The sequence below is a fragment of the Luteibacter sp. P1_D3 genome, assembly GCF_056406135.1.
The window spans coordinates 56,932-114,602 of record NZ_JBFUAT010000008.1 but is presented as its reverse complement, the minus strand read 5'-3'; the positions used below and the strand labels follow the sequence as shown (position 1 = coordinate 114,602).

Genomic DNA, 57,671 nt, shown 5'->3' with positions numbered 1-57,671 from the left:
GGCAGGATAGGCGAGTGGGTGGGGCGTGGGCGTGCCGGCCGGCGGGCGAAGTTGTGGCAACTGGCGATCGCCGATGAATCGGCTCCTACACGAGCAGCACGTCAGGCGGTTGAAGAGCGGCGTTGGCGGGCGCGCCAGAAGAGGAAGCCGGTGACGAGGAGGAACATCGGAAGCAGGCCGGTGAAGCAGGCCACGATGCGCCAGAGCAGGCCGCCCACCGCCGCCGAATGGATCGGGAACAGGGCATTGGCCAGGCGCAGGCCCGGGCCGAGTTTCGTGGCGTCATCGCCACCGATGACGCGCGCGGCCATTGGATCCATCCACAGCGAGCTGCGGCCGTCCTTGTTCCATTCGCCGGGACGACGGATGCGGAGCACAACCGTACCGTTGTCCTTCTGCGGCAGCATCAGGCGAGTGATTTCGGCGTCGGGCGCGGCCGCCTGGGCGGCGGCGAGGACGGCCGGCCAGTCGATGTCATCGTGGCCGGCCGGCAGCTTCGGCGGCTTGGCCGGCGGCGCCTCGCCGAAGGCCGAAGCCAGGCCACTGCGCACCGCACCGCGATACGCCATCGTGGTGCCGGTGCCGATCATGACGATGAGCAGAGGCAGGGCGGCGACGCCGACGAAACGATGGAAGCTCGCCCAGCGCAGGATCGGCGGCTGCGTATGCGGCTTGAGGTGCCTGAGGGCGCGCCGGCGCCCGGGCCAGTAGAGCCACACGCCCGAGAACAGCATGAACAGCCCCGTGCATGCGACGACACCGAGCACGGTCTCGCCCACTTCGCCGCTGAGCAGGTGGGTGTGCCAATCCATCAGCATCAACATCACATCGCCGGTCTTCTCGCGACGCAGGAGCAGCTCGCCGGTCGTCGCATCGAAGTAGCTGCGGCCACCGCCTCGGGACATCGCTTCCCATACGGGAAGCTCATCGTCTGGCAGGGAAAGCCCGCGCAGACCCTTGCCATCCGGGGAGGCGAGCAGGGTCGCGAGCGAGTGGCCTTGCGTCGCGAGATCCGGCAGGGGGCGTGAGGTGAGCTGGGGATGGCCCGCCGCGAACAAAGGGTCTTCCCACAGCAGCACGCTGCCGGAAAAGGTGACCAGCGCCAGCACGAGGCCAAGGCTGAGACCGAGCCACAGGTGCATCGTTTTCAGCGCGGAACGGAAACGGCGCGGGTGCGGCATGAAGACGGCCTTGCGGAATGCGAAAGGCCGTCATCGTAGGTGCGAATGATTCTCAGATCAATTAACAGGTTCTTGCGAGCACGCGGGCCTTACGTCGGCCAGTGGTTGTGCAGGATGCACTGGGTGAAGTCGGTGCGCTTGAAGCCGGGCTGCTTATAGGCCATGACATCGGCTTTCACGTTGCCGAAGGTGGTTTCCGGTTTGTTGCGCACGCCGTTGTAGAAGGCGTCGATGATGCCTTCCTTAAAGGCGCCGCCACGCGGGTGGATCTCGGCGACGGTCTCGCGGTCGCTGGTCGCCACGTTCTCGAAGCCCAGGCCGAGCACGTCCATTTCGACGCCGGCGGTCACCAGGGCGATTTCCGGTTTCATGTGCTGCGGCACGCCGGGCGTGGTGTGCAGCGCGATCGAGGCCCAGACGATGTCGATCTGGGCCTCGTCGATGCCCTTCGAACGAAGGAAATCCCGGGCGACATTGGCGCCGTCGACTTCGAAGCGCTCGGTCTTGCTCGAATAGGCCGGTACCAGACCCATGTCGTGGAACATGGCGCCGGCGTAGAGCAGCTCGGGATCGAAGACCAAGCCCTTGGCCTTGCCGGTCAAGGCACCGAACAGGAAGACGCGGCGGGAGTGGTGGTACAGCAGATCGCTCTCGGTATCGCGGACCAGATCGGTGATCTCGCGGGCGAGCGCGCTGTCGGGAATGGCGATGCCGGCAATGGTGGTGGACATGGCGTTGGGCCTCATGCGGTGGGTGAGCCTATTGGACCCCCTCCAGCAGCCGTCTTGATTTGACGTGACGTATCATTTTCTGCCATGTTGCGTTCCATGCAGTCGCCACCGCCCCTCATGATCGTCATCGTCGCCCCACCCGGCGTGCAGATGCTTGACGTTTCCGGGCCCGCCGATGTCTTTGCCGAGGCCAATCGTCAGGCCCGGCGCGAGGTGTACCGGGTGCTCACGGTAGGCACCGCCCCCCTGGCGGTCACCGCCTCGTCCGGCATGCGCTTCCTGCCGGACCGTAGCACCCTGGACACCCTCGACCGGATCGACACCTTGCTGGTCGCCGGGTCGCCCGATCTTTCCCGGGCCGCCACCGACTTCAGCCTGATCGACTGGCTGCGCCGGCACGCGGCGGTGTCGCGTCGTTACGGTTCGATATGCAGTGGCGCCCTGCTCTTCGCGCAGACCGGCCTGCTCGACGGCCGCCGTGTCACGACGCACTGGAAAGTGGCCAGCCTGCTCGCCGAGCGACACCCCTCCCTGGCCGTGGAGGCGGATGCCTTCGTCGTTCGCGATGGTCCCGTGTGCACCGCAGCGGGCGTCACAGCTGGCATGGACCTGGCCATCGCCCTGGTCGAGGAAGACCTCGATCGCGACATCGCCATGGCCGTGGCCGCCGAGTTGGTGGTGTTCTACCGGCGCCCGGGCGGGCAACTGCAGTTCAGCCGCCATGGCGAGGCGGCGCCCGCCGGCCGGGGCGCCCTGCAGGAACTACAGCGCTATGTGGCCATGCACCCGGCCGAGGAGCACTCGGTCACTGCGATGGCCCAACGTGTCGGCATGAGTCCGCGTCACTTCGCGAGGATCTTCCGCCATGAAGTCGGCATGACGCCGGCGGAATTCGTCGAGACGATGCGTGTGGAAGCGGCAAGACGCCTGCTGGAAGAGGGGCACGAGACACCCAAGCGTGTCGCTACCCGCTGCGGTTATGCCGATCCCAATGGCCTGCGCCGCGCCTTCATGCGCCGCGTCGGCGTCACGCCCGCCGAGTACCGCAAGCGACACGCGCACGCACGCACGGCGTGACACCCGGCCGTCCGAACGTCAGAGCTCGATGATGCCCCGGCGCAGGGCGATGGCGACGGCATGCGTGCGGTCGTTGGCCGACAGCTTGGCGAGGATGCTCTTCATGTGCGCCTTGACCGTCTCCTCGGCGATGCCCAGCGCCACCGCGACATCGCGGTTGGCTTCGCCCGTGGCGACATGCGTCAGCACCTGCGTTTCGCGCGGCGTGAGCTCGTCGTCGTCGGCATGGCCGGCCATCTCGTGGGCGATCTCTTCGGGCACGCGGCGCTTGCCATCCATGATCTGGCGGATGGTGCTGAGCATGTCCTTGCGCAGTTCGCTCTTCAGCAGGTAGCCCTGGGCGCCGGCCCGAAACGCCCGCAGCGCCTGCACATCGCCGCGGTAGGTCGTGAGGACCAGGATGCGCGCATCCGGGAACTCGCCACGGATCGCTTCGATCGCCGCGATACCACCGATACCGGGCATCTGCAGATCCATCAGGGTGAGGTCGGGGCGATACTCGCGATAGCGGTCGATCGCCTCCTCGCCCGTGCTTGCCTCGGCGACCAGCTCGAGCTCGTCCTGGCCTTCGATGACGGCGGCAATGCCCTCTCGCAGCAGCGGATGGTCGTCGACGGTCATGATGCGGATAGGCGGCATGGTCGGAGTATAACGACACGGCCTGCACTCCGACCTTGCGAGCATCGACCCATGGCGACCCCGCGCGACAGCAAGAAGGCCAAGGCCCCCGGCACGATCCGCACCGGCATGGGTGGTTGGGTCTTCGCGCCGTGGCGTGGCGTGTTCTACCCGGACGACCTGGTGCAGAAGCGCGAGCTGGAATACGCCAGCCGGCACGTCACCGCCATCGAGATCAACGGCACCTACTACCGTGCGCCGGATGCGGCGACATACCGGAAATGGGCTGCGGAAACGCCCGAGGGCTTTGTTTTCTCGGTCAAGGCGCCGCGCCACATCGTGCAGATGAAACAGCTGGCGACGGCGGGTGAGCGGATCGAACGGTTTGTCGACGGCGCCAGTGCGCTTGGCGACCGTCTCGGCCCGATGCTCTGGCAGTTCCTGGCCACGCGCGCCTTCGATCCGGACGACATGGCCGCCTTCCTCGACCTGCTGCCCGAGAAGGCAGGGGGCGTGCCCCTGCGTCATGCCGTCGAGGTGCGTAACGAGAGTTTCATGGACGATCGCTGGTTGGCACTGGCGCGCGACCGCGGCGTGGCCACCGTGTTCACCGACTCGTCCGAGCATCCGTCCTTCGCCGACCTCACCGGGCCCTTCGTGTATGCGCGACTGATGGGCAGCAGGGCTAGCGAGAAGAACGGCTATCCGGCCAAGGAACTGAAGGCCTGGGCGAAACAGGCCAGCACGTGGGCAGCCGGTGGCGATCCCCTGGATCTGCCTCATGTGGACGAGGCATCGGCCAAGGGCCCGCCCCGGGACGTCTTCATCTATTTCATCTCGGCGGCCAAGGAGCGCAACCCTTCGGCTGCCGTGGCGCTCGGCAAACTCGTCGACAACGCATAATCTCCCTCTTTTCCAAACGGACGACCCATGGACCGTCTCATCCAGAACACCCTCATCGACCTTTTCGCCGAGCGCGGCGTGGCGCTCGAGGCCGACGAAGACTGGTTGCTCACCGAAGGCGACGACTACCCGGCCCTGCGCGGCATCTGGCACGAAGGCAAGGACGGCGGCATGGGTCGCCTGGACCTCGACATCGTGCTCGACGAGGAGCGGACCATCGAGGAAAGCTTCGGCGGTATCGGCGGCGGCAAGGCCGGTTGTCGCGACGCGCTGGACAGTTTTGCGCGCAACGATTTCCACGTCGTCCTGGCGGCCTGCTGGCATACCGTGAACAAGGACAAGCTCGCCGTCCATGAATTGACGGCGGGCGTGCATCGCTTCACCGCGTACATCGGCGACTTCACGTTACGCGGCGAGAAAGACGCCCCCATGGAAATACCCGAGGACGGCCTTTCCGCCCTGGAAGCGGCGATTTCCACGGCACCGCTGACCAACGACGTCCACTGGATCCGCGTGTTTTACGGCAACGTCGGTGACGGCAAGACCCAGGTCGAGGTGTTGCTCGACAACGAACCCTGGGCCGCCGGGCACAAGGCGGTCGCCTCGGTGGAGTGGCCGCAGCACGATCGCTACTACAGCCTGCGTAACTTCATCGCACTGGTGCCTATGGACTGATGACCTGGACACCTAGATAGGGAATATCGAGGTGCGGCTCGCGTCCGTTGCGGTTTATGCGAATGAAGAACGGCTTTCCCACGTTTCCGTCGTCGGGAATCAGGTAACCCTGCAGGGACGTTCCCCCGGGTGTCAGGGTCGTCTGGATGTAGTTGACTACACCGTTCCACCAATACTGTGACTCCGTGGTGCTCGGGTCGTACATCCGAGCCTGGACGGAGCCGAAGGTGATCGGCTTACCCGCCTGGTCCAGCAGCTCGATCACGACCTCGACGGGCACGAGGTCGCCGATGGGTACGGACGGGCTTCCGCGGTCGATGATCCGAAAGCGGGTCGCCACCTGGGTCGAGATCGTTATCGTGAAGTCGGCGAACACCGCCGCTGGATCGCCACTCTCCGGTGCTGTCGCCCTGACGATGAAGATTCCGGGTTTCTTCCCGGAAACGAGGAGATCCGTAGCAAGCGCGAATCCGTCCCCACCTCCTGTAAGACCGACACTGCTGCCGATCGGCTCACCATCCAGCACGAAGGCCGACCCGGTTTCTTCGTCGTCGATGATCCTGTAGTCGATAAAGACACCTTCCACGGGTGCGCCCGCCGCATTGGTCGCCCGAACCAACAACTTGTTCAGTGGTGCGTCGGCATCTACCGTGGCGTCGACGAGGGTATACGCCGTCAGCTTTGCAACGGAGTCGGCAACCCGTGCCCGATGTTCCGCATGAAATGCGTTGAGTTTGTCTTGCAACTCCTTGGCAATGGCGCGAGTTTTCATCTGAAATTCCTTTTCAGCGTGAGCCGCCCGTGAGGGTCGTGACGAAGCGGCAAGAAGCAGGCTTGCCGCCTTGCCGACCCTACAACGTCGGAACATGCGTCAGTGAATCGGATTCGTATTTTCGATAGAGCGATACGGCATACGAGAACCTATCCGATTGATTAGCGCCTGAAGCGTCCGCGCCTCAGGCGATGGAACCGCCACCATCCACGATGATCGTCGAGCCGGTGGTGAAGGGCGTCGCCGCAGCGTAGAGAATGGCGTTGGCGATGTCCTCGGGCTCGCCCGCGCGCTTGGCCGGAAGCTTTTCGGCCACCGCGGCGAACATTGCTTCGCGCTTGTCGTCATCCATGCCGCTCCACAGCGGTGTGCGGATCATGCCGGGCGACACGGCGTTGACGCGTACGGGTGAGAATTCGAGGGCCATGCCGCGCACCAGACTCTCCAGCGCAGCATTGATCGCCCCCTGCAACACCGACGTGGCGCTCGGACGCACGGAGAGGAAACCCGAGACGATCGTCAGCGAGCCTCCATCGCGAATCCGCGCCGCGCGGGCGACGCGATACGCGCCCCAGAACTTGCTCTCCATGGCCTTGTGCGCATCTTCCAGTGATAGCTGGCGTACGGGACCGCTCGGGGTCTTCGCCGCCGACACCACCACATGGTTCCAGGTATGCGCGGCCAGGAAGCTCTCGACCGCCTGCGCGTCTCCGGTGTCGAGCACCTCGGACCGCGCACCGTCACCGATCTCCTTCAGCGCGGCCGCCAGCTTGTCGCTGGAACGGGAGGCGATGGTGACGCGCGCACCCGCCGCGGCGAAAGCTTTTGCGGTGGCCAGGCCGATACCGGAGCTGCCACCGACCACTAGGACGTCCTGGTTCGTGAAGGAGAACATGGTGAGCCTCTGCAAGCGGGAAGAAGGTGGGAACACTATGATCCTTGCCCGAGAGCCGACAAAGGCTCGTGACGCCGAAAGACTCTTGCCCGGGGCCGAAGAATGATCGACAACCTGTTGGAGCTGACCGTGTTCGCCCGCATCGTTTCGGCGGGCAGCCTGTCCGGCGCGGCCCGCGAACTCGACCTCTCCCTGGCCGTGGTGAGCAAGCGCCTGAGTGCGCTGGAAACGCGGCTTGGCGTCCGCCTGCTCCAGCGCACCACGCGACGGCAATCGTTGACCGAGGAGGGCGAGGCCTTCCATGCCCGCTGCGTCCGCATCCTGGCTGAGGTGCAGGAGGCCGAGGCGGCGGTGTCGCGCAGTCGCGATGCGGTGGCTGGCGTACTGCGAGTGACCGCGCCACGGGCATTCGGACGTCGCCGGATCGCACCGCTCACGGTGGCCTTCCGCCTGGAGCATCCCGGACTCAGCGTGCATCTCACGCTCACCGACGCCCTGGTGGATATCGTCGACGAGGGCGTCGACCTGGCCATCCGATTCGGCAGCCTGGCCGACTCGTCGATGATCGCCCGTTCGCTGGCACCTAATTTTCGCGTGCTGTGCGCGGCGCCTTCCTATCTTGCACGGCGCGGCCTGCCGGCCGAGCCCGTGGCGCTGGCCAGTCACGACTGCATCGTGTTCGGCGAGCAACCCACCCGCGAATGGCACTTCCAGCATGCGGGCGAGCCGGTCTCGGTACGCGTCAGTCCTGCCTTCATCACCAATGACGGCGAGGCAGCTCACACGCTGGCCCTTGCGGGCGGAGGCATCGTGCAGAAATCGATCTGGGATGTGGGTGACGATCTCGGCAGCGGGCGCCTGGTGCGCGTGCTGCCCGACTACGCGATTCCTGCTGCGCCGTTGCAGGCGGTCTATGCGAATGCACAGCATCTGGCGCCGAAGGTTCGGCACTTCGTCGAATTCTGTGCGGAGCGGTTGAAGGACGAGTGGCGCTGGGGATAAAGCATCGCCGATGAATCGGCTCCTACAGGGAGCAGGGTCTGCCTCGATTGGTAGGAGCCGATTCATCGGCGATCCCGCGGCAGCGGGCCAGGTTGCCTACAACAACCCGGACCACTCCTCAGGCTTCATGATCGCGAACAACCCATCACGCGCCGTCCGTCGCGCCAGTCGCAGCACTTCCGCATCGCGCGAGAACAACACACTCGCCCCCGATGCCGCGGCAAGCTCCAGGAATTTCTGATCGTCCGGATCGCGGCACCTCGGTAACGCCACGCCAGGTGACGCACCCGGCGTCGCGCCAGCCTCGTCCAACCCGGAACCGTCCAGCAACGTCACCAGCCGATCGAAACGCGACACCGCTTCCTCGCGCTGCGCTTCATCGAGTTTCAACGCCGGATACGCCAGCACGCCAAGCCATTCGTCACGGCAGTCCGCGCGTGTCACCGCTTCGACAGTACCCGTGGCAAGCGCCGCGACGAGCGTCGCGGCGCGTGGATCGTCGAACACGAAGGCGTCGAGACAGACGTTGGTGTCCAGCACGACGCGCATGCGATCAGGCCGCCGATCGTTCGGCGAGCTTCGCATGCTGGGCGGCGACGATCGAATACGACTCCTTGCGGGCCGCATGGTCGAAGATCTGCGCGGTGATGATGAGTTCGTCCGCACCCGTGCGTTCGATGAACTCGGCGAGGCCCTCACCGACCGTGTCCGGTGAGCCGACCACGGCACAGGACAACGCATGATCCACCTGCGCTTTCTCCATCGGCGTCCAGACACCGTCCATCGAATGGACCGGCGGCGGGAGCTGGCCCGGCGCGCCACGGCGCAGGTTCCAGAATGCCTGCTGCTGCGAGGTGAACAGGCGACGCGCTTCGGCGTCGGTTTCCGCGGCGACCACGTTGATGCCGAGCATCGCGTACGGCTTGTCGAGCACCGCCGACGGACGGAACATGTGCCGGTACACCTCCAGCGCCTTCATCATCATGTCCGGCGCGAAGTGCGAGGCGAAAGCGAACGGCAGGCCGAGATGCGCGGCGAGCTGTGCACTGAACAGGCTGGAGCCGAGCAACCACAGTGGCACATTGGTGTCCATGCCCGGCACGGCACGCACCGTCTGCCCCGGCTGCTGCGGGCCGAGGAAGAGCTGCAGCTCCAGCACGTCGTCGGGGAAGCGGTCGTCGCTGGGGCCCATCGAACGGCGCAGGGCGCGCGCCGTGCCCTGATCGGTGCCCGGTGCGCGGCCGAGGCCAAGATCGATGCGCCCCGGATACAGCGAGGCCAGCGTGCCGAACTGCTCGGCGATGACCAGCGGCGCATGGTTCGGCAGCATGATCCCGCCCGAGCCGACGCGGATGGTCTTGGTGCCTTCGGCGATGAAACCGATCACGACCGAGGTGGCGGCGCTGGCGATGCCGGTCATGTTGTGGTGCTCGGCCAGCCAGTAGCGATGGAAACCGAGGGCTTCGGCGTGCTGGGCGAGATCGCGCGAGTTGCGCAGCGATTCACCGGGGTTGGAGCCGCGCGCCACCGGGGACAGGTCGAGTACCGAGAACGGAATCATCCGCAGACACCTCTTGAAAGGGGGAGGCGGGCGAACCGCCAATCCGTTCCAGATGGGCGGCGAGGGGGCGGTTTGCAACCCTCACAAGCGATTCCAGGGAAACAATCCGTTCGGCGGAACGATGCTCCGCAGCCCGTGACCGGGGAGGAAAATACACCGATCCACTCACCCAGTCCGGTAATTCCGGGGGAGCTTCACATGATCGACGTCCGCATCTTCAACAGCCTTGGCGGTGCCAACCACGGTTGGCTCGACGCGAAGCATCATTTCTCGTTCGCCTCGTACAACGATCCGAAGCGCATGGGCTGGGGCGCGCTGCGCGTCTGGAACGACGACACCATCGCCGCCGGTACCGGGTTTCCGCCGCACCCGCATTCGGACATGGAGATCATCACGTATGTCCGTGAAGGCGCGATCACCCACGAGGACAGCCTGGGCAACAAGGGCCGTACCGAGGCGGGCGACGTCCAGGTGATGAGCGCCGGCACCGGCATCCGCCACGCCGAGTACAACGCCGAACCGGAGGCCACCCGGATCTTCCAGATCTGGATCATTCCGGACGGTGAGCGCAAGGCACCGTCGTGGGGTACCCGTCCGTTCCCGAAGGGCGCACGTTCGGGCCAGTTCATCACCCTGGCCAGCGGTATGCCCGGCGATGACGACGCCCTGCCGATCCGTACCGACGCGCGCGTCCTCGGCGCCAGCGTCAAGGCCGGCGAGACCGTGGAGTACACGCTGGGCGAAGGTCGCTTCGCGTACATGGTTCCGGCCGAAGGCTCGGTCGAGATCAACGGCAAGACGCTCAACAAGGGCGACGGCGCCGCGATCCGCGACGAGACCACGCTGCGCATCACCGCCTCGGCCGATGCCGAACTGGTGCTGGTCGACAGCGCGGCGTAAGTGACACCGGGGGTATGCTGTGGGTCATGATGACCCACGGCATGTCCTACCTCGACAATCCCATCCTCGACACCGACAGCTACAAGGCCAGCCACTGGCTGCAGTACCCGCCCGGCACCGACGCCACGTTCTTCTACGTGGAATCGCGCGGCGGTACCTATGAGAGCACGGTGTTCTTCGGCCTGCAGGCTGTCCTGAAATCACGCCTCGGCCGCGTCGTTACGCATGCGGACGTCGACGCCGCACGCGACTTCTTCGCCGCGCATGGCGAACCCTTCAATGAGTCCGGCTGGCGACGCATCGTCGAGGTGCACGGTGGGCGGCTGCCGGTACGCATACGCGCCGTGCCCGAAGGCAGCGTCGTGCCGACTCATCAGGCCCTGGTGACCATCGAGTCGACCGACCCGGCAGCCGCCTGGCTACCGTCCTATCTCGAAACGCTGCTGCTTCGCCTGTGGTATCCGGTGACCGTCTCCACGATCAGCTGGCAAGCACGGCGCACGATCCTGCAGTACCTGGAAAAGACCTCCGACGATCCCGCCGGGCAGATTGCTTTCAAGCTGCATGACTTCGGTGCGCGCGGCGTGTCCAGCGCCGAGTCCGCCGGACTCGGTGGCATGGCGCATCTGGTCAACTTCATGGGCACGGACACCGTTTCGGGCGTCCTCGCTGCGCGAGTGTTCTACGGCGAACCGATGGCCGGCTATTCGATTCCCGCCGCCGAGCACAGCACGATCACCAGCTGGGGCCGCGAGCACGAGGTCGATGCTTACCGGAACATGCTCAAGCGCTTCGCGAAGCCCGGCGGGCTCGTCGCCGTGGTCTCGGACAGCTACGACATCTACCACGCGATCACCGAGCACTGGGGCAAGACGCTGCGCGAGGAGGTGATCGCCTCCGGCGCCACCGTCGTCGTGCGTCCCGACTCCGGCGACCCGGTCGAGGTCGTCCATCGCTGCGTCAGCCTGCTCAACGACGCCTTCGGCAGCACGGTGAATGGTAAGGGCTTCCGCGTGCTCAACCATGTGCGCGTCATCCAGGGCGACGGGGTCAATCCGGAAAGTATCCGGGCGATCCTCGAGCGCATCACCGGCGCGGGCTACTCGGCGGATAACCTCGCGTTTGGCATGGGCGGCGCGCTGCTCCAGAAGCTCACGCGCGATACCCAGAAATTCGCACTCAAGTGCTCGGCCGCGCGGATCGACGGCGCGTGGCGCGACGTCTGGAAGGATCCCGTCACCGACCAGGGCAAGATGTCCAAGCGCGGCCGCATGACCTTGGTGCGTCATCGCGAGTACGGCAGCTACCGCACCGTGGCCTTGCCTGATGACGCCGTGTCGCTGTCGCCGGCCGATCTCGAACCCGGCTGGGAAGAGGCCATGGTTACCGTGTGGGAGAACGGTGAGCTATTGCGCGACTGGACGTTCGCGGAAGTGCGCGAACGTGCCGCCGCTGGACGCTGAGCGACCACCCGATTTTTGTAGGAGCCGATTCATCGGCGATAGGGTGCTCGCCGAATCCTTGCCCGCTGCCGCGGGATCGCCGATGAATCGGCTCCTACCGTTTGGGGCGGAGCTTATGGGGCGGCGGGGGGTGTGGGGGGAGCGGTGCCGGCGGCGCCCTTTTTCGTCATCAGCCCCTTGGTGAACAGGTAGGCGGCTGTCTGGTAATACGTGATCGCATCCTTCGCATCGACCGGATTGGCCTTCGCGACGGTGGCATCGCCCGAGACCAGGTCGGGCGTCATCTCCTTCACCGGCTCGCGCGGGATCAGCGAGGTAAGACGACCGTCGCGCATATAGCCGAGTTCCTGGTACGTACTCAGGAACGTACGCTCACGCCCCGGTTCCAGCTTGAACAGGTCGTAGCCGTAGAAGTGCGAGGTGTAGCTGAAGTTCAACAGCCCGAGCACGGTGGGCGGGATGTCGATCTGGCTCATCAGGCGATCGATGCGACCCGGCGCGATGTGCTTGGGCGAGTAGATGAAAAGCGGAATGTGGTACTTGTCCACCGGCAGGCTGGTCTTGCCGGCGCTGCTTGCGCAGTGATCAGCGGTGATCACGAAGATGGTGTCGTCGAACCACGGCTTGGTCGATGCCCGCTTGAGGAAATCGGCGATCGCCCAGTCGGTGTAGCGCACGGCGGAGTTCCGCGCGCCCTGCTTCGCGTTCACGCGACCTTCGGGGAAGGTGTACGGGCGATGGTTCGACGTGGTCATGACATGACCGAAGTACGGCTTGCCCTTCGCGTACGACGCGTCCATCCGCTTCATCACGAGGGTGAACAGATCCTCGTCGGCCACGCCCCAGACGTTCTCGGCGTGGATGTCCTTGCTGTTGATGACGTTGCGGTCGACCGCCGTATAGCCATTGCTGGCGAAGAAGTGGTTCATGTTGTCGAAGTAACCGTAACCGCCGTAGACAAACTCGGAGGTGTAGCCCTTCGCATTGAACACGTCGGCCAGYGAATTGAGGTTCTCGTTACCCGGGCGCTTGACGATGGACTCGCCCGGCGTCGGCGGCACGGACAGCGACAAGGCTTCGAGCCCGCGCACCGTGCGCGTACCGTTGGCATAGAGCTGGGTGAAGAACAGGCTCTTCGCGGCCAGCGCGTCGAGGTTGGGCGTGAGTCCCATGTGCTTGCTGACGTTGAGGCCTTCGACGTAATCGCCGGACAGGCTCTCCACGCTGATCAGCACCACATTCAACTTCTTCTCGGTGCCATCGGCGGTGATCGTCCGCGTGATGTCCTTCGGATCGTTGCTGGTGAAGGTGGCGTTCGGTGTCTTCACCAGTTCGCGCAGGTTGCTGAAGGCCTGGTCGTCGGGAATCGTCGGGTAGTACTTCGCGTAATCCAGCTCGTTGTTCCGGAACGCGGCGAAGAACTGGTAGATACCATTGCCGGCCAGCTCGTTGACGTAGTTGTTGGTGGAACGATCCTTCATCGAGCCGTCCACGGCGAAGCTGACCGCCACGGTCAGCACCAGCCAGACCCCGACCACGGCCGAGCGACCGGCGAAACGCGAGCCGCCATCCCGGGCCCGGAGCGTGCGCCGGCTGAAGAAGACCACCAGCACCGTCGCCAGCAGTAGCAGCAGCGACCAGGTGACGATCGGGTAGGACTCCTGGATGTTGCCGACCACTTCGTGCGTGTAGACCAGATAGTCCACGGCAATGAAGTTGAAGCGGGCGCTGAACTCCCCCCAGAACACCAGCTCGGCGGCGCCCAGGTACAACACGGCGAAGGTCAGAACGAAACAGAAACCCAGGAAGATCCGGTGGCCCCAGGTCGACAGGTAGGCTCGGCGCGGCAGCAGCCAGAGCACCAGCAACATCGGCCAGGCGAAATAAAGGAAGGTCACCAGGTCGTAGCCCAGGCCGACGGCGAACAGGTACAGCCACTTGCCCGGCTCGCGGGGGATGTCGTGTCCGGTCTTGATCAGCAGGATGAGGCGGACCAGGAAGGCCACGCCGACGAACAGGACGCCGAACCACAACAGGGGCCGAAAACGCTGGCGCAGGACGCCCGGGGCCGAAGAATCAGAACGCATGGTGCCTCACGGAAGGACGCCAGCCGGAAAGCGGGCAGGGTAGGCCAGGAGGGTAGAGAGGGCGCCTTACGCAAGGCTTTCCCGAACCTTATCGTAAGCTTTTGCTGTTGGTGAGAGTAAGAATGAACGATGGCGCGCTCACGGCCTGCCGCCTGTACGCGCTCTGTGGCACCCTACACGGCCTTACGAGAACCAACGGAGTCGCGGACGCAGTGGAGCACGAGACGAGGGCAGAGCTGCCAGTGAACGACGTGCCCCTGACGAAGCCCGCGCTTTACGCGACCCTGCTGCGTCGCGCCGGCGGCCCTTTGCTGTCCCTCCTGCTGCTCTGCCTGGCGCTGTGGGCGTTGCACGCCATGGCCACCGAGGTCACGTACCGCCAGATCGGTGCGTATGTGCACGGCCTGCCGAACACGGACATCGCCCTGGCGATCCTGCTGACAGGCGCCGGCTTCGCGGTCATGACCCTGTACGACTGGTTCGGATTGGCCAGCATCGGACGGCGCCTTCCGGCGAAGCGGGTCGGCTTCATCTCGTTTATCAGCTACGCCTTCTCCAATGCGCTGGGCATGTCCTTGCTGGTGTCCGGTTCGATCCGTTATCGCTTCTACGTGCAGGCCGGGTTGAGCACAGGCGAAGTCGCCCGCGTGGTGCTCTACACCACGCTGAGCTTCTGGCTCGGCCTCGCCGCCCTGACCGGCGTGACGCTGCTGATCGTGCCAATCCCGGCGGACGTGCCGCTGTCGGGCCTGCGCATCCCGCTGGCGATCGTGCTCACCCTGGTCCCGCTCGCCTGGTTCGCCGCCGCGGCGCTGGTGCGTCGGCCGATCCGGGTCGGGCGCTGGGCGTTCAGCACGCCGACCCCACAGGTGGCCGCGCGCCAGATCCTTATCGGCGCGCTGGACTGGGGGCTGGCCTCGGGTGTGCTTTATGTCCTGATGCCGCAGGAAATCGTCGGCGGCTTCGGCCACTTCCTGGCGATCTTCGTGCTGGCCCAGATGGCCGGTCTGATCAGCCATGTGCCGGGCGGTCTGGGCGTGTTCGAGGCCGTCATGCTGGCTGGCTTCGGCGCCACAGGAAACCACGGCCTGGAAGCGCCGATCCTCGGCTCGCTGACCGCCTTCCGCCTCGTGTATTACCTCCTGCCATTGGGCGTGGCCACGCTCATGGTGATCTGGCGCGAGATCCGTGCCCTTCGCCACACCGCCCTGATCACACCGTGGTTCAGTGGCCTGCTGCCGCCGTTCTTCGCCGGGCTGACCCTGATCTCCGGCGCGGTGCTGCTGTTCTCGGGCGCGACCCTGGCGATTCCGGGGCGCATGGAGATCCTGCGCGGCTTCGTGCCCCTGCCCCTGGTCGAGGTCTCGCATTTCCTCTCCAGTGTGGTCGGCATGCTCCTGCTGATCCTCGCGCGCGGGCTGCAGCGTCGCCTGGACGCCGCTTACGTGCTGACGCTCGTGCTGCTGATCGTCGGTGCCGTGCTGTCCCTGCTCAAGGGCATCGACTATGAGGAAGCGACGCTTCTGTCGCTGCTTGCCCTGGCGCTGGCCCCGGCACACCGCCATTTCTACCGCCGTGCCTCGCTGTTCCGCGCCAGCTTCTCGATGGGCTGGATGGCGGCCATCGCCGCCGTGCTCGGCTGCGCTACCTGGCTGGTGTTCTTCAGCTTCAAGCACGTCGAATACAGCAACAACCTGTGGTGGGAATTCAGCTTCCACCACGGCGGTGCACCGCGCGCCCTGCGCGCCCTGGTCGGCGCGACGGCCGTGGTGATGTTGTTCGCCCTGGCTAACCTGATCCGTCCCGTGCGTACCCGTCGCGCCCTCCCCGGCGATGCCGACCTGGCCCGCGCCATGCCCTTGCTCAAGCATTTCTCGTCGGCCCAGGCCCACCTCGCCCTGGTCGGCGACAAAATGCTGATGTTCGCGCCGGATGACCGCGCTTTCATCATGTACGACATCGAAGGCCGCAGTTGGGTGGCCATGGGCGACCCGGTCGGCGAGAACGAAGATGCGCGCCGCGAACTCGTCTGGCGCTTCCGCGAGGAATGCGAACGTGCCGGCGGCTGGCCGCTGTTCTACCAGGTACGCCCCGAAGACCTCGACCTTTACCTCGAAGTCGGCATGAGCCTGCTGAAGATCGGCGAAGAAGCGCGCGTGCGCCTGGAAACCTTCAATCTCGACGGCAAGTCGAAGAAGACCCTGCGCGGCACGGTGAACAAGCTCGCCCGCGACGGCCTGCGCATGGAGATCGTGCCTGTCGAAGACGTACCGGCGTTGCTGCCGCGCCTGAAGCTGATCTCCGATGCGTGGCTGCGCGACAAGAAAGTACGTGAGAAGCGTTTCTCGCTCGGCCTGTTCGACGAGCGCTATCTCTCGCGCACCCCCATGGCGGTGGTCTGGCACGGCGATGAGCCCGTCGCCTTCGCCAATGTTTTCGTGACGGTCACCAAGGAAGAAGCTTCGGTCGACCTGATGCGCCACCTGCCCGACGGACCCTCCGGCATCATGGATTTCCTGTTCATCGAAATGATGGTCTGGGCGAAAGCCGAAGGCTATCGCTGGTTCAACCTTGGCATGGCTCCGCTTTCGGGTCTGCAGAATCGCCGCACGGCACCGCTGTGGAGCCGCTTTGGCGCCATGGTGTTCGGCCGCGGCGAGCGTTTCTACAACTTCCGCGGGCTGCATCGTTACAAGGACAAGTTCGATCCCGAGTGGGAGCCGCGCTACATCGCCGTCGGCGGTGGTATCGGCTTGCCCCTGGCGCTGGCGAACGTCGCCAGCCTGATCTCGGGTGGCCTGGGCGGCGTGGTGCGTCGATGAAACGTGTCCTGCGCTACCTCCTGATCGCCATCACGGCGGCGGTCGTTCTCGGCCTGCTCGCCTGGCACCCGTGGAGCCGTGCGTCGATGGAAGTGTCGACCGTGGAACTGCCCGCGCTGAAGGCTGCGCCGACGGGTCAGGAAGACCTGCTCGTGGTCATCTATTCCGGCGACGGCGGCTGGTGGGATCTCGACCAGCGCCTGGGCGCGGTGTTCACCCAACGCGGCATTCCCGTGGCGGGGGTGAGCACCTTCAAGTACTTCTGGCGCTATCGGTCGCCGGACGAGTCGGCCCACGATCTCGACCGCCTGCTGGATCGCTATACCGCGCAGTGGAACAAGCAGCGCGTGCTCCTGATCGGTTACTCCTTCGGTGCCGACGTGCTGCCGACCATCGTCGGCAAGCTGCGCCCGGACAACCGCGCGAAGCTCAGCCAGCTCGTGTTGCTCTCGGCCAGCCGTGACGTCAACTTCGAGATCGAGCTCGAGGGTTACATGCAGCAGGGCTGGTGGACGACGCACACGCATAACCTGCTGCAGTGGCTGAATCCCGTGGTCCATACCGATGCCGTCCCGCCGATCCTGGCGCTTGGCGGCAAGCCGCCGATGGCCTGCTACTACGGCACCGAAGACGCGGCCGATAGCGGCTGCACCGATCCGAACCTGCCTGCGTTCGTCACGGTCTACAAGAAAGCCGGCTCGCACCATTTCGACGAGAACTACGAGCAACTTGCGACCGAGTTGATCGAGCGCATGCCAGCCGCCACGACACCCGTCTCCACGTCGCATTAACGCGTTTCGGGCCTTCGGGCCCGTGAAGAGCTGTCACGAAACGTTCACGGCCGCGCCACCGGAATTTTCTCTTTTCCGGATCAGGCTGGTCACTCGGGCGGGACGAAGGCAGGAGACGATCGATGCAACGAGAACCGGGAAAGCGAGACTACGGATCCTCCGATTGCGCACGCCTGCGCAACCTTGCGAGCCGTGGCGTGCCCGTCACCCAGGCCGCGCCGAAGCCGGCCCCGCCAACACCGCCGCGTGACGTCCGCGAACATCGCGTGCGACCGCGCCCCGAGCGCTATACCGGCGCATGAGCCCTTTCGCATGGGCGGCGCCGACGTCGGAAATAAGCAGGCATTTTTAAGATTCCTCCTATATCCGTCGTCGGCGCACCTACGCAAGATAGATCCCGTGTCCCGCCCGGCGAAAGCCTGACGGGACGACCGAATCGCCGATGACCGATCCGACGGCAGGATGCCGTCAGTCCCTAGTATCAGGATCGATCCCCCCTTCATCGGCGATAACGCCGCGCCGGCTTCGTCGGGCCGCGTTTTGGTGTGGCTCATGCCACCGGACCCAGGGACGTCCTTCATGGCCCTCCGCGTGAGCGCGAGGGCCATGTTTTTGCCTGCCCGTCCTGGCCTGGGCTAGCATCGCCCGATGGGATGCCTGCCTCTACCGCTGTTCATGCTGCTCGGTCTCGGGATCGGCTATCTGGTCGATTCACGTGCCGGTGCGGTCTGGGGCGGTGGCATCGGCCTGGTGATCGGCCTCGTACTCACGGCACTACTGGTACGCGCCATGCGCAAAGCCAACCGCTAACCGCGACCCATCCTCCAACCGCTAACCATGCTCTGGTAGGAGCCGATTCATCGGCGATCCCGCGGCAGCGGGCCAGCCTGCCTCGCCGAATCATTGCCTCGCTTCGCAGGGATCGCCGATGAATCGGCTCCTACCCGGACATCGGGCGCTAGCTCTTCTTCCCGAAGAACACCGACACGCCGATACCGGCGACGACGGAAGGTCCATGCGTGCCGAGACGATGCAGCGCATACGCATCCAGCTGCGCATGGTCACCGATCGTGTAAGCCACCCCACCGCCGGCCTGTAGCTCGTTGCCGTCCTCGGCATCGTGGATGGCATCCGTCTCCACGTAGGCCATCCAGTTATCACCGAACTTGCGGCCGAAGGTCGGTGCCAGGGTCCAGGTGTTGCGGCCCTGCAGACGATCGACGTTGGCGAACAGGGTTCCCTGCCAGGTGTCGTTCGGCTTCCATTGGCCGGTGACACCCAGCGTGTACTGCTTCGCGCCGTTGCTGAAATCCTGGTCGCCGTTGGCGAACGTCACCTGGCCGAGCGCTGCCCAACTGAGACTGCCGGCGTCGGCCGAGCCGCCCGGGGCGATCTTGAGTCCGACGCTGGTATCGCCGTGGCCCACGGCATGGCGCCGTGAGTCGCCGCCACGCTCTTCGAGCCGGTTCCATGCCGACCCGCCCACCTGCAACTCGGCCGGGCCGCCAAGACCGATCCTGACCAGACTGTCGGCGGTGTAGGTCTTGTCGAGCAGCCCGTCCTGGCGCTGACGCTCGTAGGTAGGCAAGCCCTGCTCGAGCGCCAGCGTGCCCACGGGGAGCACGCTGGTGGCGAAGCCCGCGCCGGGCCGGTCGAAGTCCGGCGGATCGGCGAAGGCGGGTGCCGATGCGAGGCAAAGGAGGGCGGCGACGATCGGAAGAGGGCGCAGGTTCATGCGCGCATTGTGGCTATCCGATGTCGCCGTGTCGTGCAGGGCCTCAGGGCGCTTTCACCACCGGGAAGCTTTCGTCGACCGCGATCGTGGCCTCGGCGGCAATGTCGCTGGCCGAGCGCCCCAGCTTCACCGCGTAGGTACCGGGGGCGACGCGCCAACGCTTGCCTGCGTCGTCATACCGGGCCAGCGCCAGCGGTTCGAGCGTGATGTCGATACGGCGGCTCGCACCCGGTTTCAGCGCGACCTTGCTCCAGCCCGCCAGACGCCGCGTGGCCGCGCCGGGCGCGGTGACGTAGACCTGCGGCACATCGGCCGCCGCGGTCTTGCCGGTGTTCTTCACCGTGACATGGGCGACCGGGTGACCCTTCGCGTCCTTGTCTACTTTGAAGTCGCTGTAGGCGAAGCTGGTGTAGGTCAGGCCGTAACCGAAGGCGAACAGCGGTTCGCGTTTGGTCCTTTCAAACCAGCGGTAACCGACGTCCGCGCCTTCGATGTCGTAGTCGACGTTGTCGGCCGGCTTGGCCTTCGAATACAGGCCCGCGGCCTGGATCGTCGGACGCGGCAACTGGGCTTCGTCCTTCGGCCAGCTGACCGGCAGGCGGCCCGACGGCGAGGTTTCACCGTAGAGCAGGCGCGCGATGGCTTCGCCGCCGCCCGAGCCGGGATACCAGGCCTGGAGGACCGCACCGACGTTATCGAGCCACGGCATCTTCACCGCGCCGTTGGTTTCCAGCACGACCACGGTCTTGGGATTGGCCTTCGCGACCGCGGCGACCAGCGCGTCCTGACCATCGGGAAGGCTCATGTCGGGCACGTCGAAGGATTCGGCCGCCCACTGGGTCACGAAGACGACCGCGACATCGGCACCCGCGGCCGCCTTGGCCGCCGCCGCGGGATCCGTACCCGGATCGAAGCTGACCTTGCCGCCGAGCTTCTGCATGAAGGTGAGCGGTGCGGAGGCGTGATAACGCACCGGGCCCGGCCAGCCGGTCGGCTGGAGTCCCGGGACCGGGTCGCCGCCGACGTCGGTGACGGTCGAGGAACCGCCGCCGGCCAGGACGCCCTTGTCCGCGTGCGCACCGATGACGACCACCGACTGGCCTGTGCGCGAAAGCGGCAACAGGCCGGCCTCGTTACGCAGGAGGACGGCGCCGGCTTCGAGCGTATCGCGGGCGATCTTGCGATCGGCGTCGTACGGCACAGGGGTGGTGGGCTTGGTCGGGATCGGGTCGTCGATCACGCCGTGGGCGAACAGACTGCGCATGATCCGCCGGGCCATGTCGTCCAGGCGTGCCTTCGGCACCTCGCCCGAGGCGACGGCGGCGCGCAACGGCTTGTCGAAGTACACCTCGGCATCGAACACCTCGCCGGCCGATTCCTGGTCCAGGCCGGCGAGTGCCGCCTTGGCGCCGCTGTGCACGCCGCCCCAGTCGGACATGACGAAGCCCTTGAAGCCCCATTCCTGCTTGAGCACCTGGTTGAGCAGCCAGTCGTGCTCACCGGCGAAAGTGCCGTTGACGCGGTTGTAAGACGACATGACCGAGCCCGGATCGCCATGCGCTATGGCGATCTGGAAGGCGAGCAGGTCGGATTCGCGCAGGGCGACCGGATCGATGTCCGAACTGAGCGTGTTGCGGCCGGACTCGAGGTCGTTGATGGCTAAATGCTTGGTCGTCGCGACGATTTTCTGTTCCTGGATGCCCTTGATCGTGGCGCCGACGATGGTGCCGGCCAGGATCGGATCCTCACCCGCGTACTCGAAGTTGCGCCCATTGCGTGGATCGCGCACCAGGTTCACGCCACCGGACAGCAACACGGCATAGCCCTTGCCACGCGCCTCGCCACCGATCATGCGACCACCGGCGTGTGCCACGGCGGTGTCGAAGCTGGCGGCGGTGGCCAACCCGGCAGGCAGCGAGATCGCGCCCTTGCCGTCGATGCCCGGCTTGTTCACGCCGAGCCCGGCGTCGGTCTCGTTGATGGCGGCCAGGCCGAGACGCGGGAAGGCGGGCACATAACCCGCGCCGCTGACCGCGCCTTCCGGCACGCCGTGCTTGTCGCTGGCGAGGCCGAAGTCGGAGCGGATGAGGCGAAATTTCTCATCGTCGGTCATGGCCGCGACCACGAGCTCGGCGCGGCGATCCACCGACAGCGAGCGATCCATCCACGGCCTGGCGGGCGGTGAGGCCGCGCTGGCGCTGGCGGCGAGGCCGACGGTAATGGCGAAGGCGAGGGCGGTGCGGCGGGCGGTATCGGGCATGGTCGGGAAGTCGATCCGTTGGGAAGCCTCCACGTTCGTTCAGTAACACGTTTATCGCAACCCACGAGACCGCTTCGGGTTAGTCTCGAGCTTGACCCGTGGCCCGCCAGACCCCACTTAAGTGGTTCAATGAATTCACAAAAGTCGATGCCGCTCGCCGCCTTTCATCCAGCCGTCGCCGCCTGGTTCGGAAACACGTTTCCGGAGCCTACGGCCGCGCAGATCGCGGCGTGGCCCGCCATCCGCTCAGGCCGGCACACCCTCGTCGCCGCACCGACCGGTTCGGGCAAGACCCTTACCGCCTTTCTCTCGGCGATCGACATGCTGGTACGCGAGGGCGTGCGCGAGGGCGGGCTGCCCGATCGCACCACCATCCTCTACGTGTCGCCGCTCAAGGCGCTGTCCAACGACATCCGCATCAATCTCGAGGCACCGCTGGCCGGGATTCGCGACGAACTGCGTAAGCAGGGCCTGCCCGATCTGGAGATACGCACGGCCGTCCGCACGGGCGACACACCCTCGTCCGATCGCGAGCGCATGAAGAAGCGCCCGCCGCACATCCTGGTGACCACGCCCGAATCGCTGTACGTGCTGCTCGGGTCCGCGTCGGGTCGCGCGATGCTGGGCAACGTGCGCGAAGTGATCGTCGACGAGATTCATGCGGTGGCTGCGGGCAAGCGTGGCAGCCATCTCGCGCTGTCGCTGGAACGCCTGGCGTCGCTGGCGCAACGGCGGATCACCCGCATCGGCCTTTCCGCCACGCAGAAGCCGATCGAAGCGGTCGCCGCCTTCCTCACCGGCAACAGTAACGAAGACTGCGCGATCGTCGACATCGGCCATACGCGCAAGCGCGATCTCGCGCTGGAAGTGCCACCGGTGCCGCTCGAGGCGGTGATGTCCAACGACATGTGGGAGCTCGTCTACAACCGGCTCTCGAACCTCATCGAGCAACACACCACCACGCTGATCTTCGTCAATACACGGCGCATGGCTGAGCGCATCGCGCGACATCTGTCCGAGCGACTCGGGCGCGACGCGGTCACTGCGCATCACGGCAGCCTGTCGCGCGAGCAACGACTGGATGCGGAGCAGCGCCTGAAAAAGGGCGAGCTGCGTGCGCTGGTCGCCACCGCCTCGCTCGAACTCGGTATCGACATCGGCGACATCGACCTGGTCTGCCAGATCGCCTCGCCACGCTCCATCGCCGCCTTCCTGCAGCGCGCCGGACGCGCAGGCCATGCCGTGGGCGGCACGCCGAAAGCGCGTCTGTTCCCGACCTCGCGCGACGACCTCGTCGAATGCACCGCCTTGCTCGACTGCGTACGCCGCGGCGAACTCGATACGCTAGTGATACCGCAACAGCCGCTCGACGTACTCGCCCAGCAGATCGTCGCCGAAGTGGCCTGCCAGGAATGGGACGAGGATGCGCTGTACGACCTCGTTCGCCGCGCCTATCCGTTCCGCGCACTCAAGCGCGAGACCTTCGACGAAACGGTACGCATGCTGGCCGAGGGCTTCACCACGCGCGTCGGTCCACGCGGTGCGTACATCCATCGCGATGCCGTGAACAAGCGCCTGCGCGAGCGTCGCGGGGCCAAGCTTACCGCCGTGACCTCGGGCGGGACGATTCCCGAAACCGGCGACTACAACGTCCTGCTCGAGCCGCAGGCCATCGTGGTCGGCACGGTGAACGAAGACTTCGCCGTGGAGAGTCTCGCCGGCGACGTGTTCCAGCTCGGCAATCGGTCGTACCGCATCATGCGCGTCGAGATGGGTCGCCTGCGCGTCGAGGACGCGCAGGGCCAGCCGCCAAACATTCCGTTCTGGCTCGGTGAGGCACCCGGTCGCACCGATGAGCTGTCGATCGGCGTGGCGCGACTGCGTGCGGAGATCTCCGAGCGGTTCGATGAGGGCGGCCGCGAGGCGGCGCTCGCCTGGCTCACCGGTGAACTCGGCCTGGGCAAAGCCGCTGCCGAGCAGGTCGTCGACTACCTCTTCCGTGCACGCGCAGCGCTTGGCGCGCTGCCCACGCGCGACACCCTGGTGATGGAGCGCTTCTTCGACGAGTCCGGCGGTACGCAGCTGATTATCCACACGCCCTTCGGCAGCCGCATCAATCGCGCCTGGGGCCTCGCCCTGCGCAAGCGCTTCTGTCGCAAGTTCAACTTCGAACTGCAGGCCGCGGCCACCGAAGACGCGATCGTGCTCTCGCTGTCCACCAGCCACAGCTTCCCGCTGGACGAGGTCGCACGTTACCTGCACTCGAACACCGCCGAGCATGTGCTGATCCAGGCGCTGCTCGACGCGCCGCTGTTCGGCGTGCGCTGGCGCTGGAACGCCACCACAGCGCTGGCCCTTCCGCGCTTCAACGGCGGCAAGAAGGTAGCGCCGCAACTGCAGCGCATGAAGAGCGAAGATCTCCTTGCCACCGTGTTCCCGGACCAGGTCGCCTGCGCCGAGAACCTGGTCGGCGAACGCGAAGTGCCCGATCATCCGCTGGTCAACCAGACCATCGACGACTGCCTGCACGAAGCGATGGACTGCGAGGGACTACTCGCCATCCTGCGCGGGCTGGAATCCGGCGCCATCCGCATGATCTCGCGCGATCTCGCCACACCGTCGCCCCTAGCCGCCGAAATCCTCAACGCCGCACCGTACGCCTTTCTCGACGACGCACCGCTGGAAGAACGTCGCACGCAAGCCGTGCAATCGCGCCGCTGGAGCGATGCCGAGAGCGCGGACGATCTCGGCCGCCTCGATGCCGAGGCGATTGCCTCAGTGCGCGACGAGGCCTGGCCCGAGGCACGCGGCGCCGACGAAATGCATGAAGCCCTCATGTTGCTTGGTGCCGTGACCGCAGGTGACGTCCGCGAGCATCCGGCATGGGCCGGATGGCTGAAGGCGTTGGCGAAGGACGCGCGCGCGACCCTGCTGACCCATGGCGATGTGTCGCTATGGGTCGCCGCCGAGCGCCTGCCGACATGGCGTGCCATCCATCCCGGCACAGCCATGTCACCGGCGATCGCCGCGCCGGCAGAGTTCGAGGCACAGGCCTGGACGCCCGAGGTGGCCCTGATCGACATCGTCCGCGGCCGCCTCAGCGGCCTCGGTCCGGTGACTGCCCGCGTGCTCGCTAGCTCGCTCGGCGTGGAGGGCAGCGACCTGGATCTCGCCCTGACCTCGCTCGAAACCGAAGGCTATGTCATGCGCGGGCCCTTCTCGCCAGGCACGACCGAGGTGGAATGGTGCGAGCGCCATCTGCTCGCGCGGATCCATCGCTATACGATCGGCCGCCTGCGCCGTGAAATCGAACCGGTCGCACCGCGCGACTTCATGCGTTTCCTGCTCGATTGGCAGCACGTGACGCGCGGCACCCAGGTCGCCGGTCCCGACGCGCTGGCGGGCGTCATCGCGCAACTCGAAGGCTTCGAGGCGGCCGCGGGTGGCTGGGAATCCGAGCTGCTGCCGGCCCGGGTCAGCGACTACAGCATCGGCTGGCTCGATGACCTCTGCCGCGCCGGTCGTGTGGTCTGGAGTCGACTGCGCCTGGGCACCGGCAGCGGCGGTCCGGTGCGCTCCACGCCGATCGTGTTGTTGCCCCGGCGCCAGTTGCCGATCTGGTCGGCCGCGGCGCCCGCCATCACCGACGAACTGCCGTTATCGTCGCGTGCTCAGGCCGTCGCCGATGCGCTGCGTGACGAGGGCGCACTGTTCTTCGACGAGCTCGCGACCAGCACACGGCTGCTTCGCACCGAACTGGAAGATGCGCTCGGCGAGCTTGTCGCCGCTGGCCGGGTAACCGCGGATAGTTTTGCTGGTCTGCGCGCCTTGTTGCTGCCTGCGTCCAAGCGCAACGGCAGCCGCCATCGTCGGACGCGCCGGCAGCTGATGAGCGGCATCGAGGATGCGGGGCGCTGGTCGCTGGCGCGTCGGCCGACCGAACAACGCAACGATGCCGATGGGCTCGAACACATGGCACGCACGCTGCTTCGCCGTTACGGCGTGGTCAGCTGGCGCATCCTCGAACGCGAGGCCGCGTGGCTCCCCGCGTGGCGTGATCTGCGGCGGGTCTTCCACCGTCTGGAAGCGCGCGGCGAGATTCGTGGGGGCCGATTCATCGACGGTCTTGTGGGTGAACAGTTCGCCCTTCCGGAAGCGCTGCCCGCCCTAAGGCAGATCCGTCACCGTGAGCACGACGGCGAGATCGTCTGCATCGCGGGGACCGATCCGCTGAACCTGGTGGGCACGATCATCGCCGGTGCTGCGAAGGTCCCGGCCGTGCTCGGTACGCGCATCGCGATCCGCGATGGCATGCCGCTGGCGGCGATGATCGCGGGGAAGTTCGTGACGCTGATGCCGCTGGAAGGCGATGACGAGCGGGAAGCGCGTTCGGCGTTGCAGCGGCATGCGACGTTTCCTGTCGCGATGTCGTATTGAAGCAAGAGCTTCAACGCAGCTGCACATCCCCCAGCACCCAGATCTTCGGACCCGGCTTCCCGGTAATCACGAAGCACAGGTCATGCACACCTTCGCGCTTGGGCAGGATCCCCTGCAGCGTCGCCCGCCCATCCTTCGCCTTGTCCAGCGCAATGGTCGAGATCTTCGGGCCGTCGCACGAATCCTGATGGATCTCGATTTCGCCGGCACGTGAACGCGCCTTGCGCGAGACGATGCCCACTGTGTCCTTCCATAGCGCGTAGTTGTACGGCAGGCGGTCCACCGTCACGTCCACGCCGTAGCGTCCGTCGAGCTTCACACCCTTCCACACCCAGCAGGTGTTCATGATGTCGACCTTGTACACGGGCCGGACGCCATTGACCGCGTCCGGCGACTCGATACGCAGCACGAGCTTATCGCCGCAGGTGTCGAGCTGGTCGCTGCTGCGACGCAGGAGCGACTTCGCGTCGATGGCGTTCTCACGCGGGCCGGCGAGCGCAAAGCCGTTGTCGAAGCTGTTCGCACGGACCGTGGTCGGCAACGGCACGTCGAACGGCGTGGTATAGGCCGTGGACTGCGCGCTCGGCGAGGTGCCATCCGTGGTGTAGCGGATCGTGCCGTAGCCGGTCTGGCTGGACAACGTGATCTTCGCCTTGTCGCTATCGGTGGCCACCGCGTCGATGGCTACCGCATAGGCGCCATCGGCGGGCACGATACCTGCCGCGCGATAGCGCGACATCTCCGCCGGCAGGCGCGCGACGAAGCCGTTCCAGTCCGCGGTCGGCGACCACGTGCGCTCGGCGAGCGCCGCGATACGCGGGAAGACGGCGTGCTGCGTGCGGTACCAGTTCGGCAGGTACTCGGCGAAGACCGTGACCTGTGCACCGAGGACATGACTGGCCTTGTCGGCGGCGATGTCCTTCGGCACCGGATCGAAGTCGTAGACCATCTTCAGCGTCTGCACCTGCGGGCTGCCCGGCTGCTCATCCGGCAGGGTGGACTGCAGGCGATCCAGGTACAGCGTCGGCGACGGCGCCATCACCACATCGTGGCCGGCGTTGGCCGCCTTGATCGCGCCCTTGGTGCCACGCCAGGACATCACCGTCGCGCTCGCCGGCACCTTGCCGTCGAGAATCTCGTCCCAACCGACGATGCGGCGGCCGTGCTGGTCGAGATAGGCGCCGATGCGCTCGACGAACCAACCCTGCATCTTCTCTTCGTCGTCGATGCCGAGCGACTTCATCTTGGCCTGGACGACCTTGGAATGCTCCCACTCGTCCTTGGCCGCCTCGTCGCCACCGACGTGGATATACGTCGACGGGAAGATCGCCATCAGTTCGTCGAGCACGTTCTGCAGGAAGGTAAACGTGCCATCGTCGACGTTGAACAGCGCCGTGTTGACGCCCCAGTCCGTCGAGACACCGAGCTTCTTGCTCCCAGCGCCAAACTGCGGGTAGGCGGCGACGGCGGCCTGCGCGTGGCCGGGCATCTCGATCTCAGGCACCACGGTGATGTGCCGCTCGGCGGCATAGGCGACGATCTGCTTCGCTTCATCCTGCGTGTAGAAGCCGCAGTACGGTCGCTCCGGATCGCCGGTGAGCGCGACATCGGGGCCGACCGGCTTGCGGCAGGCACCCACCTCGGTGAGCTTCGGATACTTGAGGATCTGCAGGCGCCAGCCCTGGTCGTCGGTGAGATGCCAGTGGAAGGTGTTGAGCTTATGCATGGCCATCTGGTCGAGCAGGTGCTCGATCTCGGTGACCGACTGGAAATGACGGGCGGAGTCGAGCATCAGCCCACGCCAGGCGAACCGCGGCGCGTCGACGATATGCACGGCGGGGACGCCGTTCTGCGATGCCGGGTCGGTCAGCAGCTGCCAGTACGTCACCGCGCCATAGAACAGCCCGGTTTCGTCGTTGGCGGCGATGCGCACACCGTTGTCGTTGACGTCGAGCGTATAGGCCTCGCGGCCCTTGGTGGTGGTGTCGGTGAGCAACACGATCGCGCCGTTGTGTGGCTTGCCCTCGACGATGGCGATGTCCAGGCCACGCGCCTGGCGGATCCAGCCCTGCAGTTGGGTCGCGACTTTCTTCGCGGCGGCGTTGCCGGGAGCGACGACGATCGAGGTCAGGGGATCGAGGCGGAAATGGCCGGGCAGGCGCTGCAGCGACGCGGGCTGGGGAATGAGCGAGAGCGGTGTGCTATCGACAGGACTGGCATCGTGCCTCGGCTGGCTGGCACAGGCGGTGAGGCCAAGGGCCATGGCGAGGAAGAGAGTGCGGCGCATCGATAGCTCCTACGGATTCGGGCAACCGCCCGATTGTGCCGGAAACGCACAAAAAAAAGCGGGCCCGATAATGGGTAGTCGGGCCCGTGGGGAATGAAGCTTCGAGGGGTTTGCGGCCATCCCTGGCCGCTGATCCATGACGCTTATCAGAGGTCGAAGTGCACCGAAGCCATGTAGCGGCGGCCGGTGGTGTACTTCGCGACCGGCAAGTCCTTCGTGCCGATGTATTGCTTGTACTGTTCGTTGGCGAGGTTCATGCCCGAGAGCGTGACCGAGATCTGCTTGTTGAACTTCCAGCCGATCGTCGCGCCGAGATCGGCATAAGCCTCGGTGGTTGCGGGCGGCGCACCGGCCACGTAGCCACCGGCGAGGTACGCGCTGCGCCAGTTGTAGTTGATGCGGGCACTGAACGGGCCGAACTCGTAGTACGGGCTGATCGAGTACGCGTTCTTCGAGTTGTACGGCAGCTGGCCACCGGAATCGAGCGTGCCCTTGGCGTAGGTGTAGTTCGCCGTGACACCAAACCCGGTATCCCAGAAGGCCTGCTGGAAGCTGACGTTGCCACCCCTGACCTTACCCGAGCCGACGTTGAGCGGGCGGGAGATGTCGTAGGTGCAGAAGCCGTCAGCCGTGCACAGGCCCGCCGCGAGTTCCTTGGCGAACTGCACCGGATCGGTAGAGGTCGCCGAGTTGAAGTGCTGCTCCTCGACCACGTCCTGGAAGATGTAATCGTCGATCTTCTTGTAGAAGCCCGTGATCGCAAAGTAGGACTGCGGTGCGAAGTACCATTCGCCGGAAAGCGAGTAGTTGTTCGACTTGTACGGCTTCAGGTCCGGGGTACCGCCTGAGCCGGTCAGCACCGTATCGTTGAGGAACAGGTTGTTGACCTGCATGTTGTACGGCGCGCGGGCGATGACCTTGGCGGCCGCGGCACGCAGGATGATGTCGTCGGTCAGGTCGTAGGCCACGTTGATCGACGGCAGCCAGTTCTTGCTGGTCTGCGACGCCTTCTGGTAGCTGCCGGCCGGAGCCGGAAGCACCGGTGCACCCGAGTAGTTGTAGCCGAAGCCATCGGTCTTGGTGTCGACGTAGCGCACGCCGAGGTTGCCGTGGAAACCGCCGCCGGCGAAGTTCAGCTGGGCGTAGGCCGCGTTGGTCTTCTCGATGAGCTTGTACGTGCCGTTGAGGAACGTACCCGGATCTTCGTTGCCGCCATTGGTTGCGCGGACCCAGGCGTACTGCTTGTCGGGATCGGCACTGACGTGCTCCGCAGAGCCGTCGTAGCCACCCACGCTGCCCAGGATGTTGGTCAGGCCGTTGGTGCCCAGATCGGCGAGCGAGGTCGGGCCGTTACCGCCGTAGACGTGCGCGTTCATGCCCTCTTCGTGACGATTCCAGCGATAGCCGACCTGGAGCTCGTTGAAGAAGTTGTCGAAGTACTTGCTGAAGTCGAGCTGCGCGTACGAGTCACGCGAGTTCGCGCTGTAATCGCCGTAGTTGCCGGGCCAGCCACCGAGTCCATCCGCGTCACCCATGTGCCAGTTGGCCGGGTTCTTTGCCGCCGCCGGGCTGTCGAAGTTGAAGCCGTGGTTGATGTCCCAGGTGTAACCGCCGGCGTACTGCGGCTCGATCACGGCCTGCGAGATATTGTCGTTGCGGGCCTTGCTGTAGCCAGCTGCGCCGCCGAGCTTCCAGCCGTCGCCGTCGTAGGTCGACTTCACGTCGAACGCCGAGGTGCGCACGACCGACTTACGGACGTTGCTGTCCATCAGGGTCGGGCCGATGGCCGGGCAACCCGGGTTGTCGTTGCCGCAGACGTGGCCGCCGGTGACGACGCCATTCGGGCCCTGGGTGAAGCTGGTCACGTTGCCCGGCGCGTTACCCGTGAACGGGTACATCGACTGGTTCCAGTTGTCGAAGTTCTCGCGGATGAACAGACTGTTGACGTCGATGTTCCAGTTATCCGCCGGCTTCAGCTGGAAACCGAGGGTGGCGGTGTCACGCTTGCGGTTCTGCTGGAACCACGCGGAGTTCACCTCGTCGGGAACCTGCGCGTTCGGGTTGAGCGAACCGTTAGCGATACCCGCCGCCACGGCGGGACTCGACGCCCACTTGGAGACCGGGCTGTAGCTGAAGATTTCCAGGCCCTGGCGGTCGATCTTCTCTTCGTAATGCTGAAGCGAGCCGATGATGCCGAAGGTATTGGACGTGTTCTTCCAGCTGTACAACGCCGAGGCGGTGGGACGCGAGCCGCCGCTGCCCTGGTCGTTGTAGTTCAGGCCGAACGAGCCGCGCACCGTGTTGGCCGGCAGGTCGAGCGGTTCCAGCGTATGCAGCAGGACCGTGCCGCCGAGGCTGCCTTCGGTCAGGCGCGCTTCGGGCGACTTGTAGATTTCCAGACGACCGATGATTTCCGGCGCGAGCATGGTGAAGTCGAAGCCACGGTTAGGCTGCGCACCGTACTGCCACGGCGTCTGCGAGATCGGCTGGCCGTTGAGGAAGGTAAGGTTGAGGCTGGGGTCGGTACCGTCGATCGAGACGCGGTCGCCCTGGCCGAACTGACGGTCGATCGTGACGCCCGGGATCTGCGTCATCGCTTCGGCGACGTTGGTGTTCGGGAACTTGCCGATGTCTTCGGCGGTGACCGCTTCGACGATGGCGTCGGCGTTGCGCTTGGTGTCGAGAGACTTCTCGAGACTGGCGCGGATGCCGGTAACGGTGATGCCCTCGAGCTGCTGGGCCTTGGCGGCTTCAGCTTTTTGCTGGGCGGTCTGCGGCTTCGCCGGCGGCGGCGTCGCGTCTTGCGCGGCGGCGATGCTGGTGACACAACAGAGTCCGGCGATGATGCTCGCCGTCAGCAGGTTTCTACGATGCGACATGGTGTCCTCCCCTCAGAGGATGTAGCAGTGACGGGTTTCGCGGCCGCGTCATGCTTCGTTGCTATCGAAGGGTCTTTCGACCCGGTTGTTGTACTGAGCCTGCGTTCCTTTCCCGCTCTTCAGTGAGCGTTCGAACCGTGCAGGTAGAGACCGGCGGCACCGATCACACCCAACTGTCCGTGGTCCATCAGACGTACCGGCACTTGCTGGAGAAAGGCGCGCATAACGCCCTTGTTGAAGAACCTGGTGGCGAAGCTGCTGGCGAGGAGGCGGTCGCGAACCTGGGGCAGGATGCCGCCCGCAAGGAACACGCCGCCGCGGGCGCCGTAGAGAAGGGCGAGATCGCCGACGAAGCTGCCGAGCAGGCCGCAGAAGACGTCCAGTGCTTCCACCGCAGCGGGATCGATCCCGTCGAGGGCGGCGCGCGTGACGGCGGCGGGCTCGGTCAGCGTCGCGGGAGTGCCGCGCAGCGTCGAAATGGCTTCATAAAGATGGACGAGACCCGGACCCGACAGGGCGGTCTCGTAGGAAACGTAGTCGCGGCCGCGGGACAGTTCACCGAGGATTGCGACTTCGCGCTCGTTGCCGGGCGCGAGGGAAATCTGGCCGGCTTCGGTCGGCAGCACGGTGGCGTGCGGCGAACCCGGCAGGAGGACGGCGGAACCCAGGCCCGTACCGGGGCCCATGACGAGGATCGGACCCACGGCCGGCGTGGCGGCGGTCTCGATGATCGGTGTGGTCTGGTGGTTCTCGAGAAACTGGCAGGCGTAGGCGACGGCTTCGAAGTCGTTGACCACGGCCAGACCGAGCAGGCCCAGGCTCTCGCGGATATCGCCGATCGAGACCGGCCAGGGCAGGTTCTCGTTGACGATGGCGTCGCCGAGCACGTAGCCGGCGCTGGCCACGGCGCAATGTTCGATGTGGTGCTGGCCATCGAGGCGGCTGACGAAATCCTGCAGCACGGCGGTCAGGCTCGGCCAGTCGGCGCAGGCATAGCGCTCGTAGCGAAGCACATCGATGGCGGTGGAGCCGGCGGCGCGACGCACCAGGCCGATACGGGCATGCGTTCCGCCCACGTCGGCGGCGATGAACGCCCCGGAACGCGAAGCACGCACGATTTCCCGTTGTTTGGCCGATTCGCCCACGCCCCGCCCCTTATGACTTTCCGTTCGTCGTCACATGAACTTTCTGTGACGCCCCTGATTTGAGCGGAGTCTGTGAGTCAAATGACAACGTTGTCAACAGGACAAATGGCTAGGACATCGCCCATTCCATCCTGCGCCGCAGCAGGAAACGTTTGCGGAGGACCGCGCGGGTCACCGATTCCCCGCGCGGCGCGGCCTCCGGCATGGGGAATGCATGGTCGATCAGGGGATTGACGCGCCGCGACATCGAAAGTCGCAAATGGATGCGAGGAAGCCAGGCCCGCGTAAAAAGCCAATTGACAACGTTACGCACACGAGTCAATAAAGGCGACAAATCGGGGTGTATCCGGCGGTGCCGCCGCGGGGATACCGAAAACAACACGAGGGGAAGCACCCATGTCATCCACCGCGGTCGGCGTCGACGAGACGCGACATTCCAGTCTGGTACCGATGATCATCATCGGTGTCCTGTTCTTCATTTTCGGCTTCGTGACCTGGCTCAACGGCCCGCTTATCACCTTCGTGAAGCTCGCTTTCAACCTGGACGACGTGAATGCCTTCCTGGTCCCCATGGCGTTCTACCTGTCCTATTTCTTCCTCGCCCTACCCTCGTCCTTCATCCTGAAGAAGACCGGCATGAAGAAGGGTATGGGCCTGGGCCTGTTCGTCATGGCGATCGGTGCCGTGCTGTTCGGCCAGTTCGTGACCATGCGCATTTATCCCGGTGCGCTGATCGGCCTGTTCGTCATCGGTGCCGGCCTTTCGCTGCTGCAGACGGCGTCCAATCCGTACATTTCCATCCTCGGCCCGATCGACAGCGCCGCGCAGCGCATCGCCTTCATGGGCATCTGCAACAAGATCGCCGGCGCGCTCGCCCCGTTCGTCTTCGGCGCCGTGGTGATGAGCAATATCGGCAGCTTCGACAAGCAGATCGCCGCCGCCGGTTCGCCGGGCGAGAAGGATGCCCTGCTCGCCGCGTTTGCCGCCAAGGTGCACATGCCATACATGGTGATGGCCGGCCTGCTGGTCGTACTCGCCATCTGGGTGGTTCGCTCCTCGCTGCCTGAAATCAAGCCTTCCGGCGCGAACTCCGAGCGTGCGATCGGCCATGCCAAGGGCAGCATCTTCAGCTTCCCGCATCTCTGGCTCGGCGTGCTCTGCCTGTTCGTCTACGTCGGTGTGGAAGTGATGGCCGGTGACGCCATCGGCACCTACGGCCAGGGCTTCGGCATGACGCCGGAGGACACTAAGCATTTCACCTCGTACACGCTGTTCGCGATGCTGCTCGGCTATATCGCCGGCCTCCTGCTGATCCCGAAGTTCGTCTCGCAGCAGAAGTACCTGGCCTTCTCGGCGGTCCTGGGCGTGATCTTCTCGATCGGCACCTACCTGACCACCGGCTACGCCGCCGTGGGCTTCGTCGCCGCGCTGGGCTTCGCCAACGCCATGATGTGGCCGGCGATCTTCCCGCTGGCGATCAAGGGCCTGGGCGCGCTGACCGAGTTCGGCTCGGCCTTTCTGATCATGGGCATCGCCGGCGGCGCGATCATCCCGGTGCTCTTCGCCCACCTGAAGCAGAGCCACGACTTCCAGGCCGTGTTCCTCTGCCTGATGGTCCCCTGCTACCTGTACATCCTGTACTACGGCGCCGCCGGCCATCGGGTCGGGCAGCACACCAAGGACTGACGTCCGCCTTCGCTACGTAACGGCCATCCGCTAGGATGGCCGTCTTGCTATTGAGGGTCCGAGATTGCGTAGCCCTACCATCAAGGACGTGGCCGAGCGGGCCGGCGTGTCGCTGAAGACCGTCTCCCGCGTCATCAACCACGAGCCGTCCGTACATGCGCGCACCCGTGACAAGGTGCAGCGCGCCATCGATGCCCTCGATTACCAGCCCGACCAGGCGGCGCGCAGCTTGCGCAGCGCCCGGACGTATGCGCTGGGACTCGTTTACGACAACCCGAATGCGCACTACGTCATCGCCATGCAGAACGGCGTACTGTCGGTGTGCCGGGAGCGTGGCTTCGGCCTGCAGATCCACCCCTGCGACTCGTCCGCGCCGAAGCTGGCCGAGCAGCTGTGCGACCTGGTGCGGCGAAATCGCCTCGCCGGCCTCGTGCTCGCCCCGCCGATGTCCGAACAACCACGGCTGCTGGCGACGCTGACCGAGCATAAGATCCCCTTCGTGCGGATCATTTCCGCCCGCCAGGATCCGAAGGACGGCTGGCCCTGCGTCTTCGTCGACGACCGCGATGCCGCCTATGCGATCACCGAGCACCTGATCCAGCTCGGCCACCATCGCATCGGTTTCCTCTGGGGCGGCAAGGAGCACCGCTCCAGCCCCGAGCGCTACCAGGGCTATGAGGATGCGTTACGCGAATACGGCCTGCCCGTGGACAAGAAGCTGGTGGTCGAAGGTGACTACTCCTTCGACGACGGCTTCCGCGGTGCGCGCAAGCTGCTCGCCCTGAAAGAGCCGCCGACAGCGATCTTCGGGTCGAACGACGAGATCGCCGCCGGCGTGCTCGCCGCCGCGCGATCGGGCGGTGTCGACGTGCCATGGGAGCTTTCGATTGCCGGCTTCGAAGACAGCCCGTTCTCGAAGCAATCGTGGCCAGCATTGACCACCGCACGGCAGAACACCGAAGAGATCGGTCGGCATGCGGCCCAACGTTTGATCGCGGAACTGGAACGCGAAGGCGACGAGCACATCATCGACAACGAAGGCTTCAGTCCCGATCTCGTCGTCCGCGGCTCGACGGCGCCTCGGCGGCTGTGAACCTTACGCAACTTGTCGGCGCAGGCGCCGTTGACTAAGTGCGCGTAGCGTAGATAATTACGACGGTTCAAGGATTTGAACCTCAGAAACAAAGCGCGCTGCAGGTGACATATAAGCGAGGTTCGCCCTCCACCTGCTTGGCGGTCAACTGTAGGAGCCGATTCATCGGCGAAAGGGGAGTCCCTCGGTCATCATCCGGCTGAGCGTTGCTCAAAGCCACTCCCGCCTCGTCACAACACGTTGCAAATCTCGAACGTCTTCGCGCCGGCACTTCCATGCTTGGGTCGCCGGTCAGGCGATCGTCATCACGCCAATGGCAGCAATCGCAACCGCCAATCCCGCCCAGTTGATCCACGACAACTTCTCGCGAAACGCCAGCGCGCCGGTCAGTGCGCCAAGCAGCACGACGCCGAGATTCATCGACGCGAACACCAGCGACGGATCGTCTGGTAGTGCCTGATGGCCGCGGATGTAGAAAAGGATGTTGGCGAAGTTAGCGGCGCCGAGCACGACACCAAAGCCGATGCTGCGCGGTGACAGTGATGCCTGACGTGTCACGGCGCGAACGATGACTGCGATCCAGCAGAGCACCAGGGCGATCAGGAACGAGGCGAGCAGGGCGCTGGGAAATGGCGCATGCGCCTGGGCGATCAGCTTGAAGCAGATATCGATGGCACCGAAGCCGGCGAACACCGCCAGCGGCGCAAGCCAGCCGGCACGTTCCATCCGTTCCTTGCGCCACAGGATGCAGGCCACGGCGACCAGCGCGAGGACGATGCCGAGGATCTTCAGCGGCACCAGGGCTTCGCCGAAGAGCAGGAAGGCCGCGGCGAGCGACAGGAACAGCGAAAGTCGCTGGGCCACGTCGGTGCGGACGATGCCAGCGCTGCTGACCGAGCGCGCGAGCATAACGAAGATGGCGGGAAGCAGGATGCCAAGCAGGATCAACGGTACGCGGGCATCGGACGCGAGAGCCGCTTGCGGTGTCGCGCCGAGGAGCCACATCGCGAGGCCGCGGCGACCTGCGTGGTAGGAGCCGATTCATCGGCGACGGGTGCTGGCGACCGCGTGACGACGCAGCGACCAAGACGCGCAACTCAGCGACCCAGCTGCGACGCCTCGCGCGCCAGCTTCTCGATGGCGGCGAAATCACCGGCAGCCAGCAGGTTGGCCGGCGTCAGCCACGAACCACCTACGCAAACCACGTTCGGCAGGGCGAGGAACTCCGCCGCATTGGCCAGGCTGATTCCGCCGGTCGGGCAGAAGGTGATCTGCGGCAGCGGGCTGGCCCAGGCGCCGATCAGCTTGCTGCCGCCCGCCGGCACGGCCGGGAAGAACTTCTGGAAGCGGTAGCCACGCTCGAGCAGGTTCATCGCTTCGCTCGATGTCGCCGCACCCGGCAGGAGCGGCAGATCGTGGTCGGCAGCGGCATCGAGAAGACGCGGCGAACTGCCCGGCGACACGGCGAACTTGGCACCAGCCTTATAGGCGGCCTCGAGATCGCGCGCGGTCAACACGGTACCGACACCGACGAAGGCGCCTTCCACTTCTGCGACGATCGCGCGCACGGCGTCGAGGGCAGCCGGCGTACGCAGGGTCACTTCGATCGACGGAATCCCGCCGGCCACCAGCGCACGCGCCATGCCGACGGCCTTGGAGGCGTCTTCGATAATCACCACAGGGACCACGGGCGCCAGGCGCAAGGTGGCTTCGACGAGTTGCTGCTTCGCTTCGTTGCTCATCAGGTACTGCTCCGGAAGATCAAAAGACGCCCGCACCGAGGTCGGCCGTGACGGCGGACTGGCGGAACATGGCGAAAAGTTCGCGACCCATGCCGGTGTGGTGCATGGCAAGGTCGACGGTGTCAGGGATGCGGCCGTTCCACTCGTCGGCATCGACAAGCACTTCGATCGTGCCGGCGACGGCGTCGAGGCGAACGAGATCGCCCGTGCGAATGCGTGCGATCGGACCGCCGGCTTCGGCTTCCGGCGTCACGTGGATGGCCGCGGGTACGCGGCCCGACGCGCCGGACATGCGGCCATCGGTGAGCAGGGCGACGCGGTGTCCGCGATCCTGCAGCAGGCTCAGCGTCGGCGTGAGCTTGTGCAGTTCGGGCATGCCGCGGGCGCGCGGGCCCTGGAAGCGAACGACGGCGATGAAGTCGCGGTTGAGCTCGCCGCGATCGAAAGCGTGCTTCACGTCATCCTGCTCGTCGAACACGATGGCCGGTGCCTCGATGATCATGCGGTCGTCGGGCACCGACGACACCTTGATCACGCCACGGCCGACATTGCCCGAGAGCATGCGCAGGCCGCCGTCCTGACGGAAGGGCTCGGTGATCGCGCGGAGTACGCCGCGATTGCCGCTCTCCTTCGACACACGCTCCCACGCGAGCGTGTCGCCCTCGAGGCGAGGCACATGGCGGTACGCCTCGAGCCCGTGACCCATGATGGTGTCGACGTCGCCGTGCAGCAGACCCGCATCGAGGAGCTGGTCCATCAGGAAGGCCATGCCGCCGGCTTCGTGGAAGTGGTTCACGTCCGCGTAGCCATTCGGATAGACACGCGCCAGCAAGGGCACGACCGCGGAAAGCGCGTCGAAGTCGTCCCAGCGCAGTTCAATACCGGCAGCACGCGCCATGGCGACGAGATGCAGCAGGTGATTGGTCGAGCCGCCGGTCGCGTGCAGGCCAACCACGCCGTTGACGATGGCGCGCTCGTCGACGATGCGGCCGATCGGCAGGTAATGATCGCCGAGGCAATCCGTGGCCAGCACGCGCTCCACGGCCGCCGCGGTGAGCGCCTCGCGCAGCGGCGTGTCCGGCGCTTCGAAGCTTGCGCCCGGGATGTGCAGGCCCATGATCTCCATGAGCATCTGGTTGGAATTGGCCGTGCCATAGAAGGTGCAGGTGCCCGAGCCATGGTACGAACGCGCTTCCGCATCGAGCAGTTCGGCTCGCGAGGCCTTGCCTGCAGCGAAGGCCTGGCGCACTTTCGACTTCTCTTCGTTGGGAATGCCCGAGGGCATCGGGCCCGACGGCACGAACGCGCTGGCGAGGTGACCGAAGCTCAGTGCGCCGATCAGCATGCCTGGCACGATCTTGTCGCAGATGCCCAGGTACAACGCACCCTCGTACATGTCGTGCGAGAGCGACACGGCCGTGGCCATGGCGATGAGGTCGCGCGAGAACAGCGACAGCTCCATGCCGGGCCGGCCCTGGGTCACGCCGTCGCACATCGCAGGGACGCCCCCGGCTACCTGCGCCGTGGCGCCGAACGTACGCGCGGTGGCGCGGATGCGCTCCGGATAGCTCTCGTACGGCTGGTGTGCGGAGAGCATGTCGTTGTACGAGGTGACGATGGCGATGTTCGCGGCGTGGCCGTTGCGCAGCGCATCCTTGTCGTTCTCGCCGCAGGCGGCGAAACCGTGGGCAAGGTTGCCGCAGGACAAATGGTGTCGCTTCGCACCCTTGCCGCGCGCGCCTTCGATCTTCGCCAGGTAGGCGGCGCGCGAGACATGGCTACGCTCGACGATTCGCTGAGTCACCTCGGCGAGGATGGGGTGGATGGTCATGGCAATTCCGCGTGGCTACGTAATGGGGTCGCCGGCCCCCGCCGGGCGACCCAGGCCGCGCGTATGCCGCGCGGCACGATGGCTTCAGTGATTCGGTAACGCGGTCTCAGGGCGACCAGAACACGTCGACGGCGGTACGGTCCTGCTTGAGCACCGCGGCGATCGGCAGGTCTTCACCGGCGATGGCCTTGTCGAGAATCGCCTTCTTGTCGTTGCCTTCGATATGCAGGTACAGCGCGCGGGTGTCGAGCACGCGAGGCAGGCTGAGCGTGATGCGCGGTTCACCGGCACCGTCGGCACGCATCGACAGCACGCTCTGCTTGCCGTCGAGGTCGAGTGCCTGGGCGAGATGGTCGCCGCCCGGGAAAAACGATGCCGTATGGCCGTCCGGACCCATGCCGAGCACGACGACGTCGAACGGCTTGCCGAGTGCGTCGACACGCTTGCCTACGTCAGCCAGTGCGGCATCGACATCGTCCGCATGCGCCTTGTCGAACAGCGGCAGGAAGGTGGCGACGTGCGCTTCGTGGGCGATCAGGTGCTGCTTGACCAGGGCCGCGTTGGAACGGTCGCTGCTTTCGTCCACCCAACGCTCGTCGACCAGCGTGATGCTGACCTTCGACCAGTCGATTTCCTGCTCGGCGAGCACGGCGAACATCAGCTTCGGCGTGCCACCGCCGCTCACGGCGAGGCTGGCCTTGCCGCGCGCCTTCACGGCGGCGTCGAGCTTGCCGGCGATGTCCTTGGCCAGCGTGTCGCCGAGGGTCAGGCGATCGGCGAATTCATGGCGATTCACTTTTGCGTTCATCAGGCAGCGTCCTCGGCCCAGGTACGGCCATCACGTTCGATGAGCGCCACGGCGGCGCTCGGACCCCAGGTGCCCGCGGTATACGGCTTCGGCGTATCGCCGCTGCCTTCCCACGCCTGGAGGATGGGGCCGGCCCAGTTCCATGCCGCCTCGACCTCGTCGCGACGCATGAACAGGGTCGGATTACCGCGCACCACGTCGAGGATCAGGCGCTCGTAGGCATCCGGTTGCTGGATGCCGAACGCCGCGGCGAAGCTCATGTCGAGCGGCACGTGGCGCAGGCGCAGGCCACCGGGGCCCGGATGCTTGATGGTCAGCCACAGCTTCACGCCTTCGTCCGGCTGCAGGCGCAGCGTCAGGCGATTGGGCAGCAGCGGACCGTTGGCGGGGTCGAAGATGGAATGCGGTAACGCGCGGAACGTCACCACGATCTCGGACACGCGGTTGGGCAGGCGCTTTCCGGTGCGCAGATAGAACGGCACACCCGCCCAGCGCCAGTTACCGATCTCCGCCTTGAGGGCGACGAAGGTCTCGGTTTTGGACTGGTCGCTGCCCAGTTCGTCCAGGTAGCCCGGAACACTCTGGCCTTCGGCCGCACCGGCGCGGTACTGGCCGCGCACGGTGAGCTGGCCGGCATTGCTCGCGTCGATCGGACGCAGCGAGCGCAGCACCTTGAGTTTCTCGTCGCGCACGGCGTCCGGTGCCAGCGACGACGGCGGCTCCATGGCGAGCATGCACAACAGCTGCAGGATGTGGTTCTGGACCATGTCGCGCAACGCGCCAGCACGGTCGTAATAGCCGGCGCGATGGCCCACGCCAACGGTTTCGGCGACGGTGATCTGCACATGGTCGATGTGCTGGGCGTTCCACAGCGGCTCGAAGAGCGCGTTGCCAAAGCGCAGCGCCAGCAGGTTCTGCACCGTCTCCTTACCGAGGTAATGGTCGATGCGGTAGGTCTGCGATTCGGTGAAGTACCCGGCCACCGCGTCGTTGATCGCGTTGGCGCTCTGCAGATCCCGACCGATCGGCTTCTCCAGCACCACGCGCGAGCGCTCGCCGTTGAGACCCAGCGAACCGAGGCGCTGGCAGATGTCGGTGAAGATGTCCGGCGCGGTCGACAGATAGAACACGCGGATGTGTGTGGGCTGCGCGGCCATCAGGGCGGAGAACTCGTCCCAGCCATCGGCCTTGCGGGCATCCAGCGAGCGGTAGCCGATCATCGCGATGAAAGCCTCGAGCTGGGCCTTCGCCACGTGGGCGACCCCCTTCTCGATGGCGCCGCGGACCTGTTCGCGGTACCCGGCGTCATCCAGGCCTTCACGCGCCACGCCGATGATCCGGCTGCTTGGCTGGATCTGGCCGTCGACGAACCGGTGATACATCGCCGGAAGGAGTTTGCGGACGGCGAGATCGCCGGTGCCGCCGAAAATGACCAGATCGAACGGCTCGATCGGCAGGAGTTGTGCGCTCACGACAGTGGCCTGTTCAACGTCGAGGGAAGATGCCACCGGATCGTACCAGTGACATACCAGGTCATACCAGCCCCGTACCAATCGCCGCGGCGTTTCGCCACCTTTGGCCGCACGATTACCCAACGGAAACGTTTCCATGGCCCATTTGGATCGTGCAAACGACTGTTTGAATCCGCCGGTGGTATGCGCGAACTTGCACGCGCTTGCCCCAGTGGTCGGGTATTGGTATCTTCAGGAAATGGAAATCGCCCTCGTCGCCGAATACCAGCGCCTGCAACACGACCCGGCTGCCCGGCTGCCGCTGGCGTACATGCGCCTGCGCCGGGCCATCCGTAACGTGATCGAGAACGGCGAGGTGCAGGTCGGCCACGCCCTGCCCAGCGAACGCGACCTGGCCCGGGCCCTCACCCTGTCCCGGGTCACCGTGCGCAAGGCCATCGGTGGCCTGGTCGAGGATGGCCTACTCACGCAGCGTCACGGTGCCGGCACCTTCGTCTCCGAACGCATCGTCAAGCCGCTCTCGCGGATGACCAGCTTCACCGAGGATCTCCGTGCGCGCGGCCTCAATCCGCGATCGGAGTTCTTCGAGCGCGCTATCGGCGAGGTCACGCCCGAGGAATCCATGGCGATGAACCTGTCGCCGGGCACCCAGGTGGTGCGCCTGCATCGCCTGCGTTACGCCGGCGACGAGCCCCTGGCCATCGAGCGCAGCGCCGTGCCGCTGTCGCTCCTGCCGGACCCGAGCCTGGTCGAGGACTCGCTTTACGAGGCCCTGGACAAGCTGGGCAACCGCCCGCTGCGTGCTTTGCAGCGGTTGCGCGCCGTGGTCCTCGGTCCGGCGCAGACCCGCTTGCTCCGCCTGAGCGCCGGCAGTGCCGGTCTCAGCATCGAACGCCGCAGCTTTCTCGACGACGGCCGGATCGTCGAATTCACCTGTTCCTGGTATCGCGGGGACATCTATGACTTCGTCGCCGAACTGCAAAGCGACTAACGAGCCAACCAGACCATGACGATCCAGCCGCAAGACACCCTGATGTTCCGCGAAGCGCACGAGACCGCCGAGGTCGTCGAGCGGCAACTCGCCAACAACGAAGCCGTGATCGGTGCCCTGGCCGAACGCCTGCGGGCCACGCCGCCACGCATGGTCATCACCTGCGCACGCGGAAGCTCGGATCACGCGGCGATGTACGCCAAGTACGTGTTCGAGACCCAGCTCGGTGTCGTCACCGCGTCGGCCTCGCCCTCGGTCACCTCGATCTACCACGCCGCGCAGCGCCTCGATGGCGCGCTCTACGTCGCCATTTCGCAGTCGGGCAAGAGCCCCGACCTGGTGCGCAATGCCGAGGCCGCGAAGAAGGCCGGTGCGTACGTGGTCGCCCTGGTCAACGTGGTGGATTCACCCCTGGCCGATGTCGCCGACGTGGTCGTGCCGCTGCATGCCGGCCCGGAAACCAGCGTCGCGGCGACCAAGAGCTACCTGGGCGCGTTGTTCGCCATCCTGCACATCGCCGCGCGCTGGAGCGGCAAGGCCGAGATCGCCGATGCGCTCACCGCGCTGCCTGCCCAGCTTCGTCATGGTTGGGACGCTGACTGGTCGGCACTGACCGACGGCCTGGTGGACGCGCACAACCTGTTCGTCGTTGGTCGCGGCTTCGGCTTCGCCGGCGCCCTCGAGGCGGCGCTCAAGTTCAAGGAAACCTGTGGCCTGCATGCCGAGGCCTTCAGCGCGGCCGAAGTGAAGCATGGCCCCATGGCCCTGGTCGGCCCGCATTTCCCGGTGCTGTTCTTCGCGCAGAACGACGACACGCTGCCCGGCGTACTCGACGTGGCCGCGGAGTTCCGCAAGCGTGGTGCCAAGGTCTGGGTCGCCGCGCCGGGCGCCACGGGCGAGGACATCCTTCCCCTGGTCGCCACCGCCCCGATCGCCGCAGTGCTGGTCACCGTGCAGAGCTTCTATCGCGCCACCGCCGCGCTCGCGCTGCGCCGTGGCTTCAACCCCGACGTCCCGCCGCACCTGAACAAGGTGACGGAAACCGTCTGATCTACGGAGTTTCCTCGTATGACCATCGCCCTCGTCAACGGTCGCGTCCTTACCGATAACGGATTCCAGGGTGGTTTCGCCGTCCTCATCGACGACGGAAAGATCACCGGGCTCGCGCTGCCGTCCGATCCGCGCGTGCGCGCGGCGGAACGCCACGATCTCGGCGGCCACAGCCTGCTGCCGGGTTTCATCGACTGCCAGGTCAACGGCGGCGGTGGCGTGCTGTTCAACGACGCGCCCACCGTCGAGGCGATCCGCACGATCGGCGAGGCGCACGCGAAGTTCGGCACCACCGGCTTCTTGCCCACCTTGATCAGCGACGATGCCGAGGTCATGGCCAAGGCCATCGACGCCGTCAACGAAGCGGTCGCCCAGGGCGTGCCGGGCGTGCTCGGCATCCATCTCGAAGGTCCGTTCATCGCACCCGAGCGCAAGGGCGTGCACGATCCGGCCAAGTTCCGCATCGCCGATGCGAGCGATGTGGCGATGGTCGCGCGCCGCCACGGCGGCGTGACCCTGCTCACCCTTGCACCGGAACGCGCCAGCGCTGCCGTCCTGCAGGAGCTGGTCGCCAACGGCGTCATCGTTGCCGCCGGGCATACCGCGGCGGACTACGACACCACCCGCAACGCACTGGCCACCGGCATTCGCGGCTTTACGCACTTGTTTAACGCGATGACACCGTTCACCAGCCGCGAGCCCGGGGTGGTCGGCGCGGCACTCGAGGACCCGGCCAGCTGGTGCGGCCTGATCGTTGACGGCCACCACGTGCACCCGGCGTCCCTGCGCGTCGCCATCGCGGCGAAGGCGCGCGAGAAGATGATGCTGGTGACCGACGCCATGCCACCGGTCGGCTCGGACGATCCCACCTTCGTGCTCAAGGGCGAAACGATTACGGTGAAGGACGGCGTCTGCCAGACCGCCGATGGCACGCTGGCTGGTTCGGCGCTCGACATGGCCACCGCCGTGCGCAACACCATCAACATGGTCGGCGTGCCGTATGACGAGGCCGCCCGCATGGCTTCGACCTACCCGGCCGCCTTCCTCGGCCTCGGCGCCACCCACGGCCACATCGCCGCCGGTTATCGCGCCGACCTGGTCGTTATGGATGACAACCACGAGGTCGTCGAGACCTGGATCGGCGGCGTGCGCGTCGTCGGCTGACGCCGGCTCAGTTGTTAAATCCGCGTGACATGAACCCGACGGCCCGCTAGAGTGGCGCCGTTCGGGTGTCCCGACCGGCGGTCGCTGGAAGGGATGAAACGGGAAGCCGGTGCGTCGCCTCGCGACTATTCCGGCACTGCCCCCGCAACGGTAAGCGACAGGAAGGCCTGAAGGTCTTTACGGGAACCGGCCAAACGCCACTGCGCAAGCGGGAAGGCGCCGGGTCCCGCCACGGCAGGTGGCTGACGCAAGTCCGGAGACCGGCCCGATGCATTCGCCTCGCGACTATCGCGGGGCGTTTTCTGTTGGGCGATTCGCGGAGGGCGAATCCGGACAGCGTTCCGGGTCGATCCGTGCCCGCATGCCGTTCGCCGTTTGTCCTCCGCGTCGCCTCTAGCGATGCATTAAGGAAACGGCTCCATGAAGAAGACTCTGCTCGCGATGGCCCTGCTGTCGTCCATCGCCGCCGCCCACGCGGCCGACGCTCCCGCTGACCGGCTCGACCCGGTGGTGGTTACCGCCAACCGCGCAGCGACGCCGCTGGATGAAGTGCTCGCCCCGGTCACGCTGATCACCCGCGAGGACATCGAGCGCCTGCAGCCGGTCAGCGTGCAGGACCTGCTCACCGGCCTGCCGGGCGTGGTCATCGCCAACTCGGGCGGTATCGGCCAGCAGACCTCGCTGTTCATGCGCGGCACCAATTCCTCGCACACCCTGGTCCTGCTGGACGGCGTGCGCGTCGGCACGGTCGGCGCCGGCATCCCGGCCTACGAGCAGCTGCCTGTCGACCAGATCGATCACATCGAGATCGTCCGTGGCCCGCAGTCCAGCCTGTATGGCTCCGACGCCATCGGTGGCGTCATCCAGATCTTCACCCGCCACGGCCAGGCCGGCGAAGCGCCGACCCCGTCGCTCTCGGTCACCGGTGGCAGCCACGGCTACACCGACGGCCAGTTCGGCCTCTCCGGTGGCACCCAGCACAGCTGGTACAACGCCAGCCTCGGCGGTCAGTACACCTCGGGCATCAATGCCTGCCGCGTTGGCGCGGGCGATGTGTTCAAGGGCTGCTTCACCAACGAGCCCGACCACGACGCCTATCGCACCTACAACGGCGCGCTTTCCGGCGGCTATCGCTGGGATGACGGTACCGAGCTCACCGGCAGCTGGCTGCGTAGCAAGGGCGACATCGAATACGACGGCGACTTCCAGAACCTGACCCGCCGCACCCAGCAGGTCGCTGGCACCAAGCTCGCCTTCAACGCCCTGGAAAACTGGCGCATGTCGATCAGCCTGGGCCAGAACCAGGACCGCGCCGACAACTACCTCAACGGCGCCGACAAGACCCTGGACTTCGTGAACTACGGCGTGGACAAGGCCCGCGTGGGCTACCTGTACTCCAAGCGCAACCAAGCCTCCTGGCAGAATGATGTCACCCTGGCCCCGGGCCAGACCCTGAGCATCGGTGTCGACTACCAGCAGGAAAAGCTGAAGAGCGACACGGATTACCTCAAGGACACGCGTGAGAACACGGGCGTGTTCGCGCTTTACCAGGGCATCTTCGGTGCCAACGAGATCCAGCTTTCGGCGCGTCACGACCACAACAATCAGTTCGGCAACCACACCACCGGCCAGGCGGCGTACGGTTTCCGTTTCGACAACGGCATGAAGGTCACCGCCTCCTACGGCACCGCGTTCCACGCGCCGACCTTCAACGACGAGTACTACCCGTACGGCGCGCCGGTGAACCTGAGCCCGGAGAAGTCGCGCACCGCCGAAATCGGCCTGTCGGCCCGTCCGGGCGTCTGGAACTGGGCGGTCAATGCCTACCAGACCCGCGTGGACGACCTGATCGGTTTCGACGCGAACTTCCTGCCGATCAATGTCAGCAAGGCGCGCATCCGCGGGCTGGAAGGACAGCTGGGCGCGGACGTGGACGGCTGGCACCTGCGTGCCTACGGCACCCTGCAGCAGCCGAAGGACCGCGACAGCGGCGACGAGTACAACAACCTGCTCGCCCGTCGTCCGAAGCGCACGGCCCGACTCGATGTCGACCGCGACCTCGGCGCCTTCACCCTCGGTGGCTCGGTCTATTCGGCGGGCTACAGCTACGACGACGCGGCCAACACCACCCGCCTGGGCGGTTACACCACCGCCGACGTGCGCGCGACCTGGCACGTGGACAGCGACTGGAGCGTGCAGGGTCGCCTGGCCAACGCGTTCGATCGCCACTATGAGACGGCGGCGTACTACAACCAGCTGGGGCGGACGTATTACCTGACCGTGCGGTATTCGCCGGCGCGTTGAGGTAATACCCATCGCCGCTGAAGCGGCTCCCACAGGAGAACGGCCGACCTCGTGCAGGTGGCATGCTTTTGTGGGAGCCGATTTATCGGCGATTCCCTAGAGATTTGCATCGATACAAATGAACGCAACACCCCTGCCTTCCGGCAGGGCCCCGACTAAAGGCACACGCGACGCCGACGCTCTGACGTCATAAAGTCCACGGGCGCGGGTATGCTTCCCGCGATCACAGGAAGTGTCGTGAACTTTTTTGCACCATTCATTCGCCGGCCAATCGGTACGTCGCTGCTTGCGGCGGGGCTGACCCTTGCCGGTGCGATCGCGTACATGCTGCTGGGCGTGGCCGCGCTGCCCTCGATCGAGGTGCCCGCGGTATTCATCCAGACCCAGATGCCGGGCGCCAACGCGCAGACTATGGCGTCCACCATCATCGCACCCCTGGAACGCCATCTCGGCCAGATTCCGGGCGTCGACCAGATGTATTCGAACAGCTCCGAAGGGTCGGGCTTCGTGCGTGTCCGTTTCACCATGGACCGCAGCACCGACGCCGCCGCGCGCGACGTGCAGGCCGCCATCAACGCGGCCGCCGCCGACCTGCCGGCCGGCATGCCCACGCCGCCGCAGTACTTCAAGTTCGACACGGGTCAGATCCCCGTCCTGCTCGTCGCCTTCACCTCGAAAACGATGCCACCGGACAAGTTGTTCGACGTAGTCAACACGTTGATCATGCCGAACGTGAAGCAGATCGACGGCGTCTCGCGCGTGCAGGTGTTCGGAGGCACGCCGCATGCCGTGCGCATCGAGCTGGATACCAACGCACTTGCCTCCAAGCAGCTCACCGCCAACGACGTCTCCAATGCGCTCAACGCCGCCAACGTGAATTCGCCGCAGGGCGTGCTGTCCGACGGCACCACGCAGATGACGGTGACGGCGAACGATGGCCTGCGTGAGCCGAAGGATTTCGCCAGCATCCTGATCGCCGTGCGCAACAACGTCCCGGTCCGCCTCTCCGACATCGCCAAGGTGACCAGTGGCGAACAGGATCAGTACCAGGCCGCGTGGTTCCAGGGTGAGCGCTCGGTCACCATGCAGATCAGCAAGCGGCCGGAAGCCAACTCCATTGCGACCGCCGAGGCGATTCGCGCCGCGTTGCCGCGCTTCCAGTCGTCGTTGCCCGCCGATGCCGTGGTCACCCCGATCTTCGATCTCACGCAGACCACCCAGTCGGCCCTGCATGAGGTGAAGGTCGCACTGCTCATCAGTATCGTGATGGTGGTGCTGGTGATGATGGTCTTCCTGCGCCGCCTCGGACCCACCCTGATCGCCACGCTCAGCGTGCCGCTCTCGCTGGCCGGTGCGTTCGTGGTCATGTGGATCCTCGGTTACACGCTCAACACCATGTCGCTCATGGCGCTGGTGCTTTGCATCGGCTTCGTCGTGGACGATGCCATCGTCGTCATCGAGAACATCGTCCGCCACATGGAGCAGGGATCGGGGCCGATGCCGGCCTCGCTGGAGGGCGTACGTGAGATCGGGTTCACCGTCGTCTCCATCACGCTATCGCTGGTCGCCGTCTTCGCGCCGCTGCTGTTCGGCAACAACATGATCACCAAGCTGCTGCGCGAGTTCTCGGTGACGCTTGCCGCTGCCGTGGTGATCTCGGCCGTCGTCTCGCTGACCCTGACGCCGGCGCTGTGCGCCAGGTATCTCAAGCACGACGAGGCGGATCGCAAGATCAGCCGCTGGGAGCGTGCGCTCGAGCGCTTCGATCGTGGCCTTCTCGGCACGTACGAGCGCGCGCTCGACTGGGCGATGCGGCATCGGCGAGTGATGCGGTGGCAGCCTTTGATCCTTCTGTTCGCGACATTCGCGCTTGGCTTCGCCGTGGTGAAGACCGCCGGCGGCAATTTCATGCCTGACGAAGACACCGGCATGCTGCAGGCCGAGGTGACGGCGGACGCGAATATCTCTCCCGACGAAATGTCGCGCCGCCTCAAGCGGGTCGGTGACATCATGCAGAACGATGCTTCCGTCGCCGACGTGAACACCATTCTTGGGAGCGGCAACGACGGTGCGGCCGTCGGCAACACCGGCCTGATGTTCATTGACCTCAAGCCGAAGGGCAGCGGGCCCGGGGAGCGCAAGGAATCCATCAAGGAGATCATGGAGCGCCTGGGCAAAGAGTACGAGAAGATCTCCAACGTCCAGGTCTTCATGAGCCCCGTGCAGTTCCTCGGTGGTGGTGGCAACAACGGCAACCGCGGTCAGTATTCCTTCCAGCTGATCAGCACCGGCGGCGAGAATCTCCAGCCATGGGTCATGAAGCTGGTGCGCAAGATGCGCACGATTCCGCAGTTCAAGGATGTCGGCAGCGACTTCGACGTGGTCGGYAAGCAGCAGATGCTCCAGGTGGACCGCGATGCCGCAGGTCGCCTGTCGGTGGGCATGGGCATGGTGGACTCGGCGCTCTATAACGCCTTTGGCCAGCGGCAGGTCTCCATCATCTATTCCGATATCAATCAGTACTGGGTGGTGCTCACCGCGGCCGCGGCGCAGACCTTGAGCCCCGATGCCCTTTTGAATACCTACGTGAAGAGCGCGACAGGCGTCATGGTGCCCCTGTCGGCGCTGGCGAAGATCGCGCCGGTGGCCACGCCGACCTCGATCACCCACCAGAACCAGCTCGAGTCGGCAGATATCACCTACAACCTCGCGCCGAAGATCTCCCCCRACAAGGGCAACACGATGGTCGAGGAGGCGGTGCGACAGCTCAACCTTCCCGAAGGCGTACGCATGGACTTCACCGGCACGAACCAGCGCCTGAAGGACGCCCAGTCCAACGGCATGGTGTTGCTGATCGGCGCGATCCTCGCCGTCTATATCGTGCTCGGGATCCTCTACGAGAGCCTCGGGCATCCCTTGACCATCATTTCGACGCTGCCGGCTGCGGGTGCGGGCGCCTTCCTCGCCATGCTGATCACGCAGCAGCAGCTCACGCTGATGACGATCATCGCGGTGCTGTTGCTGATCGGCATCGTGAAGAAGAATGCGATCCTGATGGTCGACTTCGCCCTGGTCGCGCAACGCGAACACGGCATGTCTCCCGTGGAGGCGATCCGCCAGGCCGCGCTAGTGCGCTTCCGCCCCATCACCATGACCACCCTGGTCGCGATGGGTGCGGCGCTGCCGCTGGCGATCGGCTTCGGCGTGGGTTCGGAGATGCGTCGCCCACTCGGTATCGCGATTGTTGGCGGCCTACTGGTGTCGCAGCTGCTGACCCTGCTGAGCACGCCGGCGATCTACCTGTGGAACCACGACCGCAAGATCCGTGTCGCCGGTCGCAAGCATCGCCGTATGCTGAGGCGCCGGTACAAGGTGTGGGTGAAGATCAGGAAAGGCGACGGCACTCCCGGTATCGCCGCTGAAGCGGCTCCCACATGAGCCACAGCGCGCTCTGGTAGGAGCCGATTCATCGGCGAACAAGGGAGTGTGGGAGCCGATTCATCGGCGAATGGTAAATGACCCCGCTGCGCAGCAGCGCTCCGCCGAGGTTGCTGGCCACAGGCTCCATCGGGGAAGAGCATCGCCGATGAATCGGCTCCTACCAAAGCAAATGCGTCAGACGACGGGTTCGACTGCCGCGACTGGGGGCGGGGTCGCTGGCAGCATATGAGCTTTTTTCCAGGTGCCGCGACGGTAGTACACCGTCGTGATGCCCAGCGAGACCAGCGAGCCGACGGGGAAGCTCCACCAGATCGCGTCGGCGCCGATGACCGGTTCCAGCAGCGCGGCGAACGGATAGCGCACCAGCCACATCGAGATGATCAGCACGACCAGGGGCAGCATCACCGCGCCTGTCGCGCGTACGACGCCGAACATCACGAAGGTCACGCCGAACAGCAGGAACGACCAGACCACGATGTGGTTGAGATGCTGTGCGATGCCGATCGCCGAACTGTCGCTGCCGAGGAACAGCGCCAGCGCGGCGCGATTGAACAGGTAGATGATGAGTACCAGCGTACCGGTCAGCGCGAAGTTCGTGAGCACTCCCGCACGCCCGATGCCGGAGACACGGTCCCAGCGTTTCGCGCCGACGTTCTGCGCCACCATCGACGATACGGCGCTCCCGATCGCCAGCGCCGGCATCTGGATATACGTCCACAACTGCGAGGCCGCGCCGAAGGCTGCCGTGGTCTGCGAGCCGTGCCGGTTGACCAGGGACATCATGATGATCGCCGACGACGAGATCACGACCATCTGCGCGCCCATCGGCAAACCCTTGGCCAGCAGGCTCTTCAGGATGGCGACATCGGGCACGAGCAGGCGCAGTTCGTTGCGATGGATGCACAGGAAGTACTTCTTCCGGTACAGCCACATGAGCAGAGCGAGCAAGGTGCCCGTCTGTGCGATCAACGTCGCCACGGCGGAGCCAGCGATGCCCATGGCCGGGATCGGGCCGAGTCCGAAGATGAAGAGCGGATTCAGCGCGATGTCGAGGATGACCGACACCAGCATGAAGACGAACGGCGTTCGTGAATCACCGGCGCCGCGCAGCGTCATCCCCAGGAAGGTGTAGAGGTACATCGCCGGCAGCGCGATGAAAATGATCCGCAGGTATTCGATCGCATAAGGCTGGGCATCATGCGGCGTGCCCATGGCACGAAGCATCGCCGGCGTGGCGATGAAACCGCCGATGGCGACCAGCAGCGAGATCACGACGAAGAAGCCCAGGCCCGTACCGACGACACGTCGCGCTTCGGGAATGTCGTGCGCACCGACCGTCTGTCCGACCATGATCGTCGTTGCCATGCCGATGCCGAAGACGACACCGAGCAGGAAGAACAGGATCAGGTTGGCGTTGGAGGTCGCGGCAAACGCGGACTCACCGAGGAAGTGACCGACCCAGACGGCGTTGACCGACGCATTCAGCGACTGCAGCACGTTCGCGCCGAGGATCGGCAGCGAGAACAGCAGCAGCGTCCGGGTGATCGGGCCCTCGGTCAGCGCGACACGGCGTGCCGGGGGCGTCACGCGTCACCGCCCGCACGTGCGGCGAGGTGGCGCACGTAGTCGCGGATATCCGTCGGCCACGCTTCGGTCAACGCGTCGAAGCGCTCGCGATCGCTCCGATGGAAGGCGCGCGAGGCTTCTTCGTAATCGGGAAGGTTGCCGGCCAGCGCCATCATCACGCGATCCACCGCTTCGCTGGCCTGGCGCAGACGGTCGGCCGGCGCGCGTTCCCGGCTCGCCGTTTCGACCAGGCGGCGCAGGGCGACGGAGGCCCCACCGGGCTGTGCGGCGAGCCAGCCCCAATGCCGCGGCAGCAGGGTCACCTCACGCGCCACCACGCCCAGTTTCGGGCGGCCCGGTCCGCGCTTGGTCGGTGGCTCGTTACCCGGCAGCCGCGCCAGCACGTCGTGCGTGGTGCCTCGGTAGTCGATATCGACGGGCCGGCCCGTGCTGTCGTCGTAGATCATCGGCGATGCGTCGGGGTGCGCATCGAGCAGATGCTTGCAGCGCTCGACGACGGCCGACAGCGAGCCCGCGGCAAGGCGCGTCATGCCATGGAAGGCGACGAAGGTGGTCATGGGTGGTCCGATAGCAGGTGCGATCCGTAGATATTACCCGGATCAAATGTGCCGTCAATACTTCCGGGTAAAACCTTCCGCTTCGACCCATTCCGCGAAGGCGTGCAGGCGGGCATTGTGCCGCCGGTCGGGCGGATAGACGAGGTAGACCGGCAAGGGCGCAGGCTGCCATGCCGCCAGGACCGGGACCAGTTCGCCGCTGGTCACGTGACCGTCGACGGTGAAGCTCAGGGCCTGGGCCAGTCCCAGACCGGCGATCGCCGCGGCGGTATGCGCGTTGCTCTCGTTGACCTCCACGGCGGCCGTGAACTCGATCTCGAACGTCCGCTCGCCGTCGCGAAAGCGCAGCGGGAGCATGCGGCCGCTGCGTGCGGAGAAGTAGCCGACCACGTCATGCCCATCACGGACGATGTCCTCCGGGACCGACGGCGTGCCGCGGCGGGCGAGGTAATCCGGCGTCGCGCACATCGTCCAGGACAGCTCGGCGATCTGGCGGGTGACCAGGTTGGGATCGTCACCCGTGCTGCGGATGGCGCAGTCGATGCCTTCACTGATCAGGTCGACCGTGCGGTCCGTCACGCCGAGCTGGATCCGGATACCGGGGTAGCGCGCCCGAAACGCCGGCAAGGCGGGAATGATCAGGCCTGCCGCGACCGAGCCTCCCGTATCGATGCGCAGGTTACCGACGGGGTTGTTGCGACCACCGGCGAGCGTCGTCTCGAACTCGTCCAGCTCCGCCAGCCACTGGCGTGTGCGCTCGTAGTACGCCGCGCCTTGGGCGGTCACCGTGACGCGGCGGGTGGTCCGCTCGAGCAGGCGCACACCCAGTTCGGCTTCCAGGCCCTRGATGAGCTTGGTGACCGTGGACTTGGGCATGCGCAGTGCATCGGCGGCACGGCCGAAGCCGCCCGTCTCCACCAGACGGCCGAAGACGCGGATGGCGAGCAGATGGTCCACGGTTGTTTCCCCAAAGAAATAATGAAATCGCGATTGCATTATTTATCCACGACGGCCGAATAACCATCTTGTGTGGATCGACCGCCACGCGGTTATCGGAGACCAAGACCATGCACACCCTCGCCACCAGCAACGTCCACACCACCCGCCATGCCGGCAAGATCGTCCTTGTGACCGGCGGCAGCTCGGGCCTCGGCCTCGCCACCGCGGAGCGTTTCGTCCGTGAAGGTGCCACCGTCTACATCACCGGCCGTCGCCAGGCCGAGCTCGACGCCGCGGCCGCCGCGCTCGGCATCACCGCGATCCAGGGCGACATCGCCAAGGCCGCCGACCTCGATCGCATCTTCGCCACCATTCGCGACACGAGCGGCCGTCTCGACATCCTCTTCGCCAATGCCGGCGGCGGCGAGTTCGCACCGCTCGGTCAGATCACCGAAGCGCACTTCGACAAGTACTTCGGCATCAACGTGAAGGGCACGGTCTTCACCGTGCAGAAGGCGCTGGAACTGATGGGCCCGGGCTCGGCCATCGTGCTCAACGGCTCCATGGTCTCGATCAAGGGCGCGCCGGCCTTCGGCGTCTATGCCGCGACGAAGGCTGCGCTCCGCTCGTTCGCGCGCACCTGGGCCAGCGACCTCAAGGGTCGCGACATCCGCGTCAACGTGGTTGCGCCGGGCACGATCGTCACGCCGGGCTACAAGACGGAGCTCGGCATGGACGACCAGCAGATCGCCGACTACAGCGCCTATGTGGAGAGCGTCACGCCGCTGGGCCGCACCGGCACGCCGGACGAGATCGCCAAGGCCGTGTCCTTCCTCGCCTCCGACGACGCCAGCTACATCACCGGCATCGAACTGTTCGTCGACGGCGGCCAGGCCCAGATCTAAGCGAGACCCCAGCCGTAGGAGTCCATCGAAAGGACCCCATACGTAATCCCCCCATCGATAACGGTGGGGGCATCCTCACCCGCGGCACCGGCGGCAACGAGGAGTGGCAGGTAATGCTCCTCGGTGGGATGGGCACGAATGGCACTCGGCGCCAGCCGACGGTAGTCGCGCAACGCGTCGGTGTTGCCGTCGAGCACGGCCTTGCGGCTCCAGGCGGCGAATTCGCTCGCGTACGCCGCGTTCTCGCCCGATCGCCGCACTTCGTACAGGTTGTGGGTCAGGCTGCCCGAACCGACGATGACCACGCCACGATCCCGCAAGGGCGCCAACGCCTTGCCCAGACGCAGTGCACCCGCGGTATCGAGGTTGTGTGGCATCGACACCTGGATCACCGGCACGTCCGCCTCCGGGCGCAGGTGACGCAATGGCACCCAGGCACCGTGGTCGTAGCCGCGCTCCGGATCGACGATCGCGACGAAGCCCGCGTCGATCAAGAGCGATGCCGTCTCGCAAGCCAGCCCCGGTGAGCCGGGCGACGGATAGGAGAGCGTATAGAGCGCCGGTGGAAAGCCACCGAAGTCGTGGATCGTCCCTGGCATAGCGGCGCCGGTCACGCGAATACCACCGGTCTGCCAGTGCGGCGAGACGACGACGATCGCCGTGGCATCGGCAAGGCCCTCGCCGATATCGGTCAGGCGCGGGCCAAGCAGACCTGGCTCCAGCGCGAAGGTCGGGGCACCGTGGGAGATGAACAGGGCGGGGGCGCGAAACATGACGGACACCTGATGAAGCGGAGGCGGAACCCTCCTTCCTTCAATGTAGGTCGTGTGGGACCGCGGATAAATCGCCGTGGGGAGAACACATTGGCGCGTCCGGGGAAACGACCCGCCCGAGGGGCGGCAGACCCGCTTCAGCTGAGGCGGAGCGCGCTTGCGACGTGACCCAGCTCGTCGATCGACACCGGCCGCGAGAAGAAGAAGCCCTGCATCGAGGTGCATTCCTCGGCGAGCAGCCAGCGGCGCTGCCGGTCGGTCTCGACGCCTTCGGCGACGACTTCCAGGTTGAGGCTACGGGCAAGGAAGACGATCGACCGACAGATCGAGGCATCCACATCGTCCTCCAGCAGCGCGCGGGTGAAGTGCCGGTCGATCTTGATCTTGTCCAGCGGCAGCCGGGACAGGTAGGTCAGGTTCGAGTAGCCGGTGCCGAAGTCGTCGAGCGCGATGCTCACCCCCATCGCGCGCAGCTCGTGCAGGGTGCGAATGGCGCGCGCCGGCTCATTCATGAAGGCGCTCTCGGTCAGTTCCAGTTCGAGCGACGACGCGCTGGCGCCGGTCTCGGCGAGCGCCTGGCGTACCTCGGCGACCAGATCGACGTGCACCAGCTGCTGGGCCGAAATGTTCACGGCAACCCGGCAGTCGGGCCCCAGCAACGCGGCGATGTGGCGTTGCTGCCGACATGCCTCGCGCAAGACCCACTGACCGATCTGCACGATGGCACCGGTCTCCTCGAGCAAGGGCACCAGCTTGTCGGGCGTTCCCAGATCGCCTGGCGCGGACGGCCAGCGCAACAGTGCTTCCACGCCAATGACACGACCGTCGTCGCCGGCGTGCTGGGTCTGCCAGGCCAGCGCCAGCTCGTTATCGAGACTGGCACCGGACAGCCGCGACAGGACGGTCAGCCGGGCCATGGCGGTGGCATGCATGTCGGCGGAAAAGCGCTTCCAGGTGTGGCGCCCCGAGCGTTTGGCGTCGTACATCGCCGTATCGGCATTACGAATGAGGGTGTCGGCGTCGGAGCCATCGCGCGTGGCGAACGCGACACCGATGCTGCACTTCAGGCGCTGCATCGTCCCGCCCACTTCCAGCGGCTCCTCGATCGCGCGCTGGATGCGCGGCAGCAGGTCGAGCGCACGCGCCGGCGAGCAGGTGAACGGCAGCATCGCGACGAACTCGTCGCCCCCGAACCGTCCGATATGCCCAAGTCCGTCGAGGACATCACCGAGCTTCAGTGTCACGTCGCGAAGCACCTGGTCGCCCAGGGCATGGCCGAGCGCGTCGTTGATGAACTTGAAGTGGTCCAGGTCGATGAAGAGCACCATGACGCCCGAACCATCGCGTTGCGATTGCCGGACGAGCTGCTCGAGCTTCTCGCGCAGTGCGCGACGGTTCGGCAGACCGGTGAGTTCGTCGTGCGTCGCCTGGTGGTTCAGTCGWTCTTCGTAACGTCGCTGCTGCGTCACGTCGCGGACGATCGCCAGCGTGCCGCGCCCGCGCGAGTCGCGGTAGTCCGACAGCGCCAGCTCGGCCTCGAAGGGCATGCCGTCTTCGGGGTTCAGCCAACCGGTGACGCTACTGCCTTCCGGCGCGCCGCCGCGCATCGCCTCGAGCGCATCGGCATCCATGAATTCCGCCGCGTGACGACCGACGAGCGTCGCTCCGTCCTGTCCGAGGCGTTCCTCGGCAAGCAGGTTGGCGTACTCGATGCGGTCGTTGCGCACGATGATCACGGGCAAGGGCATGCGCGTCATCAGCTGGTGGTAAGCGGCTTCGCTCGCGGCAAGATCGCGGTCGGTATCGCGAAGACGGCGACGCGCGTCGTGCAGCGCGGTGATCTCGCTGATGGTGCCGGCGAGGATGGGTCTGCCGTCTTCGTTGGTGATGCGCGCGGCGCGCAGGTTGACCTGCACCTGGCGGCCATCGGGCCGGCACAGGCGGTGCTCGAACTCGTAGGGGCCATCGCCCTTGGCGAAGAGTTCCAGCCAGGCCACCAGCGCGGGCTGGTCGTCGGGATGGACGAGCTTGAAGTACGTACCTTGCCGTCCATCCACTCGCTCCGGCGGCAGGCCGGTGATCTCATGCACCTGCCCGGACCAGGCGATGGCACGTGAACTCAGGTCCGCTTCCCACAAGCCGATGTGCCCGGTGCGCTGCACGTCACCGAGATGGCGCGTGCTGCGTGAAAGGGCGTCCAGCAGGTGGCTCTGTCGGCGATAGGCGCGATCGAAGGCCGCGGCGAAGGCATTGAGCAGCAGGACCAGGGCGAGTGTCGCCAGCATCGAGGGCCGCGCCTGGTGAAGCCACTCGTCGAAGATGCCGGCGCGCTCGAGGCTCACCTGCACGGCGAAGGGATAACGTGCCGACGCGGCCCATGCGTAGATCCGCCGGTCGTCGTCGTACTGTCCGTTCGCCCCAGGCCTCGGCACGGGACCGCTCCAGGCGGCCGCCGCGTCATCGTGATTGCTCGCGAAACGGCGGCCGTCCAGCGAAAACACGGCCATGTCCGCGCTGCCGCCCATCATCGAATGGCTCATGCCATCGCGTACGCGTGCCTGGTCGATCAACGTGCCAAAGGCGGCCGGTTCCGCCACGCGCGAATCGACCAGGATGCGAATAGCCGGGGGAATCCCATCGTGGGCATCGGCGACGACGACGCCCACGCTTGCGCCGAGCGCCTCATGCCGTGGCGCCGCGAGGCTCTCTCGCCAGTTCATCAGGGGCACGCTGGTGCAGGCGAGCACGGCGCCTTCGGCATCCAGCGCGACAAACGTCGGCAATTCGGGATGGCGGGCCTGCACTTCGGCCAGGCTCATGTGCAAGGGACCCGGGTCGGCACCGGTCACCGCGTTACGCAGTGCGACCAGCGGCCCCAGGCTGGCATCGATATCCTGGTCGACCATGCGTACCGTGCCACCGGCCGAGCCGGCGAGTTGACGGCGCCCGTTGGCCAGCATGCCCCGGTAGGCGTCGACCTGGAGGATCGCCACCAGGGTGACGAGGCCCACGGTGAGGCCGAGCGAAACGCCCCAGGTGGCCAGACGGATACGCCGGGTGCGCAGCTTCGCCGCGCCCTTGTCCATCGCGCCTTCCACCGTCACGCC

General features: G+C 65.8%; 42 protein-coding genes and 1 riboswitch. Of the genes, 19 read left to right on the top strand and 23 right to left on the bottom strand.

Annotation, left to right across the window (positions count from 1 at the left end; genetic code table 11):
• Positions 1 to 101: 101 nt before the first annotated feature.
• Together AC1DYM_RS07715 and AC1DYM_RS07710 are read right to left on the bottom strand one after the other, a co-directional pair.
• Positions 102 to 1,181, bottom strand: a complete 1,080-nt coding sequence (locus tag AC1DYM_RS07715) for a PepSY-associated TM helix domain-containing protein (protein WP_477337390.1) — start codon at positions 1,179 to 1,181, stop codon at positions 102 to 104.
• An 89-nt stretch (positions 1,182 to 1,270) separates the two neighbouring features.
• Positions 1,271 to 1,912, bottom strand: coding sequence for an HD domain-containing protein (locus AC1DYM_RS07710; RefSeq protein WP_477337389.1), 642 nt, complete (start codon positions 1,910 to 1,912; stop codon positions 1,271 to 1,273).
• Positions 1,913 to 1,996: 84 nt separating this feature from the next.
• On the opposite strand from AC1DYM_RS07710, the gene AC1DYM_RS07705 reads away from it, so the two are divergent.
• Complete coding sequence (locus tag AC1DYM_RS07705) at positions 1,997 to 2,989, top strand: GlxA family transcriptional regulator (RefSeq protein ID WP_477337388.1); 993 nt, start codon at positions 1,997 to 1,999, stop codon at positions 2,987 to 2,989.
• Between the two features lie 18 nt (positions 2,990 to 3,007).
• Here the strand turns inward: AC1DYM_RS07705 and AC1DYM_RS07700 are convergent, their stop codons facing one another.
• Positions 3,008 to 3,628, bottom strand: coding sequence for a response regulator (locus AC1DYM_RS07700; RefSeq protein WP_477337387.1), 621 nt, complete (start codon positions 3,626 to 3,628; stop codon positions 3,008 to 3,010).
• 51 nt (positions 3,629 to 3,679) lie between these two features.
• On the opposite strand from AC1DYM_RS07700, the gene AC1DYM_RS07695 reads away from it, so the two are divergent.
• Both AC1DYM_RS07695 and AC1DYM_RS07690 read left to right on the top strand, forming a co-directional pair.
• A complete protein-coding gene (locus tag AC1DYM_RS07695; protein ID WP_477337386.1) occupies positions 3,680 to 4,510 on the top strand; it encodes a DUF72 domain-containing protein in 831 nt (276 codons plus the stop codon).
• A gap of 27 nt (positions 4,511 to 4,537) precedes the next feature.
• Entirely contained in the window at positions 4,538 to 5,185 is a 648-nt protein-coding gene (locus AC1DYM_RS07690; protein ID WP_477337385.1) for a DUF6348 family protein, read from the top strand.
• Here AC1DYM_RS07690 and AC1DYM_RS07685 read toward each other — a convergent pair.
• Both AC1DYM_RS07685 and AC1DYM_RS07680 read right to left on the bottom strand, forming a co-directional pair.
• Positions 5,175 to 5,957, bottom strand: a complete 783-nt coding sequence (locus AC1DYM_RS07685) for a hypothetical protein (protein ID WP_477337384.1) — start codon at positions 5,955 to 5,957, stop codon at positions 5,175 to 5,177. The two genes, AC1DYM_RS07690 and AC1DYM_RS07685, sit on opposite strands and share 11 nt — an antisense overlap.
• 184 nt (positions 5,958 to 6,141) lie before the next feature.
• Positions 6,142 to 6,852: an SDR family oxidoreductase gene (locus tag AC1DYM_RS07680; protein WP_477337383.1), complete on the bottom strand. Its 711-nt coding sequence runs from the start codon at positions 6,850 to 6,852 to the stop codon at positions 6,142 to 6,144.
• Positions 6,853 to 6,954: 102 nt separating this feature from the next.
• On the opposite strand from AC1DYM_RS07680, the gene AC1DYM_RS07675 reads away from it, so the two are divergent.
• On the top strand, positions 6,955 to 7,854 hold the full coding sequence (locus tag AC1DYM_RS07675; protein ID WP_477337382.1) for a LysR family transcriptional regulator: 900 nt from the start codon (positions 6,955 to 6,957) through the stop codon (positions 7,852 to 7,854).
• 96 nt (positions 7,855 to 7,950) lie between these two features.
• Here the strand turns inward: AC1DYM_RS07675 and AC1DYM_RS07670 are convergent, their stop codons facing one another.
• Positions 7,951 to 8,403, bottom strand: coding sequence for a putative toxin-antitoxin system toxin component, PIN family (locus tag AC1DYM_RS07670; RefSeq protein ID WP_477337381.1), 453 nt, complete (start codon positions 8,401 to 8,403; stop codon positions 7,951 to 7,953).
• Positions 8,404 to 8,407: 4 nt separating this feature from the next.
• The gene (locus AC1DYM_RS07665) at positions 8,408 to 9,415 is read right to left on the bottom strand and encodes an LLM class flavin-dependent oxidoreductase (RefSeq protein ID WP_477337380.1); all 1,008 of its coding nucleotides are present in this window, start codon (positions 9,413 to 9,415) and stop codon (positions 8,408 to 8,410) included.
• Positions 9,416 to 9,613: 198 nt separating this feature from the next.
• Between AC1DYM_RS07665 and AC1DYM_RS07660 the strand changes: the two genes are divergently transcribed.
• Positions 9,614 to 10,315, top strand: coding sequence for a pirin family protein (locus tag AC1DYM_RS07660; RefSeq protein ID WP_477337379.1), 702 nt, complete (start codon positions 9,614 to 9,616; stop codon positions 10,313 to 10,315).
• A 41-nt stretch (positions 10,316 to 10,356) separates the two neighbouring features.
• Positions 10,357 to 11,778, top strand: coding sequence for a nicotinate phosphoribosyltransferase (locus AC1DYM_RS07655; protein WP_477337472.1), 1,422 nt, complete (start codon positions 10,357 to 10,359; stop codon positions 11,776 to 11,778).
• A 113-nt stretch (positions 11,779 to 11,891) separates the two neighbouring features.
• Here AC1DYM_RS07655 and AC1DYM_RS07650 read toward each other — a convergent pair whose 3' ends face one another.
• Positions 11,892 to 13,865, bottom strand: coding sequence for an LTA synthase family protein (locus tag AC1DYM_RS07650; RefSeq protein WP_477337378.1), 1,974 nt, complete (start codon positions 13,863 to 13,865; stop codon positions 11,892 to 11,894).
• Between the two features lie 242 nt (positions 13,866 to 14,107).
• On the opposite strand from AC1DYM_RS07650, the gene mprF reads away from it, so the two are divergent.
• From mprF to AC1DYM_RS07630, 4 genes are all read left to right on the top strand, one after another.
• Positions 14,108 to 16,687, top strand: coding sequence for a bifunctional lysylphosphatidylglycerol flippase/synthetase MprF (gene mprF / locus AC1DYM_RS07645; RefSeq protein ID WP_477337377.1), 2,580 nt, complete (start codon positions 14,108 to 14,110; stop codon positions 16,685 to 16,687).
• Positions 16,684 to 17,478 carry a virulence factor family protein gene (locus AC1DYM_RS07640; protein ID WP_477337376.1) on the top strand — a complete coding sequence of 265 codons (795 nt, stop codon included), beginning with the start codon at positions 16,684 to 16,686 and terminating at the stop codon, positions 17,476 to 17,478. Before mprF ends, AC1DYM_RS07640 begins: the two co-directional genes overlap by 4 nt.
• A gap of 122 nt (positions 17,479 to 17,600) precedes the next feature.
• Entirely contained in the window at positions 17,601 to 17,780 is a 180-nt protein-coding gene (locus tag AC1DYM_RS07635; protein ID WP_477337375.1) for a hypothetical protein, read from the top strand.
• A 346-nt stretch (positions 17,781 to 18,126) separates the two neighbouring features.
• Positions 18,127 to 18,288: a hypothetical protein gene (locus AC1DYM_RS07630; protein ID WP_477337374.1), complete on the top strand. Its 162-nt coding sequence runs from the start codon at positions 18,127 to 18,129 to the stop codon at positions 18,286 to 18,288.
• Positions 18,289 to 18,436: 148 nt separating this feature from the next.
• Here AC1DYM_RS07630 and AC1DYM_RS07625 read toward each other — a convergent pair whose 3' ends face one another.
• On the bottom strand, positions 18,437 to 19,213 hold the full coding sequence (locus AC1DYM_RS07625; protein ID WP_477337373.1) for a transporter: 777 nt from the start codon (positions 19,211 to 19,213) through the stop codon (positions 18,437 to 18,439).
• Positions 19,214 to 19,256: 43 nt separating this feature from the next.
• Positions 19,257 to 21,473, bottom strand: a complete 2,217-nt coding sequence (locus AC1DYM_RS07620; protein ID WP_477337372.1) for a glycoside hydrolase family 3 C-terminal domain-containing protein — start codon at positions 21,471 to 21,473, stop codon at positions 19,257 to 19,259.
• Between the two features lie 147 nt (positions 21,474 to 21,620).
• Between AC1DYM_RS07620 and AC1DYM_RS07615 the strand changes: the two genes are divergently transcribed.
• Positions 21,621 to 25,910, top strand: a complete 4,290-nt coding sequence (locus AC1DYM_RS07615; protein WP_477337471.1) for a DEAD/DEAH box helicase — start codon at positions 21,621 to 21,623, stop codon at positions 25,908 to 25,910.
• 10 nt (positions 25,911 to 25,920) lie between these two features.
• Here the strand turns inward: AC1DYM_RS07615 and AC1DYM_RS07610 are convergent, their stop codons facing one another.
• The 3 genes from AC1DYM_RS07610 to AC1DYM_RS07600 form a co-directional block, all read right to left on the bottom strand.
• Positions 25,921 to 28,197, bottom strand: a complete 2,277-nt coding sequence (locus tag AC1DYM_RS07610; protein ID WP_477337371.1) for a family 20 glycosylhydrolase — start codon at positions 28,195 to 28,197, stop codon at positions 25,921 to 25,923.
• 146 nt (positions 28,198 to 28,343) lie between these two features.
• Positions 28,344 to 31,076 carry a TonB-dependent receptor gene (locus AC1DYM_RS07605; RefSeq protein ID WP_477337370.1) on the bottom strand — a complete coding sequence of 911 codons (2,733 nt, stop codon included), beginning with the start codon at positions 31,074 to 31,076 and terminating at the stop codon, positions 28,344 to 28,346.
• Between the two features lie 119 nt (positions 31,077 to 31,195).
• Complete coding sequence (locus AC1DYM_RS07600) at positions 31,196 to 32,221, bottom strand: glucokinase (RefSeq protein ID WP_477337369.1); 1,026 nt, start codon at positions 32,219 to 32,221, stop codon at positions 31,196 to 31,198.
• 396 nt (positions 32,222 to 32,617) lie between these two features.
• On the opposite strand from AC1DYM_RS07600, the gene AC1DYM_RS07595 reads away from it, so the two are divergent.
• Together AC1DYM_RS07595 and AC1DYM_RS07590 are read left to right on the top strand one after the other, a co-directional pair.
• Positions 32,618 to 33,907 (top strand): sugar MFS transporter, encoded by a 1,290-nt coding sequence (locus AC1DYM_RS07595; protein WP_477337368.1) that lies wholly within the window; start codon positions 32,618 to 32,620, stop codon positions 33,905 to 33,907.
• 64 nt (positions 33,908 to 33,971) lie between these two features.
• Positions 33,972 to 35,000 carry a LacI family DNA-binding transcriptional regulator gene (locus AC1DYM_RS07590; RefSeq protein ID WP_477337367.1) on the top strand — a complete coding sequence of 343 codons (1,029 nt, stop codon included), beginning with the start codon at positions 33,972 to 33,974 and terminating at the stop codon, positions 34,998 to 35,000.
• 291 nt (positions 35,001 to 35,291) lie between these two features.
• Here AC1DYM_RS07590 and AC1DYM_RS07585 read toward each other — a convergent pair whose 3' ends face one another.
• The 5 genes from AC1DYM_RS07585 to zwf form a co-directional block, all read right to left on the bottom strand.
• Entirely contained in the window at positions 35,292 to 36,005 is a 714-nt protein-coding gene (locus AC1DYM_RS07585) for an EamA/RhaT family transporter (RefSeq protein WP_477337366.1), read from the bottom strand.
• 92 nt (positions 36,006 to 36,097) lie between these two features.
• Positions 36,098 to 36,742, bottom strand: coding sequence for a bifunctional 4-hydroxy-2-oxoglutarate aldolase/2-dehydro-3-deoxy-phosphogluconate aldolase (gene eda / locus AC1DYM_RS07580; protein ID WP_477337365.1), 645 nt, complete (start codon positions 36,740 to 36,742; stop codon positions 36,098 to 36,100).
• Between the two features lie 19 nt (positions 36,743 to 36,761).
• On the bottom strand, positions 36,762 to 38,573 hold the full coding sequence (gene edd / locus AC1DYM_RS07575) for a phosphogluconate dehydratase (protein WP_477337364.1): 1,812 nt from the start codon (positions 38,571 to 38,573) through the stop codon (positions 36,762 to 36,764).
• Between the two features lie 106 nt (positions 38,574 to 38,679).
• Entirely contained in the window at positions 38,680 to 39,381 is a 702-nt protein-coding gene (gene pgl / locus AC1DYM_RS07570) for a 6-phosphogluconolactonase (RefSeq protein ID WP_477337363.1), read from the bottom strand.
• Entirely contained in the window at positions 39,381 to 40,853 is a 1,473-nt protein-coding gene (zwf, locus tag AC1DYM_RS07565) for a glucose-6-phosphate dehydrogenase (protein WP_477337362.1), read from the bottom strand. Before zwf ends, pgl begins: the two co-directional genes overlap by 1 nt.
• Before the next feature lie 238 nt (positions 40,854 to 41,091).
• Between zwf and AC1DYM_RS07560 the strand changes: the two genes are divergently transcribed.
• The 5 genes from AC1DYM_RS07560 to AC1DYM_RS07540 all read left to right on the top strand — a co-directional run bounded on the left by AC1DYM_RS07560 (position 41,092) and on the right by AC1DYM_RS07540 (position 49,800).
• Positions 41,092 to 41,844, top strand: a complete 753-nt coding sequence (locus tag AC1DYM_RS07560; RefSeq protein ID WP_477337361.1) for a GntR family transcriptional regulator — start codon at positions 41,092 to 41,094, stop codon at positions 41,842 to 41,844.
• Positions 41,845 to 41,859: 15 nt separating this feature from the next.
• Positions 41,860 to 42,894 carry an SIS domain-containing protein gene (locus tag AC1DYM_RS07555; protein WP_477337360.1) on the top strand — a complete coding sequence of 345 codons (1,035 nt, stop codon included), beginning with the start codon at positions 41,860 to 41,862 and terminating at the stop codon, positions 42,892 to 42,894.
• 18 nt (positions 42,895 to 42,912) lie between these two features.
• Positions 42,913 to 44,058, top strand: a complete 1,146-nt coding sequence (gene nagA, locus AC1DYM_RS07550) for an N-acetylglucosamine-6-phosphate deacetylase (RefSeq protein WP_477337359.1) — start codon at positions 42,913 to 42,915, stop codon at positions 44,056 to 44,058.
• 46 nt (positions 44,059 to 44,104) lie between these two features.
• Positions 44,105 to 44,341, top strand: a riboswitch (cobalamin riboswitch).
• Between the two features lie 137 nt (positions 44,342 to 44,478).
• Positions 44,479 to 46,362, top strand: a complete 1,884-nt coding sequence (locus AC1DYM_RS07545) for a TonB-dependent receptor domain-containing protein (protein ID WP_477337358.1) — start codon at positions 44,479 to 44,481, stop codon at positions 46,360 to 46,362.
• A 237-nt stretch (positions 46,363 to 46,599) separates the two neighbouring features.
• Complete coding sequence (locus tag AC1DYM_RS07540) at positions 46,600 to 49,800, top strand: efflux RND transporter permease subunit (RefSeq protein WP_477337357.1); 3,201 nt, start codon at positions 46,600 to 46,602, stop codon at positions 49,798 to 49,800.
• 177 nt (positions 49,801 to 49,977) lie between these two features.
• On the opposite strand, the gene AC1DYM_RS07535 is transcribed toward AC1DYM_RS07540, so the two are convergent.
• The 3 genes from AC1DYM_RS07535 to AC1DYM_RS07525 are packed head-to-tail and all read right to left on the bottom strand — an operon-like array spanning position 49,978 to position 52,904.
• Positions 49,978 to 51,390: an MATE family efflux transporter gene (locus AC1DYM_RS07535; RefSeq protein WP_477337356.1), complete on the bottom strand. Its 1,413-nt coding sequence runs from the start codon at positions 51,388 to 51,390 to the stop codon at positions 49,978 to 49,980.
• Positions 51,387 to 51,947 (bottom strand): DUF2239 family protein, encoded by a 561-nt coding sequence (locus tag AC1DYM_RS07530; RefSeq protein ID WP_477337355.1) that lies wholly within the window; start codon positions 51,945 to 51,947, stop codon positions 51,387 to 51,389. Before AC1DYM_RS07530 ends, AC1DYM_RS07535 begins: the two co-directional genes overlap by 4 nt.
• 54 nt (positions 51,948 to 52,001) lie before the next feature.
• Entirely contained in the window at positions 52,002 to 52,904 is a 903-nt protein-coding gene (locus AC1DYM_RS07525; protein WP_477337354.1) for a LysR family transcriptional regulator, read from the bottom strand.
• A 110-nt stretch (positions 52,905 to 53,014) separates the two neighbouring features.
• Between AC1DYM_RS07525 and AC1DYM_RS07520 the strand changes: the two genes are divergently transcribed.
• The gene (locus AC1DYM_RS07520) at positions 53,015 to 53,791 is read left to right on the top strand and encodes an SDR family oxidoreductase (RefSeq protein WP_477337353.1); all 777 of its coding nucleotides are present in this window, start codon (positions 53,015 to 53,017) and stop codon (positions 53,789 to 53,791) included.
• Here AC1DYM_RS07520 and AC1DYM_RS07515 read toward each other — a convergent pair.
• On the bottom strand, positions 53,788 to 54,564 hold the full coding sequence (locus AC1DYM_RS07515; RefSeq protein WP_477337352.1) for a dioxygenase family protein: 777 nt from the start codon (positions 54,562 to 54,564) through the stop codon (positions 53,788 to 53,790). The two genes, AC1DYM_RS07520 and AC1DYM_RS07515, sit on opposite strands and share 4 nt — an antisense overlap.
• 137 nt (positions 54,565 to 54,701) lie before the next feature.
• Positions 54,702 to 57,650, bottom strand: coding sequence for an EAL domain-containing protein (locus tag AC1DYM_RS07510; protein ID WP_477337351.1), 2,949 nt, complete (start codon positions 57,648 to 57,650; stop codon positions 54,702 to 54,704).
• Between the last annotated feature and the right edge of the window lie 21 nt (positions 57,651 to 57,671).

Bases quoted from the DNA above. Each gene is read 5' to 3' on its own strand.
- AC1DYM_RS07715 (WP_477337390.1), bottom strand. From the start codon at position 1,181: ATGCCGCACCCGCGCCGTTTCCGTTCCGCGCTGAAAACGATGCACCTG.
- AC1DYM_RS07710 (WP_477337389.1), bottom strand. From the start codon at position 1,912: ATGTCCACCACCATTGCCGGCATCGCCATTCCCGACAGCGCGCTCGCC.
- AC1DYM_RS07705 (WP_477337388.1), top strand. From the start codon at position 1,997: ATGTTGCGTTCCATGCAGTCGCCACCGCCCCTCATGATCGTCATCGTC.
- AC1DYM_RS07700 (WP_477337387.1), bottom strand. From the start codon at position 3,628: ATGCCGCCTATCCGCATCATGACCGTCGACGACCATCCGCTGCTGCGA.
- AC1DYM_RS07695 (WP_477337386.1), top strand. From the start codon at position 3,680: ATGGCGACCCCGCGCGACAGCAAGAAGGCCAAGGCCCCCGGCACGATC.
- AC1DYM_RS07690 (WP_477337385.1), top strand. From the start codon at position 4,538: ATGGACCGTCTCATCCAGAACACCCTCATCGACCTTTTCGCCGAGCGC.
- AC1DYM_RS07685 (WP_477337384.1), bottom strand. From the start codon at position 5,957: ATGAAAACTCGCGCCATTGCCAAGGAGTTGCAAGACAAACTCAACGCA.
- AC1DYM_RS07680 (WP_477337383.1), bottom strand. From the start codon at position 6,852: ATGTTCTCCTTCACGAACCAGGACGTCCTAGTGGTCGGTGGCAGCTCC.
- AC1DYM_RS07675 (WP_477337382.1), top strand. From the start codon at position 6,955: ATGATCGACAACCTGTTGGAGCTGACCGTGTTCGCCCGCATCGTTTCG.
- AC1DYM_RS07670 (WP_477337381.1), bottom strand. From the start codon at position 8,403: ATGCGCGTCGTGCTGGACACCAACGTCTGTCTCGACGCCTTCGTGTTC.
- AC1DYM_RS07665 (WP_477337380.1), bottom strand. From the start codon at position 9,415: ATGATTCCGTTCTCGGTACTCGACCTGTCCCCGGTGGCGCGCGGCTCC.
- AC1DYM_RS07660 (WP_477337379.1), top strand. From the start codon at position 9,614: ATGATCGACGTCCGCATCTTCAACAGCCTTGGCGGTGCCAACCACGGT.
- AC1DYM_RS07655 (WP_477337472.1), top strand. From the start codon at position 10,357: ATGTCCTACCTCGACAATCCCATCCTCGACACCGACAGCTACAAGGCC.
- AC1DYM_RS07640 (WP_477337376.1), top strand. From the start codon at position 16,684: ATGAAACGTGTCCTGCGCTACCTCCTGATCGCCATCACGGCGGCGGTC.
- AC1DYM_RS07635 (WP_477337375.1), top strand. From the start codon at position 17,601: ATGCAACGAGAACCGGGAAAGCGAGACTACGGATCCTCCGATTGCGCA.
- AC1DYM_RS07630 (WP_477337374.1), top strand. From the start codon at position 18,127: ATGGGATGCCTGCCTCTACCGCTGTTCATGCTGCTCGGTCTCGGGATC.
- AC1DYM_RS07625 (WP_477337373.1), bottom strand. From the start codon at position 19,213: ATGAACCTGCGCCCTCTTCCGATCGTCGCCGCCCTCCTTTGCCTCGCA.
- AC1DYM_RS07620 (WP_477337372.1), bottom strand. From the start codon at position 21,473: ATGCCCGATACCGCCCGCCGCACCGCCCTCGCCTTCGCCATTACCGTC.
- AC1DYM_RS07615 (WP_477337471.1), top strand. From the start codon at position 21,621: ATGCCGCTCGCCGCCTTTCATCCAGCCGTCGCCGCCTGGTTCGGAAAC.
- AC1DYM_RS07610 (WP_477337371.1), bottom strand. From the start codon at position 28,197: ATGCGCCGCACTCTCTTCCTCGCCATGGCCCTTGGCCTCACCGCCTGT.
- AC1DYM_RS07605 (WP_477337370.1), bottom strand. From the start codon at position 31,076: ATGTCGCATCGTAGAAACCTGCTGACGGCGAGCATCATCGCCGGACTC.
- AC1DYM_RS07595 (WP_477337368.1), top strand. From the start codon at position 32,618: ATGTCATCCACCGCGGTCGGCGTCGACGAGACGCGACATTCCAGTCTG.
- AC1DYM_RS07585 (WP_477337366.1), bottom strand. From the start codon at position 36,005: ATGTGGCTCCTCGGCGCGACACCGCAAGCGGCTCTCGCGTCCGATGCC.
- eda (WP_477337365.1), bottom strand. From the start codon at position 36,742: ATGAGCAACGAAGCGAAGCAGCAACTCGTCGAAGCCACCTTGCGCCTG.
- edd (WP_477337364.1), bottom strand. From the start codon at position 38,573: ATGACCATCCACCCCATCCTCGCCGAGGTGACTCAGCGAATCGTCGAG.
- pgl (WP_477337363.1), bottom strand. From the start codon at position 39,381: ATGAACGCAAAAGTGAATCGCCATGAATTCGCCGATCGCCTGACCCTC.
- AC1DYM_RS07560 (WP_477337361.1), top strand. From the start codon at position 41,092: ATGGAAATCGCCCTCGTCGCCGAATACCAGCGCCTGCAACACGACCCG.
- AC1DYM_RS07555 (WP_477337360.1), top strand. From the start codon at position 41,860: ATGACGATCCAGCCGCAAGACACCCTGATGTTCCGCGAAGCGCACGAG.
- nagA (WP_477337359.1), top strand. From the start codon at position 42,913: ATGACCATCGCCCTCGTCAACGGTCGCGTCCTTACCGATAACGGATTC.
- AC1DYM_RS07545 (WP_477337358.1), top strand. From the start codon at position 44,479: ATGAAGAAGACTCTGCTCGCGATGGCCCTGCTGTCGTCCATCGCCGCC.
- AC1DYM_RS07530 (WP_477337355.1), bottom strand. From the start codon at position 51,947: ATGACCACCTTCGTCGCCTTCCATGGCATGACGCGCCTTGCCGCGGGC.
- AC1DYM_RS07520 (WP_477337353.1), top strand. From the start codon at position 53,015: ATGCACACCCTCGCCACCAGCAACGTCCACACCACCCGCCATGCCGGC.
- AC1DYM_RS07515 (WP_477337352.1), bottom strand. From the start codon at position 54,564: ATGTTTCGCGCCCCCGCCCTGTTCATCTCCCACGGTGCCCCGACCTTC.